61 protein-coding genes and 1 pseudogene (1 of these 62 cut by a window edge) are annotated in these 55,072 nt (G+C 65.6%); 31 read left to right on the top strand and 31 right to left on the bottom strand.

The annotated features are described in order from the left end of the window. On the top strand, positions 1-807 hold the 3' portion of the coding sequence (locus ATM97_RS26195) for an MFS transporter (RefSeq protein WP_218720852.1). The gene continues 528 nt to the left of window position 1, outside the view; the window shows 807 of its 1,335 coding nt (coding positions 529-1,335); the start codon falls outside the window, past its left edge; the stop codon is at positions 805-807. Between the two features lie 125 nt (positions 808-932). On the opposite strand, the gene ATM97_RS26190 is transcribed toward ATM97_RS26195, so the two are convergent. After that, a complete protein-coding gene (locus tag ATM97_RS26190) occupies positions 933-1,580 on the bottom strand; it encodes a TetR family transcriptional regulator (protein ID WP_218720851.1) in 648 nt (215 codons plus the stop codon). Positions 1,581-1,723: 143 nt separating this feature from the next. Here ATM97_RS26190 and ATM97_RS26185 point away from each other — a divergent pair, with 143 nt between their 5' ends. Genes ATM97_RS26185 through ATM97_RS34580 form a run of 3 tightly spaced genes read left to right on the top strand, consistent with a single transcriptional unit; the run spans position 1,724 to position 4,310 of the window. Continuing rightward, the gene (locus tag ATM97_RS26185) at positions 1,724-2,815 is read left to right on the top strand and encodes a ferredoxin reductase (protein WP_218720850.1); all 1,092 of its coding nucleotides are present in this window, start codon (positions 1,724-1,726) and stop codon (positions 2,813-2,815) included. 34 nt (positions 2,816-2,849) lie between these two features. Beyond that, complete coding sequence (locus ATM97_RS26180; RefSeq protein ID WP_218720849.1) at positions 2,850-3,998, top strand: acyl-CoA desaturase; 1,149 nt, start codon at positions 2,850-2,852, stop codon at positions 3,996-3,998. 42 nt (positions 3,999-4,040) lie between these two features. After that, positions 4,041-4,310 (top strand): hypothetical protein, encoded by a 270-nt coding sequence (locus ATM97_RS34580; RefSeq protein ID WP_374104903.1) that lies wholly within the window; start codon positions 4,041-4,043, stop codon positions 4,308-4,310. Positions 4,311-4,313: 3 nt separating this feature from the next. Here the strand turns inward: ATM97_RS34580 and ATM97_RS26170 are convergent, their stop codons facing one another. Continuing rightward, a complete protein-coding gene (locus ATM97_RS26170; protein WP_308248620.1) occupies positions 4,314-4,820 on the bottom strand; it encodes a DUF4254 domain-containing protein in 507 nt (168 codons plus the stop codon). A 390-nt stretch (positions 4,821-5,210) separates the two neighbouring features. Between ATM97_RS26170 and ATM97_RS26165 the strand changes: the two genes are divergently transcribed. Next, entirely contained in the window at positions 5,211-5,519 is a 309-nt protein-coding gene (locus ATM97_RS26165; RefSeq protein WP_308248619.1) for a hypothetical protein, read from the top strand. A gap of 1 nt (position 5,520) precedes the next feature. Here the strand turns inward: ATM97_RS26165 and ATM97_RS26160 are convergent, their stop codons facing one another. The 4 genes from ATM97_RS26160 to ATM97_RS26145 form a co-directional block, all read right to left on the bottom strand. Beyond that, positions 5,521-6,513, bottom strand: a complete 993-nt coding sequence (locus ATM97_RS26160) for an ATP-binding cassette domain-containing protein (RefSeq protein ID WP_218720846.1) — start codon at positions 6,511-6,513, stop codon at positions 5,521-5,523. A 2-nt stretch (positions 6,514-6,515) separates the two neighbouring features. Continuing rightward, positions 6,516-7,349 (bottom strand): ABC transporter permease, encoded by an 834-nt coding sequence (locus tag ATM97_RS26155; RefSeq protein ID WP_218720845.1) that lies wholly within the window; start codon positions 7,347-7,349, stop codon positions 6,516-6,518. Then, on the bottom strand, positions 7,342-8,130 hold the full coding sequence (locus ATM97_RS26150; protein WP_218720844.1) for an ABC-2 family transporter protein: 789 nt from the start codon (positions 8,128-8,130) through the stop codon (positions 7,342-7,344). Before ATM97_RS26150 ends, ATM97_RS26155 begins: the two co-directional genes overlap by 8 nt. A gap of 149 nt (positions 8,131-8,279) precedes the next feature. Continuing rightward, positions 8,280-9,650 (bottom strand): ATP-binding protein, encoded by a 1,371-nt coding sequence (locus tag ATM97_RS26145; protein WP_218720843.1) that lies wholly within the window; start codon positions 9,648-9,650, stop codon positions 8,280-8,282. A gap of 438 nt (positions 9,651-10,088) precedes the next feature. On the opposite strand from ATM97_RS26145, the gene ATM97_RS26140 reads away from it, so the two are divergent. Together ATM97_RS26140 and ATM97_RS26135 are read left to right on the top strand one after the other, a co-directional pair. Then, on the top strand, positions 10,089-10,433 hold the full coding sequence (locus tag ATM97_RS26140; RefSeq protein WP_218720842.1) for a hypothetical protein: 345 nt from the start codon (positions 10,089-10,091) through the stop codon (positions 10,431-10,433). 90 nt (positions 10,434-10,523) lie between these two features. Beyond that, on the top strand, positions 10,524-10,703 hold the full coding sequence (locus ATM97_RS26135; protein WP_218720841.1) for a hypothetical protein: 180 nt from the start codon (positions 10,524-10,526) through the stop codon (positions 10,701-10,703). Positions 10,704-10,763: 60 nt separating this feature from the next. Here the strand turns inward: ATM97_RS26135 and ATM97_RS26130 are convergent, their stop codons facing one another. The 4 genes from ATM97_RS26130 to ATM97_RS26110 form a co-directional block, all read right to left on the bottom strand. Continuing rightward, the gene (locus ATM97_RS26130; protein WP_218720840.1) at positions 10,764-10,976 is read right to left on the bottom strand and encodes a hypothetical protein; all 213 of its coding nucleotides are present in this window, start codon (positions 10,974-10,976) and stop codon (positions 10,764-10,766) included. A gap of 54 nt (positions 10,977-11,030) precedes the next feature. Next, positions 11,031-11,522, bottom strand: coding sequence for a DinB family protein (locus ATM97_RS26125; RefSeq protein ID WP_218720839.1), 492 nt, complete (start codon positions 11,520-11,522; stop codon positions 11,031-11,033). Positions 11,523-12,132: 610 nt separating this feature from the next. Beyond that, positions 12,133-12,906 carry a sulfite exporter TauE/SafE family protein gene (locus ATM97_RS26120; protein ID WP_218720838.1) on the bottom strand — a complete coding sequence of 258 codons (774 nt, stop codon included), beginning with the start codon at positions 12,904-12,906 and terminating at the stop codon, positions 12,133-12,135. Between the two features lie 716 nt (positions 12,907-13,622). Beyond that, the gene (locus tag ATM97_RS26110; RefSeq protein WP_218720836.1) at positions 13,623-14,327 is read right to left on the bottom strand and encodes a TetR/AcrR family transcriptional regulator; all 705 of its coding nucleotides are present in this window, start codon (positions 14,325-14,327) and stop codon (positions 13,623-13,625) included. Positions 14,328-14,492: 165 nt separating this feature from the next. Between ATM97_RS26110 and ATM97_RS26105 the strand changes: the two genes are divergently transcribed. Then, the gene (locus ATM97_RS26105) at positions 14,493-15,185 is read left to right on the top strand and encodes a class I SAM-dependent methyltransferase (protein ID WP_218720835.1); all 693 of its coding nucleotides are present in this window, start codon (positions 14,493-14,495) and stop codon (positions 15,183-15,185) included. Positions 15,186-15,614: 429 nt separating this feature from the next. On the opposite strand, the gene ATM97_RS26100 is transcribed toward ATM97_RS26105, so the two are convergent. Beyond that, the gene (locus ATM97_RS26100) at positions 15,615-17,783 is read right to left on the bottom strand and encodes an MMPL family transporter (RefSeq protein WP_218720892.1); all 2,169 of its coding nucleotides are present in this window, start codon (positions 17,781-17,783) and stop codon (positions 15,615-15,617) included. A 208-nt stretch (positions 17,784-17,991) separates the two neighbouring features. On the opposite strand from ATM97_RS26100, the gene ATM97_RS26095 reads away from it, so the two are divergent. From ATM97_RS26095 to ATM97_RS26085, 3 genes are read left to right on the top strand one after another with little or no spacing between them, the layout of a single operon-like run. Beyond that, positions 17,992-18,378, top strand: coding sequence for a helix-turn-helix transcriptional regulator (locus ATM97_RS26095; RefSeq protein ID WP_218720891.1), 387 nt, complete (start codon positions 17,992-17,994; stop codon positions 18,376-18,378). After that, a complete protein-coding gene (locus ATM97_RS26090) occupies positions 18,375-20,339 on the top strand; it encodes a cation-translocating P-type ATPase (protein WP_218720834.1) in 1,965 nt (654 codons plus the stop codon). The genes ATM97_RS26095 and ATM97_RS26090 overlap by 4 nt, the downstream gene beginning before the upstream one ends. Continuing rightward, a complete protein-coding gene (locus ATM97_RS26085) occupies positions 20,336-20,878 on the top strand; it encodes a signal peptidase II (protein WP_218720833.1) in 543 nt (180 codons plus the stop codon). Before ATM97_RS26090 ends, ATM97_RS26085 begins: the two co-directional genes overlap by 4 nt. A 46-nt stretch (positions 20,879-20,924) precedes the next feature. Here the strand turns inward: ATM97_RS26085 and ATM97_RS26080 are convergent, their stop codons facing one another. The 3 genes from ATM97_RS26080 to ATM97_RS26070 all read right to left on the bottom strand — a co-directional run bounded on the left by ATM97_RS26080 (position 20,925) and on the right by ATM97_RS26070 (position 22,371). Beyond that, positions 20,925-21,260 carry a YnfA family protein gene (locus tag ATM97_RS26080; protein ID WP_218720832.1) on the bottom strand — a complete coding sequence of 112 codons (336 nt, stop codon included), beginning with the start codon at positions 21,258-21,260 and terminating at the stop codon, positions 20,925-20,927. Between the two features lie 311 nt (positions 21,261-21,571). Next, the gene (locus ATM97_RS26075; protein WP_255588440.1) at positions 21,572-22,015 is read right to left on the bottom strand and encodes a MerR family transcriptional regulator; all 444 of its coding nucleotides are present in this window, start codon (positions 22,013-22,015) and stop codon (positions 21,572-21,574) included. Positions 22,016-22,023: 8 nt separating this feature from the next. After that, positions 22,024-22,371 carry a hypothetical protein gene (locus tag ATM97_RS26070; protein WP_255588439.1) on the bottom strand — a complete coding sequence of 116 codons (348 nt, stop codon included), beginning with the start codon at positions 22,369-22,371 and terminating at the stop codon, positions 22,024-22,026. Positions 22,372-22,594: 223 nt separating this feature from the next. On the opposite strand from ATM97_RS26070, the gene ATM97_RS26065 reads away from it, so the two are divergent. The 10 genes from ATM97_RS26065 (at position 22,595) to ATM97_RS26020 (ending at position 30,131) form a co-directional block, all read left to right on the top strand. Continuing rightward, positions 22,595-23,101: an HXXEE domain-containing protein gene (locus ATM97_RS26065; RefSeq protein ID WP_218720830.1), complete on the top strand. Its 507-nt coding sequence runs from the start codon at positions 22,595-22,597 to the stop codon at positions 23,099-23,101. Between the two features lie 42 nt (positions 23,102-23,143). Further along, a complete protein-coding gene (locus ATM97_RS26060) occupies positions 23,144-23,494 on the top strand; it encodes a DUF3703 domain-containing protein (protein WP_218720829.1) in 351 nt (116 codons plus the stop codon). 83 nt (positions 23,495-23,577) lie between these two features. After that, the gene (locus ATM97_RS26055; protein WP_218720828.1) at positions 23,578-24,234 is read left to right on the top strand and encodes a class I SAM-dependent methyltransferase; all 657 of its coding nucleotides are present in this window, start codon (positions 23,578-23,580) and stop codon (positions 24,232-24,234) included. A 761-nt stretch (positions 24,235-24,995) separates the two neighbouring features. Beyond that, positions 24,996-25,634, top strand: coding sequence for a thioredoxin domain-containing protein (locus tag ATM97_RS26050; protein WP_218720889.1), 639 nt, complete (start codon positions 24,996-24,998; stop codon positions 25,632-25,634). After that, positions 25,564-26,262 carry a vitamin K epoxide reductase family protein gene (locus ATM97_RS26045; protein ID WP_358116968.1) on the top strand — a complete coding sequence of 233 codons (699 nt, stop codon included), beginning with the start codon at positions 25,564-25,566 and terminating at the stop codon, positions 26,260-26,262. Before ATM97_RS26050 ends, ATM97_RS26045 begins: the two co-directional genes overlap by 71 nt. A gap of 127 nt (positions 26,263-26,389) precedes the next feature. Beyond that, complete coding sequence (locus ATM97_RS26040; RefSeq protein ID WP_374104902.1) at positions 26,390-26,980, top strand: TlpA family protein disulfide reductase; 591 nt, start codon at positions 26,390-26,392, stop codon at positions 26,978-26,980. A gap of 95 nt (positions 26,981-27,075) precedes the next feature. Continuing rightward, the gene (locus ATM97_RS26035) at positions 27,076-27,630 is read left to right on the top strand and encodes a TlpA disulfide reductase family protein (RefSeq protein ID WP_374104901.1); all 555 of its coding nucleotides are present in this window, start codon (positions 27,076-27,078) and stop codon (positions 27,628-27,630) included. Continuing rightward, positions 27,627-28,430: a cytochrome c biogenesis CcdA family protein gene (locus ATM97_RS26030; protein ID WP_218720824.1), complete on the top strand. Its 804-nt coding sequence runs from the start codon at positions 27,627-27,629 to the stop codon at positions 28,428-28,430. The genes ATM97_RS26035 and ATM97_RS26030 overlap by 4 nt, the downstream gene beginning before the upstream one ends. Next, positions 28,427-29,158: an AraC family transcriptional regulator gene (locus ATM97_RS26025; RefSeq protein ID WP_218720823.1), complete on the top strand. Its 732-nt coding sequence runs from the start codon at positions 28,427-28,429 to the stop codon at positions 29,156-29,158. Before ATM97_RS26030 ends, ATM97_RS26025 begins: the two co-directional genes overlap by 4 nt. Positions 29,159-29,210: 52 nt before the next feature. Continuing rightward, the gene (locus tag ATM97_RS26020; RefSeq protein WP_218720822.1) at positions 29,211-30,131 is read left to right on the top strand and encodes a sterol desaturase family protein; all 921 of its coding nucleotides are present in this window, start codon (positions 29,211-29,213) and stop codon (positions 30,129-30,131) included. 22 nt (positions 30,132-30,153) lie between these two features. Here ATM97_RS26020 and ATM97_RS26015 read toward each other — a convergent pair whose 3' ends face one another. From ATM97_RS26015 to ATM97_RS26000, 4 genes are all read right to left on the bottom strand, one after another. After that, positions 30,154-30,948, bottom strand: coding sequence for a M23 family metallopeptidase (locus ATM97_RS26015; RefSeq protein WP_308248617.1), 795 nt, complete (start codon positions 30,946-30,948; stop codon positions 30,154-30,156). 160 nt (positions 30,949-31,108) lie between these two features. Beyond that, positions 31,109-31,510: a Rieske (2Fe-2S) protein gene (locus ATM97_RS26010; protein WP_218720821.1), complete on the bottom strand. Its 402-nt coding sequence runs from the start codon at positions 31,508-31,510 to the stop codon at positions 31,109-31,111. Then, positions 31,507-32,691, bottom strand: coding sequence for a ZIP family metal transporter (locus ATM97_RS26005; protein ID WP_218720820.1), 1,185 nt, complete (start codon positions 32,689-32,691; stop codon positions 31,507-31,509). The genes ATM97_RS26010 and ATM97_RS26005 overlap by 4 nt, the downstream gene beginning before the upstream one ends. Then, entirely contained in the window at positions 32,691-33,731 is a 1,041-nt protein-coding gene (locus ATM97_RS26000) for a multicopper oxidase domain-containing protein (protein WP_218720819.1), read from the bottom strand. Before ATM97_RS26000 ends, ATM97_RS26005 begins: the two co-directional genes overlap by 1 nt. A 140-nt stretch (positions 33,732-33,871) precedes the next feature. On the opposite strand from ATM97_RS26000, the gene ATM97_RS25995 reads away from it, so the two are divergent. Continuing rightward, a complete protein-coding gene (locus ATM97_RS25995; protein ID WP_218720887.1) occupies positions 33,872-34,795 on the top strand; it encodes a cation diffusion facilitator family transporter in 924 nt (307 codons plus the stop codon). Positions 34,796-34,814: 19 nt separating this feature from the next. Here the strand turns inward: ATM97_RS25995 and ATM97_RS25990 are convergent, their stop codons facing one another. The 6 genes from ATM97_RS25990 to ATM97_RS25965 form a co-directional block, all read right to left on the bottom strand. Next, on the bottom strand, positions 34,815-35,447 hold the full coding sequence (locus ATM97_RS25990) for a DUF305 domain-containing protein (RefSeq protein ID WP_255588435.1): 633 nt from the start codon (positions 35,445-35,447) through the stop codon (positions 34,815-34,817). 59 nt (positions 35,448-35,506) lie between these two features. Next, entirely contained in the window at positions 35,507-36,268 is a 762-nt protein-coding gene (locus tag ATM97_RS25985) for a DUF3105 domain-containing protein (protein WP_218720817.1), read from the bottom strand. Further along, positions 36,265-37,266 carry a cytochrome c oxidase assembly protein gene (locus ATM97_RS25980; protein WP_218720816.1) on the bottom strand — a complete coding sequence of 334 codons (1,002 nt, stop codon included), beginning with the start codon at positions 37,264-37,266 and terminating at the stop codon, positions 36,265-36,267. The genes ATM97_RS25985 and ATM97_RS25980 overlap by 4 nt, the downstream gene beginning before the upstream one ends. A 25-nt stretch (positions 37,267-37,291) precedes the next feature. Further along, positions 37,292-37,816 carry a copper resistance CopC family protein gene (locus tag ATM97_RS25975; RefSeq protein WP_218720815.1) on the bottom strand — a complete coding sequence of 175 codons (525 nt, stop codon included), beginning with the start codon at positions 37,814-37,816 and terminating at the stop codon, positions 37,292-37,294. A gap of 142 nt (positions 37,817-37,958) precedes the next feature. After that, the gene (locus tag ATM97_RS25970) at positions 37,959-38,900 is read right to left on the bottom strand and encodes a M56 family metallopeptidase (RefSeq protein WP_218720814.1); all 942 of its coding nucleotides are present in this window, start codon (positions 38,898-38,900) and stop codon (positions 37,959-37,961) included. After that, positions 38,897-39,259: a BlaI/MecI/CopY family transcriptional regulator gene (locus tag ATM97_RS25965; protein ID WP_218720813.1), complete on the bottom strand. Its 363-nt coding sequence runs from the start codon at positions 39,257-39,259 to the stop codon at positions 38,897-38,899. The genes ATM97_RS25970 and ATM97_RS25965 overlap by 4 nt, the downstream gene beginning before the upstream one ends. A gap of 404 nt (positions 39,260-39,663) precedes the next feature. Here ATM97_RS25965 and ATM97_RS25960 point away from each other — a divergent pair, with 404 nt between their 5' ends. The 3 genes from ATM97_RS25960 (at position 39,664) to ATM97_RS25950 (ending at position 44,970) form a co-directional block, all read left to right on the top strand. Then, positions 39,664-41,931: a bifunctional SulP family inorganic anion transporter/carbonic anhydrase gene (locus ATM97_RS25960; RefSeq protein WP_218720812.1), complete on the top strand. Its 2,268-nt coding sequence runs from the start codon at positions 39,664-39,666 to the stop codon at positions 41,929-41,931. Between the two features lie 634 nt (positions 41,932-42,565). After that, positions 42,566-43,708: a PLP-dependent cysteine synthase family protein gene (locus ATM97_RS25955; RefSeq protein WP_218720811.1), complete on the top strand. Its 1,143-nt coding sequence runs from the start codon at positions 42,566-42,568 to the stop codon at positions 43,706-43,708. Further along, positions 43,705-44,970: an MFS transporter gene (locus ATM97_RS25950; RefSeq protein ID WP_218720810.1), complete on the top strand. Its 1,266-nt coding sequence runs from the start codon at positions 43,705-43,707 to the stop codon at positions 44,968-44,970. Before ATM97_RS25955 ends, ATM97_RS25950 begins: the two co-directional genes overlap by 4 nt. On the opposite strand, the gene ATM97_RS25945 is transcribed toward ATM97_RS25950, so the two are convergent. From ATM97_RS25945 to ATM97_RS25930, 4 genes are all read right to left on the bottom strand, one after another. Then, positions 44,960-45,511 (bottom strand): hypothetical protein, encoded by a 552-nt coding sequence (locus tag ATM97_RS25945; RefSeq protein ID WP_084503834.1) that lies wholly within the window; start codon positions 45,509-45,511, stop codon positions 44,960-44,962. The genes ATM97_RS25950 and ATM97_RS25945 overlap by 11 nt on opposite strands. Before the next feature lie 276 nt (positions 45,512-45,787). Next, entirely contained in the window at positions 45,788-46,378 is a 591-nt protein-coding gene (locus ATM97_RS25940; protein ID WP_255588452.1) for an NUDIX hydrolase N-terminal domain-containing protein, read from the bottom strand. 720 nt (positions 46,379-47,098) lie between these two features. Next, positions 47,099-47,593 carry a DUF2269 domain-containing protein gene (locus tag ATM97_RS25935; protein ID WP_218720809.1) on the bottom strand — a complete coding sequence of 165 codons (495 nt, stop codon included), beginning with the start codon at positions 47,591-47,593 and terminating at the stop codon, positions 47,099-47,101. Between the two features lie 5 nt (positions 47,594-47,598). Then, a complete protein-coding gene (locus ATM97_RS25930) occupies positions 47,599-47,730 on the bottom strand; it encodes a hypothetical protein (protein WP_255588428.1) in 132 nt (43 codons plus the stop codon). A gap of 150 nt (positions 47,731-47,880) precedes the next feature. Between ATM97_RS25930 and ATM97_RS25925 the strand changes: the two genes are divergently transcribed. Both ATM97_RS25925 and ATM97_RS25920 read left to right on the top strand, forming a co-directional pair. Then, the gene (locus ATM97_RS25925) at positions 47,881-48,459 is read left to right on the top strand and encodes a TetR/AcrR family transcriptional regulator (protein WP_218720807.1); all 579 of its coding nucleotides are present in this window, start codon (positions 47,881-47,883) and stop codon (positions 48,457-48,459) included. Positions 48,460-48,919: 460 nt separating this feature from the next. After that, complete coding sequence (locus ATM97_RS25920) at positions 48,920-49,519, top strand: DUF305 domain-containing protein (RefSeq protein WP_308248616.1); 600 nt, start codon at positions 48,920-48,922, stop codon at positions 49,517-49,519. Between the two features lie 3 nt (positions 49,520-49,522). On the opposite strand, the gene ATM97_RS25915 is transcribed toward ATM97_RS25920, so the two are convergent. Then, positions 49,523-50,938 (bottom strand): MFS transporter, encoded by a 1,416-nt coding sequence (locus ATM97_RS25915; RefSeq protein ID WP_218720806.1) that lies wholly within the window; start codon positions 50,936-50,938, stop codon positions 49,523-49,525. A 160-nt stretch (positions 50,939-51,098) separates the two neighbouring features. Between ATM97_RS25915 and ATM97_RS25910 the strand changes: the two genes are divergently transcribed. Both ATM97_RS25910 and ATM97_RS35090 read left to right on the top strand, forming a co-directional pair. Continuing rightward, complete coding sequence (locus ATM97_RS25910) at positions 51,099-51,638, top strand: TetR/AcrR family transcriptional regulator (protein ID WP_308248615.1); 540 nt, start codon at positions 51,099-51,101, stop codon at positions 51,636-51,638. Continuing rightward, a pseudogene (locus tag ATM97_RS35090) lies at positions 51,635-51,835 on the top strand (DUF6632 domain-containing protein); the annotation flags it as partial. The gene ATM97_RS25910 and the pseudogene ATM97_RS35090, both read left to right, overlap by 4 nt. A gap of 56 nt (positions 51,836-51,891) precedes the next feature. On the opposite strand, the gene ATM97_RS25905 reads toward ATM97_RS35090, so the two are convergent. Then, a complete protein-coding gene (locus ATM97_RS25905; protein WP_218720804.1) occupies positions 51,892-52,107 on the bottom strand; it encodes a TetR-like C-terminal domain-containing protein in 216 nt (71 codons plus the stop codon). Positions 52,108-52,204: 97 nt separating this feature from the next. Further along, positions 52,205-52,558 carry a hypothetical protein gene (locus ATM97_RS25900; protein WP_218720803.1) on the bottom strand — a complete coding sequence of 118 codons (354 nt, stop codon included), beginning with the start codon at positions 52,556-52,558 and terminating at the stop codon, positions 52,205-52,207. Between the two features lie 376 nt (positions 52,559-52,934). Between ATM97_RS25900 and istA the strand changes: the two genes are divergently transcribed. After that, entirely contained in the window at positions 52,935-54,179 is a 1,245-nt protein-coding gene (istA, locus tag ATM97_RS25895; RefSeq protein WP_218720802.1) for an IS21 family transposase, read from the top strand. Then, a complete protein-coding gene (gene istB, locus ATM97_RS25890) occupies positions 54,179-54,997 on the top strand; it encodes an IS21-like element helper ATPase IstB (RefSeq protein ID WP_218720801.1) in 819 nt (272 codons plus the stop codon). Before istA ends, istB begins: the two co-directional genes overlap by 1 nt. Positions 54,998-55,072: the final 75 nt, after the last annotated feature.

Below are 55,072 nucleotides of genomic sequence, written 5' to 3'. Positions count from 1 at the left end.
GTGGGCTTCCTGGCCGGCGACGGCGACACCCGCGGCGTGCTCGGGATGCCCACCGATCAGGGCCTCAACGTGCGCCTGGCCATCGTGCTGGCGGCGGTCTGGTTCACCGTCTTCGCGCTGCCGGTGCTGTTCGCGGTGCCCGAACTGCCGCGCACCACCGCCGACCCCGGCGCGGCGCGGGCCGGGGTCCTCGGTTCCTACCGGGTGCTGTGGCGTGATGTGCGCGAACTGTGGGCCCAGGACCGGCACACGGTGTGGTTCCTGCTCGCCAGCGCCGTCTTCCGGGACGGGCTCGCCGGAGTGTTCACCTTCGGCGCGGTGCTCGCGGTGCAGGTGTACGGCTTCGCCGACGCCGACGTGCTGCTGTTCGGCATCGCCGCCAATGTCGTTGCGGGTGCCGCGGCGATCGCGGCGGGCCGGTTCGACGACTCGCTCGGGCCCAAGCGGGTCATCGTGGCCTCGCTGATCGGCATGCTCGCGTGCGGACTGGTGCTGCTGGTGGTCTCGGGTCCGCTGATGTTCTGGATCTTCGGGCTCGCGCTCACCGTGTTCGTCGGGCCCGCGCAGGCTTCGGCGCGTTCGTTCCTGGCGCGCCTGGCGCCGCCGGGGCGTGAGGGTCAGATGTTCGGGCTGTACACCACGACCGGGCGGGCGGTCTCGTTCCTCGCGCCGGCGCTGTTCGGGGTGTTCGTCTCGGTGTTCCACAGCGACCGGGCCGGGATCGCCGGCCTGCTCGTCGTCCTGGCGGCCGGCCTGCTCGTGTTGCTGCCGGTGCGCGCGCCCGCGTCCGCGGTGGCCGCAACCTAGTGGTTGTTCACCAGATCGGGGCGGCCCCCGTTGTGTGTACGCCCGTACTCTGAAATTCCGGCTGTGCGGCATGTGGGGTGTGTTACACCATGGACCGCATGCGGCCACAGCACCGGAAACATCCCTCAGTCAGCGGGTTTGGGAACCCAGCCGCCGATGCCCAGCGCGATCAGGCGCATCTGCATGACGGTGCGCTCGACCACCGCCGACTCCTCGCGCGGTGTCGCCGCGACATAGGCGGCGATGCCGTCGGTGACCGTGGTGACCAATAGGTCCGCCGCGATCTCGAGCTCGGTGGTGCTCCAGTTGTCCAGCGCGCGCAGCCGGGACAGATCGGCCACGATCTCGCGCACGATCAGCTGCATCTCCATCGCGATGGCCTGGCGCAGCGGGGCAGGCCCGCCGTGGCGTTCGCGGATGAGGAAGCCGAACAGGGCGCGCTTGGCCCCCACCTGCTCGAACACGAACCGCACGGTGTCGGCCAGGTGTGCGTCCGGCTTGCGTCTGACCTCGCGCAATGCCAGGCGCAGCGCCGTCACGCCCTCGTCGACCAGCGTGGCGCCGAGATCGTCGAGCGAGGCGAAATGGCGATAGAACGCGGTCGGCACGATGCCGGCCGAGCGGGCGATCTCCCGCAGGCTCAATGCCGCGAATCCGCGGTCGGCGGCCAGCGTCAGGGTGCCTTCGAGGAGGGCCGCACGGGTGTGCGCCTTGCGCTCGTTGCGGGTTCCTGCCTGCTCAGTCACATCGGTGAGCATACATCCGTTCACCATAGTCGCTTCCCTGGATATGTTGCCCGCCTCACATCTTTGCCGGTTGACAGCGGGCTGGGTCCATCCGGCACACTAGTGAGTGTACAGGCGTGCACTGAAATGTGAATCGCATGCCGAAGGACTTCCGCAGAGGGGTAAGACGCATGGTGGGACTGATCGACCTGGTGCAGACGTTGACGACGCCGCATCCGCTGGACCGGTACCTGGAGCTCGTCTCTCCCGCGCTCACCGCACGGGAACTGCGCGCCGAGATCACCCACGTCTCGCGTGCGGTGCCGGGCTCGGTGACGCTCACCCTGCGCGCCTCCCGGCAGTGGCGTGGCCACAGCGCCGGTCAGTACGTGCAGATCGGCGTCTCGATCAACGGCGTGCGGCACACCCGCTGCTACTCGCCGATCGATCCGGAGAGCCGCGGCGACCGCTTCCTCCAGCTGACGGTGAAGGCGCACCCGGGCGGGCTGGTCTCGAACTACCTGCACGACCACGCCGAGCCCGGCATGGTCGTCGACCTGGCGCCCGCCGCCGGCGTCTTCGCCCTGCCCGAGCGGCGCCCGGACCGGGTGCTGCTGGTCAGCGGCGGCAGCGGCATCACCCCGGTGCTGTCGATGTTGCGTACGCTCGATGCGGAGGGCTTCACCGGTGAAGTCACCTTCCTGCACTACGCGCGTCAGCCCGAGATGGTGCCGCACCGGGCCGAGCTGACCGCGATCGCCAACCGCCGTCCCAACTTCCGGGTCGAGTACCGCTACCCGGTCGAGCCCGGCACCGTCATCGATGGGGAAACCTCCACCGGCAGTGGGTTCTTCGACTACGACGAGCTCGAGCGCGTCGCGCCCTGGTTCGCCGACGCGCAGACCTTCGTCTGTGGTCCGCCGCCGCTGATGCGGGCCGTGCAGACGATCTTCGAGGCCGAGGGTCTCGCCGATCGGGTGCACAGCGAGGAGTTCACCCTCACCACCGTCCCGGCCGACCCGGCCGAGGCCACCGGCACCATCACCTTCTCCGGCAGCGACGTCGCTGCCGACAACACCGGAGCATCGCTGCTCGAGCAGGCCGAATCGGCCGGACTGACCCCGGAATACGGCTGCCGCATGGGGATCTGCTTCTCCTGCACCGCCACCAAGGTCTCCGGTTGCACCCGCAACCTGCGCACCGGCGAGCTCGACGCCGATCCCGACAAGCAGATCCAGATCTGCGTGAACACGGCCGTCGGCGACGTCGACATCGCCCTCTAGATCACCGAGAAATCAACCAAGGGGAGATACAGCCATGACGATCCTCACCGAAGGCAAAGACGGCCCGGTCATCCTGACCCCGGAGCAGGTCGAGGAGCTCGGCCAGGCGCTCGACGACCTGCGCGCCCGCGTCGAAGCCGATCTCGGCGAACGCGACCGCGACTACATCTACAAGATCATCAAGACCCAGCGCGGCTTCGAGATCGCCGGCCGCGGGCTGATGTACCTGGGCTTCCTGCCGCCGTTCTGGCTGGCGGGCGTGGCGGCGCTCGGTGTGTCGAAGATCCTCGACAACATGGAGATCGGCCACAACGTCATGCACGGTCAGTACGACTGGATGCGTGAGCGCGGCATCAACTCCCGCGAATTCGACTGGGACACGGTCTGCCCGGCCGACCAGTGGAAGCACTCGCACAACTACATGCACCACACCTACACCAACGTCCACGACATGGACCGCGACATCGGGTACGGCATCCTGCGCATCGACGAGGGTCAGAAGTGGAACCCCTACTACCTGGGCAACCCGATCTACGCCTTCCTGCTGATGGTGCTGTTCGAGTGGGGCGTGATGGTGCACGACCTCGAGGCCGACAACATCATCAAGGGCAAGCGCAAGTGGTCCGACCTCAAGCCGCTGCTCAAGGGGCAGGGCAAGAAGGCGAGCAAGCAGGTCCTCAAGGACTATGTGGTCTTCCCCGCGCTGACCGGCCCGCTGTTCCTGCACACCCTGGCCGGCAACGCCGCGGCCAACCTGGTGCGCAACCTGTGGACCTTCTCGATCATCTTCTGCGGTCACTTCCCGGCGGGCGTGCAGACCTTCACCAAGGAGGAGACCGAGGTCGAGACCCGCGGTGAATGGTACGTCCGGCAGATGCTCGGCTCGGCCAATATCAAGGGCTCCAAGCTGTTCCACATCATGTCGGGCAACCTGTCGCACCAGATCGAGCACCACCTGTTCCCGGACATCCCGGCCAACCGGTACCCGGAAATGGCGCCCGAGGTGAAGGCGCTGGCCGAGAAGTACGGCCTGCCCTACAACACCGGCCGCTTCTCCAAGCAGATCGGCTCGGTCTGGGCCAAGATCTTCCTGCTGGCGTTGCCGGATCGCTTGGTCAAGAGGACGCCGACGCCCGGTGTTATCGTTGTGCGTAATCGGAAGGCAACCGAAGTGGGCGTGTAAATGGTCGGCAAATTCGAAAGCAACAAAGATCTTGTCCAGGAATTGACGTCCTCCGGTGCCCGGCATGTCGGCAATATCGCCACGCTGATCACCGGGGCGGTCGCCGAGGTCGCGCGCGAGATCGGTGAGTTCATCACCGACGCGATCGAGATGAACGAGGCCGCCGCGGCGGCCCGCCGCGACGCCGAGCAGCGACTCGACGCCGAGCGGGCCTACCCGGAGTTCGTCGAGGCCGACGTGACCACCGACGGCGGCGTCACCGAACCCGTCGAGGTCGAGGTCACCGAGCCGGTTCCCGGCGACAAAGCCTGATCGTCACCACACCGGCAACCGCCTGCGGTGTTCGGTGACATCGGTGATCAGATCCCGGTAGCCGTCGGTCAATTCGGCCAGCCGGCACCAGTGCAGATGGGTGCGCGCCTCCCACTGCCGCTGGGTCGTCTTCTCAATCGGATCGCCGCCCAGCGCCCGCTGGGCGGCGATCCATTTCGCTGCCATCCGGTCGATCACCGCGCCGAGGGTCTCGGTGTGCAGCGAGGCGCCCGCCCGGTGCGCCACATTGGCCGCGACCCAGTCGTCGATGCGGGCGATGAGGGTGGCGCGGTCGCCGTCGATCTGATCGATCAATTTGCCGCAGGCCGCGATCCGGCCGCTGGTGGCCTCCGGCGCGCGAGCCGCCTCGATCGCCTGGTGTCTGCGGTCGTGGCAGCGAGCCAGCCGAGTGGCCGCGTCGAGGACGCGGTGCCGCATCGGGTCGGAGCCGGGGGGTTCCAGGAAGGCCCGCAACAGCGCCGAGGGTGGCGGGAATTGCGTGGCATCCACACGATGACCGGGATCGAACGGCATGGTGCACGCCCCTGAATACGCTGAATTCATGCTTGGATACGCCAGAGCCGGGGAGGATTCGGGGGAGGTGCACTCCCCGGCACCGGCGTAGCCCCGCCCGGGCGTCGACGAATATCCGCGACGCTGCGGCGAGGAAGACGACCCGGGGAAAATCGGGACAACACCAGGAAAGCGCGATTCGGCGCGACCGCGCAATAGTATGGTGTACAAATCGCCTGGTCTGCGGAAATTGTTATGCACCGTTACGGCGGGGTCACCACGCGACTTCTCCTGTGTTACTCATCCGCACATTTCCGGCAATCGGATCGGCGGTACCCGCCGCGGACGGCGCCGCATGCACTAACCTCGATAAATGTGCCGGCCTATGTGTCCTCACCCGAACTGACCTTCGGGTTCCTGTTCGCGCTGGAAGACCCGCAGCGAATCGCCGACGTCGTGCGCGACCTCATGGAGCGCCGCGCCGTCTCGGTGTTCCGGCTCGCGCGCCTGTCCGACGACGACGGCCCACCCGAGCGCTACGTGGTGAACTGGGCTGCGATACCGCAGATCTCGATCACCACCAGCGCGCCCGAGCCCGACGATCTCCTGGCGCAGCGGATCATGCTGGTCAACGCCTTCCTCGGGGAGAACGGCGAGGTCAGCCTGTACTCCGGCACGCCGAACGCGCCGAGCTGACTCAGCGCGCCGACTCGTAGATCCGGCGGACCACGTCCTCGATGCCCGGCTCCTCGATCGATAAGTCGCGCACCTGCGCCCGGTCCGACACCGCGGCCAGTAAAGCCGCCGCCGTGGTGTGCTCGGCGTCGAAGGCCAGCCGCTGGCGCATGCCGCCCGCCTCGCTGGACAGCAGCTGGGCGCCGCACGGCAGATCGTCGAGATCCGGCGTGGGCGCGGCCAAGTCGACCACCAGCACCCGGCGCGCGCCGACGGTGGCGCCGAGCCCGGCCAGTGAACCGTCGTACACCAGCCTGCCGTGATCGACCACCAGGACGCGGTCGCAGAGCCGCTCGATATCGCCCATGTCGTGCGTGGTGAGCAGCAGCGTGGTGCCGCGTTCGATCCGCTCGGCTCGCAGGAACTCGCGTAGTCGCTGCTTGGACAGCACGTCCAGGCCGATCGTCGGCTCGTCCAGGATCACCAGTTCCGGCGAATGCAGCAGCGCGGCGGCCACTTCCGCGCGCATGCGCTGGCCGAGCGAGAGCTGGCGCACCGGCGTGTCGAGGGTGTCGGCCATCTCGAGCTGCTCGACCAGTTCGTGGGTGCGCTTGTCGGCGATGTCGGGATCGAGGCGATGGATGGCCGCCAGGATCGAGAACGACTCGTGCAGCGGCAGATCCCACCACAGCTGCGAGCGCTGCCCGAACACGACGCCGATCCGCGCGGCCAGTTCCCTGCGCTGGCGCACCGGTTCCAGGCCGCAGGTGCGCACGCTGCCGGTGGTCGGTACGAGGATGCCGGTGAGCATCTTGATCGTCGTCGACTTGCCCGCGCCGTTGGCGCCGATGTAGCCGACCGCGGAACCGCGTTCGATCCGGAAGCTCATCCGGTCGACCGCGGTGATGGTGTCCCGGTGTCTGCGCCAGCGGCTGCCGTTCTTGCGGTAGACCGTGAACTGCCGGGTGAGGTCGTCGATGTCGATGATCGGCTCCGCAGAGCTGTGCTCGTCCATCGTTATCCCCCTCCTCCCTGATAGTGCCTCGTTCCGATCCGCCACGCTGCGAAGGCCAGTAACCACACCCATGCCGCCGCCACCGGTGTCAACCAGGCCGACCACGCGGGCAACAGCGGCGGTCCGGGGAGACCCAGCAGCGCTATCGTCGGCACGTAGGCGGTGAACGCGACGGGAATCGCGAACCCGAACAACAGCTTCAGCGGCGCGGGGAACACCGAAGCGGGCTGCATCGCGGCGAAGGATCCGCCGTAGGTGAAGCTGTTGGTGAGCTCGGCACCGTCGATCAGGAAGAACTGTAGTCCCGCTGCGCATACGAAAAGGCCACAGAACAGGGCAATTCCACTGATCAGGGTGATCACGATCAAGGTAACCGGGGCGATGCCCCAGTCGATTTCGTTGCGCCACAACCCCACCCCGAGCACGATCACCGCAACTGCGGCGCGTGCGAGCCTGCGCAGTGAGATGTCGCTGGTGATCAATTGCAGCAGCAGCGGTTGCGGGCGCAGGTGATAGGCGTCCAGAGTGCCCATCCTGATCATCGCGGGCAGCGAGTCCAGATGCCCGACCAGCACCTGGGCCAGCGCGAACGAGGTGTTGGACAGCCCGAACAGCAGCAGCGCCGCGTTGGTGTCCAGGCCGCCGAGCGTGCCGACGTTGTGGAAGATGACCCACACCTCGGCGAACTCGACCAGGCCGATCAGGAAGGCGCTGAACACCTCGGTGGCGAACGAGAGCCGGTACACCTGCTGTGCTTTCACACGCGAACGCAATACTGCGAGATAGGGGGTGAACCAGGTCCCGGCCACGATGCGCGCGGAATCCGGTTCAGCCACCCTGTACCTCCAACCTGCGTTGTCCCGCACGCAGCAACACCCTGCCGAGCAGTCCGATCACCAGCACCCAGAAGCCTTGCGCCGCAACGGTGAGCAAGGCGTCCATCCCGGCGACCCGCCCGGACAGCGTATCGATCGGTGACTGGAGGATGGAGGGAAACGGGGTAGCCAGCGCGATTGTCCGCAACCAGTCGGGAAACATGTGGACCGGGACGAAGAGCCCGGCCAGGAAAGTGCCGACGATCTGATACAGCACCCGGATGCCGCGGATCTCCACCACCCAGAAACCGATCAGCGCGACCGCGAACAGACACAGGAACGACAGCGCCACCGCCAGTAGCACGCTGATCAGGCCGAGCAGGTAGGCCACCGGCGTCGTCGGCATCGACAGCCCGAAGGTCGCGGCGCCGATGGCGATGCTCGGCACCCCGCGCGGCAGGAACGTGCAGGCGGCCCGGCCCATGTCGGTGGCCAGATAGCTCAGCTGGACGTCGACCGGGCGCAGGAAATCGATCGCGACGTCACCGGACTTGATCCGGTCCACCAGGTCGATCGGTGGTCCCATGAACTGCGTCGCGCCGAGCAGGGCCTGTGACAGCCACACGTAGGCGCCGATGGTGCCCTCGTCGTAGCCGCCGAAATCGCCCGCCGCGCGGACGGCGGCCACCATCACCGCCGCCCGGACGAAACCGAACACGCAGTTGGTGAACAGCCCGGCGAACATCGCCAGCTTGTATTGGGCCTGACGCTTGAACCCGGCCCGCGCCAGCTTCCAATACACCCCGAACGTGCTCGGCGTGCGGCGACGGAACACGCAACGGCGCATCGCGAGGGCAACTCGGCCGTCCCCCTCCGCATCGCCCCGCACAATCAGTCAACTCTAGGCGGCCCCACCGTGATCCGGACGAAAACGCCCGCGATCGTCACTGCTCAGCGCAGTGGCACCCCGACGTCGCTGCCGCCCTCGGGGGTGAGCCGCGTGTTCACCTTCACCAGCGCGGGCGCCGGGACGAAACCGCCCGCGAACAGGGCCTCGCCCTGGCGGAACCACGGGGAGCGGTCGAGCAGGGCCGACGGCGCGTAGCCGAAGTAGGTGCCGAGCTCGGCGAGGTCGACCGGGGAAGTCATCTTCATCAGCGCGAGATTGTCGCACTGGGAGATGATGCCGGGGTGGACCTTCGACGGACGCTGCGTCGACAACAGCAGCCACAGCCCGAATTTACGTCCCTCGGCGGCGATCTGGATCAGTCGCTCGCGCACCGCGATCGCGATCGGTGAATCCTGGCGGGGCGAGGCCAGATTGTGCGCCTCGTCGATGACGAGCAGGATCGGGCGCCGCTCTTCGCGGCGCGCCCACAGGTCGTCGAGCAGGGCCAGCGCGACCACGAGTTGCTGTGCGGCGGTGGAGAATCCGCCCAGGTCGAGGACGGTCGCGTCGGGCCGTTCGTCGACGACCTCGGTGACCGCGCGGTCGGCGCGGGCCCACACCTCCCACTCGTGCAGCCCCAGGTTCTCGATGCGCATCGCCAGCCGCCGCTGAGCCGTCGATGCCGACTTGCGCAGGGTGGGCAGGGTGACATCGAGTTCGGCGGCGGCGAGCTCGTCGGCGAGGTGGATCAGCTCGTTGAATTCCTCGCGGTCGGCGATCGGATCGATCCGCAGGATCGCGGCCTTGGAACTCAGCGGCAGCGCGGTGAACCGAGCCCGCAGCGGCTGCGCGGAATGCGGGCGCAGCACCCGGATGTCGCGTTCGCGCAACGCGTCCGCGGTGGGGCCGGTGGCGCCGGGGGAGACCTCGCCGAGCCGGACGAAATCGGAATTGGGGTCGAAGATCACCACCGGCAACGCGGTGTGCGCGATGACCTGCTCGAGCACGACCCCGAGCGCGTAGGTCTTGCCGGATCCGCTCTGCCCGCACCAGAAGGTGTGCCGGTTGAATCGCTTGGGCAGCAGCCGGGCCGGACCGCCCGGCGGGGTGAGGTTCACCCCGACATCGAGCAGCGCGCCGGTCGTGTCGTGCAGTGTCTGGACGGTCTCGGCGTCGACCAGTTCGACCGTGCCGTCGGTGAACGCGTAGCCCGCGCGCACGTCGATGCCGTCGTCGTTGAGCTCGCCGATCAGCCGGCCACGCAGCCGAACCGGGGTCGTCTCCGACCGCTCCTCGACGAGGACGAGCTGTCGGCGCTCGGCCGCGACGATCACGGCCAGCGAACCGGCGACCAGCGCGCTGTCGGTGGCGTCGGCGACTACGAACGAGCGGCCGTCGTCGGACCGCGCACTGGGCTGGCTACTGTTCGGCACCCAGCCATCTTCTCACCACATTCCACGAACGAGGCCGGATAGCTAAGGGACGGCTATCCCGTCGAGTCAGTGCTCCGGGAAGCCGGTGGCGAACAGGATCGCAATGATCACGGAGCTGACCACGGAAATGGCGAGAATGATCCACATGAGGGGGAAGGGTACCCGTACCCGGGCGTGTCGCTGTCATCGCACCGGCGTGGGCGAGGTACCGAGGCCGTCTCGATGCCGGTCCGCCGGTGCGCCCGCTGAATCGCTGCATGGTTGCTGATGTCCGACTCGGCAACTGTTCGGTGTCGATTTCGTTGTGCGTCCGAGCAGCGGTATACCGTGCAGTGTCCGGTTCATATGCAGGTGTGGGCAGAGGAGCGGAAGGGGCTGGCTGTGGCGTTGGTCGGGAGATCATGGGGTTCGCTGGGAGGAAGCCGCCGCGCCGTACGGGTGCGGACGCGGCGGCCGCTGCGGGTGGTCGAGCTGGTCACCGGCGCGTTGCTGCTCAGCGCCGCCGCGGGGGGAATGGCCGGGCCGGTGGCGGCGGCGGTGCTGATCTATCGCAGCGGTGCGGGGCGCGAGGGCACGGCCGTGACGGTGTCGCTCGGGCTGGCGATCGGCGCGGTGGTGGTGACCCTCGCCGCCGCGATGGCGCTGTTCGCGCGGGCATGGCGGCGCGTCCATCTGCGCAGGCCCGCGTCGGCCTCGGCCGCTGCCGACCGGTGGTTCCCCGTTCCCACGGTCGAGCGGATGCGGTTGCCCGCGCCCGGCGTCGCCGTCGGCGGCGCGCGCTGATCGTGCCCGTCGGCCCCGGTGACCGGGCGGTCGGCTGTTCGCCCTGTTGAGGGCATTGGCACCGCCGCGTCGTCGGCGGACACTGGAGGAATGGTTGACAGGGAGCAGCGCACGCCGTTCTACGGGGTGGTGATGATTCTCGCGGCGCTCGGTGCGTCGATGGCGGTCAGTTACTACGGTCCGACGTGGATACGCGTCACGGTCTACGTCCTCACGGCGATCATCGTCGTGGTTGGCGGCGTCATGACGTTCCGGGACTACTCGCACTGAGACCGCGTGCGGACTGGTCGCCCCGGTGGCTCAGGGGCGGCCCACCGGCACGTGGACAGCTCAGTGCTCGCAGTCGTTGTGGGCGGGCGGGCTGTAGGTGACGGCGCCGCACGCCAGGCAGGTGTGGACCCGGTGATGGCCGCCGATCCGTCGGCACGGCATCGCGACGACCAGCGCGCGCCCGGCCCCGAGCCGGTGCCCGTTCGGGCAGAAGCGCGGCGACGGTTCGGTCCATACGCCGGCACGCAGATAGGGCCGGATGGATTCGCACATACGTTCGATTATCCACATCGAGAGCGTCGGCGCGACCGTGGCGGGTGCCCGCGTTCACGCGTTCGGCGACGCGTCGATCTGCTCACGCAGAATATCGCCGTGACCCGCGTGCCGGGCGAACTCCTGGATCATCGCCAATAGCGTCCACCGCATGCTCACCTCGCCCTCGCGAGGATTCACCTTCGTGTCGTCGAGGTCGAAGCGGGATGCGATCTCCCGTGACCGCCCGCTCGCCCGCTCGAACTCGGCGATGACCTCGGCCAGCGACTCGTCCTCACCCACCGTGAAGGTGCCCTCGTCACGGCGCGAGTATCCGTCGCAGTCGGCTTCGTCCAGTCCCGCCCAGAACCGCTGGAACCAGATCCGCTCGGCCGCGGCCGCGTGCTTGATCAACGAGATAGGCGTCGTCAGCGAGGTCACGAGTCGCCGGCGGGCATCGGCCTCGGACAGACCGCGCGCGGTCGCGATGAGCGCGGCGCGATTGCGGTCGAGCAGGTCCTCGATGATCGCGCGCTCGGTACCGGCGGTAATTCCGTTGGTGCTCATGAGATTTCGCTCCCTTCGGGGTGGGTATTCGGGATCCGCGTCGGTCGTGAAGAGCGCGCGGTGGCACGACGAACGTTGTGGGGGATCGGCTGAACAGCCGGAATGGGGAAGAAAGAAAGGATGGTGATCCGCTGGACGCGGGAATCCCTGCCCGGCGCGGATGGCGCCCTGGGCCATGTGCGGCCCTGACCTGGAATACATGCAGGTCAGGGCCGATCTGCGCCCCCGGCAGGACACACAAAACATGGGCAACCGGAAAACGCCTGGTCATCATGGATTCCTATTCGATCTGACGATCGCGGTCTGCCGGAGCGGATAGGTCTGTGGCCCTATCTTCGACGTGCTTACAGCGAGCGCGGCGAAGATGGGAACACGGGCGCCCCGGGGTTCTGCTCGGGCCAACTGGTGGTCCAAACGCTGGCCGCCGACGAACTGACCGGCCCACGCGGCGCAGGATATCGGCGCACGCTCGAACTGTCGCCGGTCGGGCGTGGTGGGACCCCGGACTAGGTCGGGGCGCTCGGTGCCTTCCTGATGGTCCCCGAGCTGGCGCTGTACGGAGCCCGGCGGCCTATGCGGTGGAGCTACTTGCCAAGTGCAGCGAAATGCCTCAAAGTGCTTGGACGGCATACATCCCCGAGGTCGCTATGGCTACCCCGCCCAAGGCGAAGCGCAGTCCGCGTTCTGGTAGCCGTGGTTGCAGGTGCGCACCGAGATATCCGCCGACCAGCCCACCGGCTCCGCAGCTCAGTCCGATCGCCCAGGCCGGGGCGATATCGGTACCACCGGTCGCGATGGCGATACCAAGGTAGGTTGCCGCACCCACGATCGAGGTCACCAGCGTTGAGGTCAACGCGGCCGGGGCGACTTCGGCCAGTGGAACACCTCGACCGGCCAGGATCGGACTCAGCAACGATCCGCCGCCGATGCCGTAGATCCCGCCCACGACACCGACCAGCAGCGCGGCCTTGGTGATGAATCGGTTTGACGGCCGGGGCCTGCCGATCACGGTTCGGTTGGCGGTCCGCAGACACAACCACACCCCGAGCGGCAACAGCAGTGCCGCCGCGATCAACTTGAATATCCCCGCACTGGGAACCAGGAACACACGCACGAGCGCACCGACGACGACACCCGGCAGGGTGCCTACCAACAGGATTCGAGTCAGCGGGCTGTGTAGCGGACCTCGTCGGCTGTAGCGCCACAGCGCACCCGGGATCGAGATCACGTTGAACAGCAAGTTGGTCGGAGTCACCGCCGGGCTGGGCACCCCCAGCAGGCTGATCTGTACCGGTAGCAGGAACACCGCGCCCGATACCCCGACCGGAGCGGTCAGCATCGCGACGACCAGCCCTGCCACGAACCCCGTCACCAGCACATTCACCCACGAAACTATCCCAGTTCCGGGGTGGGGCCGAACCCATTACCCTCTGGGTGCGCCGAACACGGTTACGTCAGCAGACTGCACGGTATTCGGCAGAGGCGGACGTTCGTGACCGCGTGACGGGCGGCAGCAGCGTCCGTTTCCGGACCTCCTGTGCGGTCTTGCAGCCGCGCAGAATCGGCAAACTCGGGGGAATGACGACTTGGTCGAGCGCGATCCTTTCGGCCTGACCAAAAATGGTCGAGGAAGGCAGTTCGAGCTTGCACGAGTGTTGTTTCATACGCGGCTGCGACACCGGATCTCCTGTGGGTGATGTTGGCCTGAAGGCCAGTCCAAGCAGGAGCCCACGCCGGGCACCGACAGCGGCTGTGAAAGCACCCCGGCCCGAAGAGGCCGGGGCGCTTTCAAATGGTGTGCGACAACTATGCCCCCAAGACACCAGTGGTCCGGCAATCGCTCGCCGGGCATCCCCGTTTTCAACCGTGCACTTCACCCCGACCTGGTCGTCGTGGCTCAACCAGGTCGAGCGTTGGTTCGGCCTCCTGGCCCAGCAACTGTTGCACCGCAGCGTCCACAAAAGCGTTGCGGCAGAAGAAAGACGTCCGCTGGGTGGACTAATGGGACATCAAACCCCCGCCCGTTCGTCTGGCGTAAGACTGCCGACGAGATCCTCGACTCCTCACAAGATATCTGCAACGGATTTCAGACGCGGAACACTAGCGCTCGCGTAGCCGGATGATGGTGTGGGCAATGTCGTCCACCATGCGGTCGAACATTTCATCGGGGCCGGTGCGTGAAACGTCCATGGCTTCGCGCAGATGCGGCACGTCGAGGTCGGGGAACTGATCGAGCCAGGACCGCGGTATCGGAGAGTCGTCGACAACATTCTGGCCGATGTCATGGCGGTAATCGATGAGTAGGGCGAAGGCGTACAGCCGCAAGGTCAGGTCGCGGTGCACGAACAGCGCGTCGGGCATGTTCAGGCCGAGGTCGGTCAGGAACCCGAGGAAGGCGTCGGGCGCGGTGAGGCGCCTCGGATGCGGGCGCACGTCGCCGACTTGCTCGTCGAGAGAGAACAGCAGCGCACGCGGGTGCGCACGGTTCGTTTCGCGTCGCAGGCGGCAGTACTCGGCAAAGCTTGCACGCCAATCGTTCGGATCGAGATCGGGTTCAGGCCATTTCGCCATCCAGAGCTCGACCGCCCGGTCGACGACATCCTGCCGATCGCGGACATGGCGATATAGCGCACGCACGGTCACCTCGAGATGTTCGGCGAGGACTTGCATCGTCACCGCGCGGAACCCGTTGCGCCCGGCCAGCTCGAGCATGGCCGCGGCGATCAGGTCGGCGTTGAGCGTCGGCCGCCCGCTTCGGGTGACCGGACTTCGGCGCTGACGCCCTGGTGAAAGCTGGTCCGGCATTCCTGCACGATAACCCAGCCGCTTGACGTTCGCATAGCATTGACATTAATGCGGGGCGGTCGCAGACTGGTGACGGCCGCCTCCAGGGACAGCGGAATTGCCACGCGCCGAAACGCATCCGGCTGCCATGCCGCACAACGAATTCCAGCAAGAAAGGTTGTCACCGTGACGCAAAGCGAACTGCGAAACCCGCACCTCGATCAGCTGATCGCCGAGCTGCAGCGGCGAAGCACCGACCAGATCGTCGATATCCGTGACCATTTCACCGCACGCGCCGAACGCGGCGAAGCGCTCGATCCAGGCACGATCGACGACGACGCCACTCGGTTCCTCGCCGACAAATTCGTCGCTCTCGACCATGACAAGGCACTGTTCTGCCACCGTCTCTGCCTCGCACTCCGCGCGAAATGTGCTGTAGAAGTGGGCTCTTCGTACGGCGTCTCTACTCTCTATCTCGCCCAGGCGATCCACCTGGTCGCCACCGAAGACGGAGAACCCGGTGTGGTCATCGGCACCGAACACGAACCCGCCAAGGCCGCCACGGCGCGCAAACACCTCGCCGCCGCCGGCCTCGACGGATACGTCGATCTCCGCGAGGGCGATCTCCGCGAAACCCTCCTGCACATCGATCAACCCATCGATTTCGCCCTGATCGATATCTGGCCGGTCATGGCCCGCCCCGCAATCGAATTGATCGCACCCCACCTTCGCCGCGGCGCCATCGTCATCGTCGACAACACCGAGAACCGGCCACCGAGCTACCGCGACCTGTTCGACTTCATCGATGACCCCGTCAATGGGTTCACAACCCAAACGCTGCCATTCGAGGGCGGTTTGGATATGGCCGTCAAACTGTAACGGCGTCGGTTGTGCCCCTGAGTTCTGCCACCCCTCGACAACGACTCCACCGGGCGGCCACCATGGAGCACGAGGGGCTCTCCATGGGACGGCGAGGGCTAGTAACCGTTCGTCGCCGACCCTTGCGGGCTGCCACGCCGACTTCGACCCGGTTCGATCTGAACCTCGTCGATGACGCCGAGCAGACTGCTGGGCGTGAACTCGCGGCGGCCGAGTCGGGCTGTTGCTCGTTGTTCACCTTCACGTTCGATGCCATCGGGTCGTGATCGACAATGCGCATCGACGTGTCCACGTCCCAGGTCGCGGTATTGGACGCACTCGCAGTCAGAGGGGATCTCGCGACTACTCGGCAGACCCCGTGACTGTGCTACGCACTGGCGAGGTGGCTGCTGCTTCAGGGCTGGCATGCGACTCGTCGTGATCGCGGTGCTATTCATCGGCGGTTCGCCTTTTTGGCAGGCGGATGCTGGGGAGGGTCGGTAGCCACCAGTTCCAGCCGCCGAGCAGTCGCATGAGGGCTGGGACGAGGATGAGGCGGATCAGGGCGGCGTCGATGGCGACCGCGACCGCGAGGGCGAGTCCGAGTTGTTTGAGCTCCAGGATGTCTGCGGTGAGGAAGCTGGCGAAGATGGCGATCATGATCGCGGCGGCCGCGGTGATCGGGCGGGCGGTGTGGGTGAGTCCGGCCGCGACGGCGTGCTGGTTGTCGCCGGTGGCGTCCCAGTATTCGCGCATGCGGCGGATGAGGAAGACCTCGTAGTCCATCGAGAGCCCGAACAGCAGCGCGAACACGACGGTGGGCAGGTAGACCTGCACGAAGCCGGGACTGGTGAAGTCGAGGAGATTTTCGCCGAGGCCCCATTGGAATACCGCGACGGTGATGCCGAGTGCGGCGCCGGTGGCGAGCAGGTTCATCGCGATGGCCTTGACCGGCAGGGCGATGCTGCGGAACGCGGCGATGAGGAAGATCAGCGAGGCGGTCAGCACCAGGGCCACGACGAGCGGGAGTTTGGAGGTCATTTCGTCGGAGAGGTCGACGAATTCGGCGGTGCTGCCGCCGATGCGGATATCAGTTCCGGGCGCGGTGGCGGCGGCACTGGTGCGGAGATCGCGGATGAGGTCGGTGGCGTCCATCGAGTCGAATGCCACCGATGGGATCGCCATCGCGAGTACTCGTCCGTCGCTGAGCTGTGCGGGGAGCACAGTGGCGATGCGGTCGTCGCTGTCGATATCGGTGAGGAACAGGTTGACTTGTGCGGCGGCGGCGGTGGTGAGTGGGGTGTTGTCGGTGCCGGTGGCCACGATTTCGACCGGTGAGAGCGCCCCCGCGGGGAAGTTGGTGGTCAGGGCGGTGGTTGCGTTTCCGGTGGGGGTGTCGTCGAGGGCTGTGGTGCCCATATCGAGGCCGTAGCGGATTCCGAAGACCGGCAGGGCGGCCAGGACCAGTACCGCGATCGCGGCCGTGCCGAACAGCGCAGGCTTGCGCATGACGAGATATGCCCAGCGCGCCCACCGGCCGGGTCGAGCACCGTGAGCGGCAGTGGCGGTGTCGGCGGGGCGCCAGCGCGCCGGGAGCGCACCGCGGTTGACGGCAGGACCAAGGGCTGCGAGTAGGCCGGGCAGCAGAGTGATGGCGACAATGAGCATGCTGGTCACAGCGGTGGCAACGCCGATGGCGATGCTGCGGAAGATCGGTGCCTGGATGATGATCAACGCGCACAGTGAGATCATCACCACCAGCCCCGAGACCAGAATCGTCTTGCCCGCCGTGGCCAGTGAGCGGCCGACGGCGGCGGCGATGGCGGTGTGGTCGGTGCGGTGGGCGACATTGTGGTTGGCGAGTTCTTCGCGGAACCGGCTGACGATGAACATCGCGTAATCGATGCCGACGCCGAGGCCGACCATGGTGGCCATGGCCACGGTCAGCGAATCGAACGCGGTGACCGTGGTGAGGGTGAACAACACCCCGACTGCGGTCAGCAGCCCCGCGATGGCGACTCCGATCGGGATCGCCGCCGCGGCCAGGGCGCCGAGTGCGAGGACGAGCAGGAGCAAGGCGACAGGGATACCGATCGCCTCGGCTCGGGCAAGATCGGCGTTCTGCAGTTCGGTAGCCGCGTTCTGGACTGCTGAGTATCCGGTCAATCCCACTTCTACGGAGTCGTCGCCGGTGGCGCGGATGGCCTCTTGCAGGTCGCGGGCGACTCCCGCGCGTTCGGCCATGTCGCCGTTCATGCCGACCAGGGCGATCGCGACGTGACGGTCCGCCGAGATCTGAGCGGTGGGCAGCCCGTCATCAGGGCCGACGACATCCACCACGCCCGCCACCTCTTTGGCGGCGGCGACCGTGCGCGTGAGCGCCGCTCGGAACTCGGTGTCGTCAACAGTGAGGGCAGGTGATTGCAGCACGATGACTGCCTGCTCGGCGCCGAACTGCGGGAAGTGCTGGGCGACAAGGCTGTCGACCTCGGCGGACTGGGATCCTTCGACGCCGAAGTCCATGGCGCCGAGTCGATCCTCGAGCAGCGGATAGGCCACCGCGCACACGACCAGCAACAGCCCCCACATCACCAGGACTGCGCGTCTGCGCCGTGCCATGAGCACACCCCACCGATACAGCAAACCCGAGGTGCGGGCCGCTTTCGCTTGCTGGTTCGACGCTGCCTCTGCGACAGCCTGCGGCTGGTTCACGTGATCTCCCTGTGTTACCGACCGGGATTGATCGCCGAAAAGCGATGAGATCGGTGAAATGAGATTAATCACTGAGTTCGGCGATATCAATACCCAAAGGCGCTATCATCGCTTTATGGCGATTGATCATGGTGAGGGCTGCCTCGTCGGGACAGCGGGGTTGGATCCGGCGGTGGCGTTGTTCCACAGCCTCTCGGACGCGACACGGTTGGCGATTGTGCACCGGCTGGCAGGTGGTGAGTCGCGGGTATCGGACCTGATGGCAGGACTAGGACTGGCGCAGTCGACGGTGTCGGCACACGTAGCGTGCCTGCGTGAGTGTGGGCTGGTCGCCGGTCGTCCGCAGGGGCGGCAGGTCTTCTACAGCTTGGCCCGTCCGGAGTTGATGGACCTGCTCGCTTCAGCGGAGACGCTGTTGGCCGCGACCGGCAATGCGGTGGCGTTGTGCCCCAACTACGGCACCGACGCCGCGACAGTCCCCGATGCGCAGGTGCAGGCATGAGCGACGCGTGCGGCTGCGGCCACGACGAACCCGTCGGCGACGGTGAGGCCGATGAGCGCGAACCTGAAAAGCTGTGGGAAGTCAGCGAGCTGCGTGCCGCCGCAGTGGCCGGCGTGCTGCTGGTCGCGGCGCTGATCGTCGGCTGGACCGGCGGCCCACGCCCGATCGAGTTGGGCCTGCAGATCGCCGCTCTGCTCGCCGGTGCCTACACCTTCGTCCCGTCGACGCTCCGGCGCTTGGCCAGGGGCAAGATCGGGGTCGGGACGCTGATGACGATCGCTGCGGTCGGTGCGGTGACCCTCGGCGAGATCGGCGAAGCTGCGATGCTGGCGTTCCTGTTCTCCATCAGCGAAGGGCTCGAGGAGTACGCGGTCGCACGGACCCGCCGCGGTCTGCGGGCGCTGTTGAAGCTGGTGCCCGAGCAGGCCACTGTGCTGCGCGACGGTGCTGAAACTGTAGTCAGCCCGGCGGAGTTGCGAGTCGGGGATCGGATGCTGGTGCGCCCCGGTGAGCGGGTCGCCACCGACGGTGTGATCGCCGAAGGTCGCAGTTCCGTGGATGTTTCGGCGATCACCGGCGAATCGGTGCCGATGGAAGCCGGGCCGGGTACGGAGGTGTTCGCCGGGTCGATCAACGGCAATGGAGCCCTGACCGTCGAGGTCACTACGACCGCCGAGGACAACTCCTTGGCGCGGATCGTGCGGATCGTGGAGGCCGAGCAGGCACGCAAGGGTGACGCGCAGCGCCTGGCCGACAAGATCGCCAAACCCTTGGTGCCGGGGATCATGATCGCCGCCACGGCGATCGCGATAATCGGCGCGATCTTCGGGGATCCGGTGACCTGGATCGAACGCGCCCTCGTGGTGCTCGTCGCGGCGTCGCCGTGTGCGCTGGCGATTGCGGTGCCTGTCACCGTGGTCGCCGCGATCGGTGCGGCGAGCAAGTTGGGTGTACTGGTCAAGGGTGGTGCCGCGCTAGAGGCAATGGGTCGGGTTCGCGAGGTCGCCCTCGACAAGACCGGCACACTGACCGCGAACAAGCCTGCCGTGGTGGAGATCTCGACCGCCGTCGGCGTCGAGCAAGCCGAGGTGCTCGCGGTGGCAGCGGCGCTGGAATCACGCAGTGAACATCCCCTCGCCCGAGCGATTCTCGCCGCTGTCGACACCGTCGTCCCTGCCTCCGGCGTCGAGGCTGTGACCAGTGCCGGGCTGACCGGTTCGGTCGATGGTCGGCTGGCACGGCTGGGCCGACCGGGTTGGATCGAGGCGGGTGCTCTGGCCGCGGACGTGGAGCGGATGCAGCAAGACGGAGCTACCGCGGTACTGATCGAACTCGACGGCCAGGTGATCGGCGCGATCGCCGTCCGAGATGAACTACGACCCGAGGCGAACGAGGTCATCGACCGCTTGCACGCGTTGGGCATCCGAGTATCGATGCTCACCGGTGACAACGCCCGTACCGCCGCCGCTCTGGCCGCCGAGGCCGGGATCGAGGACGTGCACGCGGATCTACGCCCGGAGGACAAAGCCCGAATCGTCGCCGAGCTGCGCAAGGATCGGTTCACCGCGATGGTCGGCGACGGCGTCAACGACGCCCCCGCCCTGGCCACCGCGGATCTGGGCGTGGCGATGGGCGCGATGGGCACCGACGTCGCTATCGAAACCGCCGACGTGGCGTTGATGGGCGAGGACCTGCGGCACCTGCCCCGCGCACTCGAGCATGCACGCCGCGCCCGCGGAATCATGCTGCAGAACGTCGGTTTGTCGCTGGGACTGATCACGATTCTGATCCCGCTGGCACTGTTCGGGGTGCTCGGATTGGCAGCGGTGGTGCTGGTGCACGAACTCGCCGAGATCGTTGTCATCGCCAACGGGGTCCGAGCCGGACGCGCCAAACCCTTTGCAGTGGTGCCCGGTTCGGCAGTCAAGCCCACCCCCGCGCTGGCAGGAGCGACCTCGTGACCGCAACTGCCTCGTCTGCTCCCGGCGTTTCGCGATGGGGGCGGCGGCTGAGATGGGCCGCGGGTGCGGCCGGTCTCGCCGGTATCGACCTGGCTGTCAAAGCGTGGGCACAGTCCGCGCTTGTCGGGGCTCCGATCGAAGCGGGTCCGGTGGATCTGCGGTTGGCGTTCAACCCTGGCGCCGCGTTCTCGATCGCCGCCGACGCACCGAGTTGGGTGATGCTCACCATCACCACGCTGATCACCGCAGTCGTCGCGTTGGGTGGGTGGTTCGTCGCACCCCGCGCGAACCTGCTCACCCGGCTATCGCTCGCTGCGATCCTGGGCGGTGCCGCGGCCAATGTCATCGACCGGGTCCCGGACGGCTTGGTCACCGACTATCTGCACACCGGTTGGTGGCCCACCTTCAACCTCGCCGACAGCTTCATCGTGCTCGGAGCGTTGGCCCTCGTCGTGACAACCTTGATCGGCACCGATGAGTCAGAGCGTTCTTCATCAGACAAGCCGGCATCGGCCAACCCTGCTGCCGAGTTGAACTGAACAGGTGTTGCTGGCGGAGGTGGGCCACCCGGCGGCCTCTGCTGTATCAGGCGGGGCGAGGCGCGTACATGATGATCGCGACTCCGACCAAGCAGATCACCGCGCCGATGACGTCCCAGCGATCGGGGCGGAAGCCGTCCAGCGCCATGCCCCACAGCAGTGAACCGGCGACGAACACTCCGCCGTACGCGGCGAGGATGCGCCCGAAATTCGCGTCGGGCTGCAAGGTCGCGACGAATCCGTAGATGCCGAGCGCGATGACACCGGCACCGATCCATGCCCAGCCGCGGTGTTCACGCACCCCTTGCCAGACCAGCCAGGCGCCACCGATTTCGGCGACGGCGGCCAGCACGAACAACAGGATCGAGCGCACGACAGTCACGGACAGATCTTAGAAACCCCGGTCAGGGCATTGTGGCTGGGGCGCACCCGCAAGCCGAACCCGCGCAGGACGCCCCGGAGTTGTCGCTGGTGCCGCAACTGGATCGGCGGGAGCGGGTTCGGGACCAGACCAGCCCGGCCACACCGACTCCGATCAGCGCGAACCCGAGGGGCTCGAGCCAAGACAGGCTCACCAGGATCGTGCCGCCGCCGAGAATGCCGGCCGCGATCAGGATCGGTGCAAGACAACAGCCCACGCATAACAGCGTGCCCGCACCGATCGACGCCCACCAACGCCGTGAAACGTTCTTCTCAGCAGCCACAGCCGCGATCTCCTGTGTTGTCGGTTCGGGTCTCAGAATCGAAAGGGACCGGACAGGAAGAGCTTTCGCTACACGCGAGCAGATCTTCACAACCGGCAGCCAGCGCGGCGCGCAGCGTGTCGCGCATCTCGGTCAGCTCGACCAGCTTCGCGTCGACCTCGGCCAGTTTCTCCGTCACACGAGCCTGCAACCCGGCACCCGCGCGGCGCCGAGTGCTCAATGGTGTAGCCGCGAGCAGTTCGGCGACTTCGTCGAGGGTGAACCCAAGCCTTTGGGCTGCCCTGATCACCCGCAACACCGTCAGCGCCTGCTCCGAATACAGCCGGTGCCCGCCGAGGGAGCGATCCGGTTCAGCCAGCAGGCCACGGCGCTCGTAGTAGCGCAGGGTCTGCGCGTTCACCCCTGCCGCCGCGGCGAGTTCGCTGGTGCGCAACCTCGGCGTCATCGCCGCTCGCCACCGATCGCGGCCTCGACCCGTGCAGCGAACGCGTCGAGCACCGCGACATAGGTAGCAGGTACGCCGACCTCCATCACGGGCCCGGCATCTGTCGTGTCGAAGCCGAAGGTGAAGAACGAGCAGCAACTCGATTCCCGCGATGCGAGGTCGCGGCCCGCGGTCTCAGAGCCAGGGGATAGGTGCAGGTCGAGCCGAGTTGCTGCGGGGCGGTGTGTAGTCCGCACCGACCCAGCGAAGAACTGGTCGAATTCGGCAACCCGGACCGGTTGGTCGACGGTCGGCAGGGTGCATGCATCCGGCACCCAACCTCCAGGAGCTGGCGAGATCATCATGAATCCACGGTAATCCTGTACCTAGGTACAGGATGCAACCCCAATTCCCGTCGTGATCCGCATCTGCGTTCGCGCACTCCGGCATCGCAGCCAACTTTGCCGGGTGGCTGACGTCGACATCTCTGCCCGGTGCGCCCGGTTCGACATGTGCCAAAGGGTCGCTATCGGCCAGTAGGAGATATATAGTGACATTCGCATGTAACAATCTGTTGAAGGAGTTCTCATGACCGGCACGCTCGATACCCGACCGGATACCGGTGTGGCACTGGATCTGTCGACGATTCGACCCTTGATGTTGTGGGCGCCGTTCGTGGTTTTCGTTGTGCACACACTCGAGGAGATCCCAGGGTTTGCGACCTGGGCGAGCACACATTTCGCTCCACTGAGCACCGAGAAGTTCACTGTCAGCCATATCCCGCTGATCCTGATGGTCTTGCTGTGCTCCTGGCAGGCGACGCGACCTCGGGCGGCAACCGGGTGGGTCGTGATGGCAGTGGCGTTGCAGTGGCAGTTCGCAGTCAACGCCGTGTTCCACCTCGGCGCTGCGGCGTGGTTCGGTGACTATTCGCCAGGAATGGTCACCGCCGCGACGGTCGCACTGCCAGCCACGCTGATGCTGCTCACATGGGTGCGCCGCGAAAGTGTGCTCACCACAACCCAACTCGCCGCCGCGATCGCGATCGGCTCGGCCGTCGCCGCCGCCGCGATCGGCGTGTTGTTCCTCGGCTGACCCGCGAGGCCATCACAACCTCACTTCTGAAAGGACCACTCCATGTCCCGCTTGAACCCGCTGGCCCGCGCCCGCTACTTCGACGAGATGCGCGCCGCTGCCACCGTCGCCGACCCCGACCGGCGCTGGACCCACCTCGAACGTGCCCACATCTTGTCTCAGCCCGACCCGTGGCTACACACCCGAAATCACGTCGCGATGTTGGCTCTGGCGGTGCGGCAACGCGATCGTCGCGAGGCAGTCGGCCAAGTCGTGCGGATCATCGTCGCTGCGCCTGGATCCTGGTCGGGACACTACCCCGAGGGCAACACCGGCCGCGCGAGAGTCGGCCTACGCCAACCCATGCCGACCCCACCGGACCTGAACGCTCTACTGCACCCCGCCGCCACCTAGAGAATCAGGGGTTTCCCCGATAGTGGCTGTGCAAGTTACGGCGCAGACTTGGACCACCGGGTCGGCCATCGAACAGAGGCATCATGCAGCAGCCGAGTATCGACCGCATCGCCGCGGTCTTCGACAGAAATGCCACACGCTACGACCGCCAGATCGGGGCGTTCGAGCGGCTGGTGCTCGGTGACGCGCGTGGCTGGGCTGTGGGTCATGCCAAGGGCCGGGTCCTCGAACTCGCCATGGGCACAGGGTTGAATCTGCCCCGCTACGGCGGCGAGGTCGAGCACGTCATCGGCGTCGACATCTCCCAAGGAGTGCTCGATATCGCCGAGCAGCGCCCCCACCGCCCGGACCTGACGGTACAGCTTCGTCTGGGCGACGTGCAGGACCTGGACGTGCCTGACGCGAGCGTCGACACCGTGGTGTCGACCTACAGTTTCTGCACGATCCCCGACCCGGGACGTGCCTGTGCGCAGGCTTACCGAGCCCTGATCCCGGGCGGAGTGTTCGTGCTCGCTGAGCACGGGCCGTCGACCTCCGCACCGGCGCGGCTGTTGATGCGATTGGCCGAGCCGATCAGCGTCCGGTTCGGCGCCGACCACCTGCTGCGTGACCCGATTCCCTACCTGGAAGCCGCCGGATTCGTGATCACCGATTCGCGGCGCAGCGGGCGCGGGGGAATTACGTTCCGGGTCCTGGCGCACAAGCCTGTCGAAGAACGCGTAAACGCCCACCACGAGTAGTCGGCTGATCGCCTCCATGGCGCGGTCCGCAGTCGGCCTGGGGCGATCTCGAGTTATCTACTACCCTGGCGGCGTGCAGAGTCGGCATCGTGGTGTAGCCGTGCGAGTGGGACTCGCGCGGTTGATCGCGGTGTTAGCGGCTCTGGTGGGGCTGGCCATGATGCAGACCTCACCGTGCGCGGATGAGGTTCGCGCCTTCGGCCACGATATTCGATGCTCGACCGCGGGTCTGGTCGCGAACGCTGTCACGGATGTAGGGGCTGCGGCGACGTCGGCGTCGGAGGTGGTAGGGGACCTCCAAGCTGGCGCTGATCTTCTCGGCAGCGCCATGCTGGAACCGGTGGCTCCTGTCGGGGCGCTCGGCCTGTGTCTGGTTCTACTTCTGAGCGTGTTACTCGCCGTGACGTGGCCAGCGCGTGCCCGCCCGATCCTGCTCGCACCAGCACGCGCGGGACCGCATCCGGTGATCATCCAGCGGCGCTGCAATGCGCCCAGTTTGGCCATGCTCTGCGTGTTGCGCACATAGAAGCGCGGCAGTCTCAACGCGTCCGCAGATTGCCGGTGAACACCTCCCGGCAGCGCCGACGCGTTCTTTCCGGAGGCGGGTGCCTGCTCGCGACCGAGTCGCGTTCGCAGCACGGCACCAAGCCCATCCCCATTGTCCAACAGCGACGGGGGACTCCTGTCGCTGGCATTAAGGATCAGAGATGTCGCAGAAGCAGAGCAAGACCGGCGAAGCCACTCGCCGAAAGAAGAATTTGATGATCTCGGCGGCGATCGTTGCCGTCTTCCTCGTGGTAGCCGCGGTGATCGTCGCGATCAACTCCGGTTCCGACAAGGACCAGCCGGTCGCGGGTGCCGGTACGGAGAACCTGCTCGTCCGCGACAACAGTCACCGGGCCGGGCCGGCCGGTGACGGCAAGGTCACTCTGGTGGAATTTCTCGACTTCGAATGCGAGGCATGTGGAGCGGCGTTCCCCTTCGTGGAGCAACTGCGCGAAACCTACAGCGGTCGAGTGACATTCGTCGTGCGCTACTTCCCGATTCCCTCGCACTTCAACGCCGAACGTGCGGCGCGGGCGGTGGAAGCCGCCGCGGGGCAGGGTGCGTTCGAAGCGATGTACAAGAAGATGTATGAAACGCAGACCGAGTGGGCCGAGCAACGTGTTCCGAAGGATGACGTCTTTCGTGGCTACGCCAGCGATCTCGGGTTGAACATGACCCAATGGGACAGCGCCTACAACGATCCTGCCACCCTGCAACGGATCAAGGACGACGTCGCAGACGGTCGAACCCTCGGGGTTCAGGGGACACCCACCTTCTTCCTCAATGACGCCAAGCTCCAGCCGCGGTCCGCCGAAGACTTCATTCAGGCCATCGATGCCGCACTCGCCAAGTGAGCTCGCCACGCCCGCAGAGACGGCGGCGGCAGGTTGTCGGGAGCCTTTTCCACGGTTGTTGCCCTGGCTGCTACTGATCGGTGGGCTGCTCGGAACGGTGGCCGCGAGCATGCTCACCGTCGAGAAAATGGCGCGACTGCAAAACCCTGACTATGTACCGAGCTGCAGTCTGAACCCGATCGTGTCCTGCGGGTCTGTCATGGACAGCCCGCAAGGAGCGGTTTTCGGATTCCCCAACCCCGTGCTGGGAATCGCCGGGTTCGCGGTGGTCACCACCGTCGGTGCCGGTCTATTGGCCGGAGCACGGTTCCAGCGCTGGTTCTGGCTGGGATTGCAAGCCGGGGCCAGCTTCGGCGTGGTGTTCGTGCACTGGTTGATCTACCAGACGCTCTACAACATCGGTGCCCTGTGCCCCTACTGCATGGTGGTCTGGGTGGTGACCATCCCGATCTTCGGTTACGTGACCGTGCGCAACGTGGTTGTCGGTAACCTTCCCGTCCCTACTGCCGCGCGTCGACTCGCTGACGTCGCGGTCGGCTACCACGGGGTGGTGCTCACCGTCTGGGCCCTCGCCATCGTTGCGTTGATCGGCATCCGGTTCTGGAGTTACTGGAGCACGCTGCTGTGAATGCCGCGGATCCGCACCTCAGCACCCTATTTACTACGGTAAGTAGTAGATAGGGTGCTGAGTTATGAAGAAGGGATCACTCGTGCAGCCGAGAGCTCGATGGCTTGTCCTTGTTCTAGTCGTGATCGTGGCGCTGATCGTGGCGATCTGGCCACGATCGATCTCGGCCGAGACCGGTTTCGCGGAACCTGGCGTGACGCGAGATGCGGTCTCTGGCACCGCTGCTGTTGCTCCAGAGGGCATCCGGGCAGGTGCGGCCCGGCCCCCGCGGTGCCCGGCCCCCGCGGTCTCGCAACTCGCCGACGTGCGCCTGAGCGGTGTCTCGGCACGGTGCCTCGGATCTACCGTCATGGTCGACCTCGGTGCTGCGCTGAGCGGTGAACCGACCCTGATCAATCTCTGGGCATCCTGGTGTGGGCCGTGTCGAGAAGAGATCCCTGTGCTCGACGCTTATGCCAATGAGCCCGGTTCAGTCCGCGTGGTGGGGATCAATGTGCAAGACAACCCCGTCGCTGCCCTGGAGTTGTTGACAGGGTTGGGAGTCGGCTATGCGTCGTTCGTCGATTCCGGCGACGTGCGCAAGGTGTTGTCAGCGCCCCCAGTGTTGCCGCTGAGTTTCCTTGTCCAGCCGGATGGTTCGGTCGAGCGGATCACCACACCAGCCGTGTTCGACAACCCCGACCAGATTCGGGCCGCGATCAGTGAGGTGACCCGATGATCGAGCAACAAGGTACGCGAGTATTCCCACGATCCACCCCTACACGAGCTCGGCATCCGCGGTGGATCAGGGTGCTCGTCCTGTGTACATGCTTGGTGATCGCTGTGACAGGTTGCGCTTCCGGCTCGGATTCGGTCGCCACCGGCGGTGGCACGTTCGATTTCGTCTCACCGGGTGGGCAGACCGACATTTTCTACGACCCGCCGGACAGTCGCGGGCAGATCGGGGCCCTGGCGGGGCCCGATCTCATGGCCGAGGACAAGGCTGTTTCGGTGGCCGACTACGACGGGCAGGTGGTGGTGATCAACTTGTGGGGTCAATGGTGTGGGCCGTGCCGAGCTGAAGCTGACGACCTCGAACGCGCATATGCGGCCACCAAGGACATGGGGGTGCAGTTTCTGGGAATCAATGTCCGCGACCCCCAGCGTGACAAAGCGCAGGATTTCGTCATTGACTACAAGGTCGGCTATCCGTCGATTTATGACCCCTCGATGCGCACGCTGATCGCGCTTGGCGGCAGCTATCCCACCAGCGTCATCCCTTCGACCCTGATCCTGGATCGACAGCACCGGGTAGCGGCGGTGTTCCTGCGTGCTCTGCTGACTGAGGATCTGTTGCCGGTGATCGAACGTGTGGCGGCAGGACGATGACGGCGCTCGCCCAGGGGATCGGCACCAGTTTTCAGACCGCCGCCGCGACCGGGCCGCTGCTACTCGCGCTCGCCGCCTGCATGCTCGCCGGGCTGGTTTCGTTCGCCTCGCCGTGTGTTGTGCCTCTGGTTCCCGGATATCTGTCCTACCTCGCTGGCGTTTCCGGCGCCAGTACCGCACCCGCGGGCGGAGATGAGCCAGGCTCTGCCGGAGACCGTTGGCGGGTGGCCGGCGCGGCGGCGTTGTTCGTCGCCGGATTCACCGTCGTCTTCGTCCTTGCCACCGCGTCGGTGTTCGGGGTGATCGGAGCGTTGCGGATCAACGAGGATCTGCTCCAACGCATCGGCGGAGTGATCACGATCGTGATGGGGTTGGCGTTCGTCGGGCTCATCCCGGCCCTGCAGAAAGACACCCGTTTATCCCCGTTGCGGATCTCCTCGCTTGCCGGAGCACCCCTGCTCGGGGGAGTGTTCGGGTTGGGGTGGACGCCATGTCTGGGACCGACTCTCGCGGGGGTTCTTTCGGTCGCGGCGGGAACCGACGGCACGACCGCCGCTCGTGGCGTGTCGTTGATCGTCGCCTACTGCGTCGGGCTCGGATCACCGTTCATCGTTCTCGGCTTCGGCTCCGCGAAAGCCCTGCGGGGTGTCGGGTGGTTGCGCCGATATTCCCGGGGCATCCAGGTCGCCGGTGGTGTCATGCTGATCTTGGTGGGCGCGGCGCTGGTCAGCGGTGTGTGGGCGGTGTTCATCGGGTGGTTGCGCAACGAATTCGTCACCTCGGTGGTGCTGCCGATATGACGTCGCGCTGGCTCGGCGGCGTTGTCATGACACCAGGTCTGATGGCGTTCACCGGCGACATCGGTGACACCGCAGCCCATTCGCACGCCGCCGTGCAGGTCCTGCTCGTCACCTCCGGCGAAGTGGTCTTGATCGATGCGTCCGGGCGCGCGGCGCGCGCGGAGTGGGCGATCATTCCACCCGGTGCCCGGCACGAGGTTCGAGCCGGTCCCGCAACCACGGGATTCATCGCTTACCTCGATTCCGCCGACATCGTCGGCCGCGCGGCCCTCGCTCGCTTGCGCGGACTACCCCACGATCAGGTGACGAGCTGGATCGCTGCTGCCACGCCTCGCAGCACTATGGTTGCGGCACTGGGGAATTCGGAGGATCGCTCACCGATTCGGTCCTCGCATCAGGTGGTGACGCGAGCGATGCGTTTCGCCGCTGACGCGGCGGGCGGGCCGCCGTCGCTGGGTGAGCTCGCCGCGGCCGTCGCGATGTCGCCGAGTCGGTTGTCGCACTTGTTCGGCGAGCACGTGGGGCTGCCGTATGCGACGTGGCGACGCTGGACTCGGCTGCAGCTGGCGGTCGGCACCGTGCGCGCGGGAGGAACATTGACCGAAGCTGCGCACGCCGCGGGTTTCACCGACAGCGCCCACCTGACCAACACCTGCCGCGACCTGTTCGGTATCACCCCCACCGAAGCGCTCATCGCCTCAGGCTGGCGAGGACCGCCCGCGACGTAGGTCAGTCGATTTCTACAAGCTCACAGGAGGATGTTGAGGCGACGCTGAATTCATGTTGACGATCACTCGACCTCTCATCCGTTACGGCTACGCACCGGCGATGCTGCTCGGCATCAACGGCGCCGGAATCGCCCTCGCCGCGGGCGGTGCGAACAAAGCCTGGCTGCTGGCGCTGCTGGTTACTGCGATCGCCTTGTCGTTCGCCGCGGAACGCTTATTGCCCTATCGGGCCGACTGGAACAGCCCACACGGCGACACCGGCCGCGACACCACCCACGCCTTCGTCAACGAAACGCTGATCCTCGCCAGCGTCGCCGCGATCCCCGCCTCGGCCGCGCTTGCGCCCGGCGACGGAATATGGCCGGGCAGTTGGCCGTTCGTCGTCCAGGTGCTGGTCGCGCTACTGGTCGCGGATCTGGGCATCACCGTCGCTCATTTCGCCAGCCACAAGATCGCGGTGCTGTGGCGGTTCCACGCCGTGCACCACAGCGTCACCCGCTTCTACGGACTCAACGGCCTGATGAAACATCCGCTGCACCAAACCATCGAGATGACCGCTGGCGTCACCCCACTGTTGTTGGTCGGCATCCCGGTTCCGGTGGCCGCTGTGCTGTCGCTGGCCGTCGCGGTGCAGTTGCTTCTGCAACACTCCAACGCCGACTACAGCGTCGGCCCGATCAGGCACATTCTGGCCCTCAACGAAGGCCACCGCTTCCATCACCTCAAATGGGCAGGGATCGGCGACGTCAACTTCGGACTGTTCACTCTGATCTGGGATCACCTCGCGCGTACCTACAGCTACGATCCCGCGCGCCGATTCAGCAGCACAGATCTCGGCATGGCCGCCAAACCCGACTACCCCACCACCTACTTGGCCCAACTCGGTGAGCCGTTCACTCGCCATGGCGCATGCCAGTTCACCGGCGAGACCACCGGAACGCCCGATGCGGTCGAACAGGTGAGAACAGCCTGATCGCTACGCGGCTGACCGACGATCAGTCGGTGCCCCAACGCTGTTCGGTGATAACGCCGTTGTCCGCCAGCCAAGCGACGGGGTCGATCTTGTTGCTGTTCTGGTCCCAGATCTCGAGGTGAAGGTGGGGGCCGGTCGACTGGCCTCGGTTGCCGACGGCGGCGATCACGTCACCGGCGTTGACCCGGTCTCCGGCTTGCACGTAGTACTCGTTGATGTGGCCGTAGACGGCGATCGTGCCGTCGTCCTGCTGCACGCGCACCCATTGGCCGAAGCCGGACGCCGGGCCTGCTTCGATCACGGTGCCGCCCATCGCGGACTGGATCGGGGTGCCCAGCGCGTCGGCGATGTCGACACCGTAGTGGAACGCGCCCCAACGGCTGCCGTACGCGGAGCTGATCTCACCACCGACAGGAAGCACCGCAGGTGCGGGTGCCGCGGCGGGCGGTGCGACCGCGGACGGGACCGCTTGGAGGTCCTTGATGATCTGCTCGGCCTGCGCGAGTGGTCCGGCGAGTTCGGCGGGCAGGCCCGCCAGTCCGAACGGGGCGGCGACCGGTGTTGCGACAGGAGCTGGGGCGGGATGGTCGACCGAGTCGGAAATTCCTTCGGCGCCAAGATCCGTGGTCGCCATCGCGGGCGCGGCCTGGGCCATCGTGCCGAGTAGCGCCCCGGCGGCGACCGCTACGCCTGCCATCCCCTTGAACTTGTCCGTGGAGTCCGTGGCCAGACGGTGCTTGGCCCGAGGCTCGTCGGTGACGCCACCGAGCAACTCCTTAACGGTGATGGAACCGGAGGTCATTCGATGGTGCGGCACAGCGGGGGGTCCTAACGTCGATCCGAGTGGTCGTGATGCAGCCGAGTCCGGAAACGTCAACTGCCTGCTACGACGTGATACAAACTGTACCTGTCCGTGACCAATTTGCGACCGTATTGGAGGCCGGTCTTGAACGTCGCAATATTCGAAGGCGCGGGGGTCACTGCACCGTCAGTGTGTCGCCTTGGACGGTCACGGTGAGCTCGGCCAGCGGTTCCCGTGCCGGGCCCTTGGCCACGGATCCGTCGGCGAGTTTGAAGGTGCTTCCGTGGCACGGGCACTTCATGACGTCACCGGCGATGTCGGTGACGCTGCATCCCTGGTGGGTGCAGATCGCTGAATAGGCCCTGTACACCCCGGCGCTGGGCTGGGTGACCACGATCCGATGTTCGGGAAATGCTGTGGCGCCGCCGACTTCGACGCGGCTGGCCGGAATTCTGGCCGGTTGTCGTTTCTGGTCGGCTCGTCCGGTGGCGCACCCGGTGGCGACGATCGCGCAGACGGTGCAGCATCCTGCGATGGCGGTTCGGCGGGTGATCGCTGTGGTGGGTTCGGTGCTCATCCGGCCACCAGCAGTCCGGTCGCGTACATCGTCAGCATGCCCACTCCGATTCCGGCGAGGGTTCGGGCGGTGACCGAGGTGGTACCCGGTTCGCGCAGGCTCGGCGCGATCTGCACGATGACCTGGACGATGGCGCCGACACCGATACCGAGCAGCAATGCTGACAGCTCGGGGTTGTTGGCACCGGCACCGATGACCGCGCCCACGATGGCGGGAGCTCCGGCGATCAACCCCAGTCCGAGCAGTGTGAGCAGCGGTGGCCGCCGCTCGGTCAGCGGTGCGACGACAGCCAAGCCTTCGGTTGTGTTCTGGATGGTGAAGCCGATGACCAGAAAGGCGCCGAGCGCGAGTTCGCCCACTGCGTAAGCGGATCCGATGGCGAGCCCTTCGCCGAGGTTGTGCAAGCCGATACCGATCGAGATCATCAGTGCCAACCGCAAGCCGCTGGCGCGTCCACTCGCGGCGGCTTGCTGCCTGCGGGTTCGCAGCCAATGGTCGATCGCGGTCAGCGTCAAAAAGGCCAGTGCCGCACCGAGCACGACGAGTTCGGCACCGCCGAACGGGCTTCCGGAGGCGCCTGCCAGCTCGAAGCCTTCGCTGGTGCCCTCCCAAGCGAGAAATGCCAACAGTCCAACGGTGAAAGCGAGCAGTACCCGCACTGTTGCTCCACCGACCGTGCGCAGGAACGGCAGGAACAACATCCCGAGCACCACGGGAATGATGCCGACATAGGTGCCGAGCAAGGCCATCAACCCGAAGAACGACGCTCCCGCCTGCGGGGTCTGCACCGCGGCGGCGATGTCGTGTTCGATCACCAGCCCGGTGGAGGTCAGCATCGAGATCTTGTAGGGCTGACCGTCCTGCCAGGGATAGTCCAAGCGGAACTGCGCGGACCGCAGTCGTCCGATTTCCTCGACCGGCCCGGTGAAATCGACGTAGGCGTCGTTGACGAAGATCTGCCCGATACTGATCGGATCGGCGCCGGTGTTGCGGATGCCGAGCTCGATCGAACCAGGTTGCAGTACAACGCGTTCGACGCCGATCTCCTCGATCGGGGGGCCGGTTCGTTCGGGCAGGCTCCGTCCACCGACGAAGGCGAGGCCGGCCAGGGCGAGGATCAGCAGCACGCCGGTGCCGAGCCCGAGGGCCCAGGCCGGTTTGCGGGTGTCGGGAGTACTCATCAGTCACTCACCTCGAAGAACCCCATCCAGCCCAGTTCGGCGAACTCGGTTTTGTGGGCGTGGAACATGTACTTGCCCGGATGCGGAAAACGCATCTCGCAGATCCCGCGTTGGCCTTGCCCCTGCACGATCGTGTCGGTGAATTCCGAGGACTGTAGCCGGGTGCCGGTGGGGTAGTAGTCGAAGAAGTTGCCGTGCACGTGGAAGCTGTTGATCGGGTCGTACTCGAGGACATTGACCAGGTAGATGCGGACCAGTTCGTTGCGTTTCACCCGGACCGGTTCGTGCATGTAGTGGAACGGGATCCCGTTGACGGCGTAGAGCTGGTTGCCTTCGCCGTCGAAGGTGGTGTTGTACCCGTGCATGACCATGACCATCTCGTCCGCGGGCGGGCGCGGGGAGGGTGGGTCGACGATGAACGTGCCGTACATTCCGCGGGCGATGTGCTCGGCCAACGGGCCGACGTGACAGTGGAACAGGTGCAAGCCGAACGGGGTCGCGTCGAACTCGTAGGTCGTGGACTGTCCCGGTTCGATGATCCCGGCGCCCAGTCCGGCGATGCCGTCCATCTCGGCCGGGTGGATCCCGTGGAAGTGCAGGGTGTGCGGATGTTTCGAGCCGTTGCGGAAATGCACCCGAAGCAGTTCACCTTCCCGGCAGCGCAGGGTCGGGCCGGGAATACGAGCGTTGAGTGTCCACGCCGGGAAGATGACACCAGGAGCGACCTCGATGTCTTCGTCGCTGGCGTAGACCTCCCACTCACGCAGGGTCCGCCCGTCGGGCAGCCGCGTGGTTTTGCCGTAATCGAAGTCGCGCAGCACCTGGGTCGGGTTGAACCCGTTGGCGTCATGATCGACGACCTGGCCGATCCGGAAGGTCGGTCCACTGGCGCCCCCGCCATGGGAGCCGCTGTGTCCGGACGTGGGCTGCGACTGTGCTTTAGCCGGTGACGCGTCGAGCACAGCCCGCCCGGCGAGCGCCAGACCGGCGCTCCCTGCCAGAGCGCTACCCAACAGGAATCGGCGGTTCGGTTCACTCATAACCTGAATAGTTTGGCACACCGAACAAATTGATTCAATAGGCCGAAGTTCAGAGGTGCTGACGGCCCGGCCGTTGCATTAGTTGCTGCATGCGCATGTTAATATGTATTGAACGGGCCGGTTCGTCGGAAGGGTTCATGATGGGGCACAGCCACGACCACGGGGTCTCGGCGACGGAGGCGACCAGCGCTTCCAGCAAGTACGTATGGCGGTTGGCGATAGCGATCGGGCTGGGCCTGATCACCTTCATCACCCAACTCCTGGTGGGTCTGTCGACCTCGTCGCTGGCCCTTTTGTCGGATTCCGCCCACGTTTTCACCGATGTATTCGGTGTCGCCATGGCCTTGGTCGCGATCTTGGTCGCGCGCCGCACTGTGCGCCGCAACGATCGATCGTTCGGGATGTATCGCGCCGAGGTCCTTGCCGCGTTGTTCAACGCTGTCCTGCTGTTCGGTGTGGCGATGTGGGTGCTCTTTGAAGCTGCCGGGCGTCTGTCGGACCCGCCGGAGGTGCCGGGTCTGCCGGTCGTGATCGTGGCGATCGTCGGTCTCGCCATGAACGTGGTGGCCATGCTGGTGCTGCGCAGCGGCGCGAAGGAAAGTCTCAACGTGCGCGGCGCGTACCTGGAAGTCATGGCCGACATGCTCGGGTCGATCGGCGTGCTCGTCAGTGGATTGGTCACCTTGATGTTCGGGTGGCGCTACGCCGACCCGATCATCGGTGTGCTTATCGGGCTTTTCGTCTTGCCGCGGGCCTACAACCTGGGCAAACAGGCCCTGCGAATTCTGTTCCAGCACGCCCCGACCGGCTTGGACGTCACCGAGGTCAGCACGGCGCTGCACGGCGTCGACGGCGTGCAGGAAGTGCACGACCTGCATGTCTGGACCCTTACGCCGGGTATGGAAGTCGCATCGGCACATCTGGCGATCGACGATGCCGCTGACCCCGACGCGGTGTTGAGCGCGGCCCAGCACCTGCTGGCCGACTCGTTCGATCTTCATCACGCCACCCTTCAGGTCGAGCCGGTCGGCATGGCCCAGGACTGCAGAGAGCAGTCCTGGTAGGTCAGGGGCGCCCATGAACTCAGTTCACCGGCAGTGTGGGCGCGCCGCGTTGGGCGAGCATGTCGCGCAATGCCTGCGATTCCGCGGTCTGTGCGTCATCGATCTGCCTGGCCAATGTTGCGACCGCTGGGACCGTGGCGGTGTCGCGGGCCGCGCGCGCCATCGTCAGGCCGCCTTCGTGGTGGCGCAACAACAACTGCAGATACAGGGTGTCGAACGCAGTACCTCGCGCTCTGCGTAGTGCCGCGAGTTCTTCGGTCGTGGCCATCCCCGGCATCCGCATCGATTCCTGCTCGGGCATCGGATGGTCCGATCCCGCGGCGTGCGAGTCCGCGCGGCTCATCCAACGCATCGGTTGCTCAGCCGACATCGGCTGATCCCACAGCATCAGCCAGCCGCGCATCATCCCCAATTGGCTCTGCTGGCTGGTCATGACGTCGAAGGCCAAGGTCCGCACCGCGGGGTCGACCGCGTGCTCCAACGCTGTCGCAGACATCTCGACCGCTTGATTGTGGTGAGTCGCCATATCCTGGGCGAATCCCACATCGACGACACCGAGCGGCATGTCCGGGGTATCGGAAGTGACGACGCCGCGCATCCAGAACCCGGCGAGCAGGCCCACGATCAGCGTGGCGGCCAGTATCGCGGCCATGATCGATCCGGATCGGGACCGTTCGGGTGTGGTGGACGCAGGTCTGGGCGGCTCAGATGTCATCGGGGGCCTCCGGAAGGATCGGTGGATCCGCCGCCGGGGGAAGTAAGGGGAACGGCGTCGGGGCCCGGCGGGGTGGGATCGAACGGTGGTGGCGCGTCGGGATCGAAACCCGCTCCGGAAGTGGCGCAACTGGCACCCGGCTCGGGGTGAGTGTTGGGGTTTTGCCGCAACGCGGTGACGAATCGTGCGATCCGGGGGTCGTCGGCGCTGTCGAGCTGGAGCTGGTGGCCCCAAGACTGCAGCGTCACAGGCGAATCCAGATTCGGATAGGGCGACATGAACATGTAGGGCTTGCCGTCGACCTCGGCACGCAGGGTCGCGATGTCGTCGGCGTCGAGGCGATCGGCGTTGTAGGTGATCCAGATGGCGCCGTGTTCGAGCGAATGGACAGCGTTCTCGCTGCGAATCGGGTTGGTGTAGACCTCGCCGGTACAGGTTGCCCAACTCTGGTCGTGGGGCCCGCCGAACGGCGGGGTCTGGTCATAGGCGACTCGCTGGGTCGCCCGCACATGATTGCCCGCCGGGTATTGCTGCTTGGTCACTCCGTCGATGAGGTCGGAGGGGTCGGGTTGACTGCTGCCGGGAACGTAGCGCTGGGCTTCGGTGAACTCGCGATACTTCGGCACGAAGTGCCAGCCGAGCCCGGCAACCAGCACGATGATGGCGGCCGCGGCCCCGATTACTGCCCACGGCGGCTGCCTGCGGCCGACGTTGCCGACAACGGGCCTCTTTCGTGGACGGCTGGATTTCTTGCTCATGCGGTGTTCCTTCGTGCTGTCGAACCGGCGGGGGAGGGATGGCCGGTCGCGTGGAGGTCTTTGAGGAAGGCGTTGTAGGCCGCGAGATCGCTATCACCGACTTGATCGGCGCGGTGATCGGCGACGGCGTTCTCGCGCTGTTCGTCACGGCGCCAGCGAATCGCGAAGACGATCACCACGACGAGTGCGACCGGCTCACCGTAGGACCACGCCAGCGCACCGGCGAGATATTGATCCCGCATCGCGTCGATGCCCCAGTCCGGTGGCGGAGTAGCGAACAGTTCGACCAACGGGGTGGTGGCCATCATCAGAATGACGCCGAAGAACACGTGCAGCGGCATCTCCACGAACAGGTCGAAGAACCGCCCGAGGTTGGTCTGACGGATAGGAAGTGGGCCGACCGACAGGATCGGCACGATGAACAACAGGCCACTGAGCAGGAAAAACAACTCGAGCGCTTGGTGGCCCACGACCGTGGACCCAACCGTGTCGAAGACCGGTGTCAGATAGATCCCGTAATAGCTGAACAAGAACAAGGGGATGGTGAACCCGGGGTGCAGCAACAGGCGCGCTGTGCGGCTGCGTAACCCGCTGACCGCCACCGCCAGGACGAGGCGGCCGAGGCCGTGGTGTGGTGTCGCCCGAAGCAGCATCAGCCCAGGACAGCCCCAGACCAACAGCGGCGGGATCGTCATCGACAGCGTCAAGTGCTGGAACATCCAGACGCTGAACAGCTGGTATCCGTAGCCTTCGATACCCAAACCGGTCGTTGCGGCCAGCAGCAGGCAACCGCCGAGGAAGCACGCGGTACGCCACCACGGCCAGGGACGTCCCAACCGGCGCAGCCGCGCGAGACCGACCAGATATATCACCGCCGCCACGCACGCCAGCGCGGGAAGCAGAGGAATCGGCTGGGGGTACCACGCGAGCATCGATCCGATCGATGGTGGTACGTCCGGCACCTGGATCGAGGTATCGAGCAGCTCCGAGATGGTCATGGGCGACGAGTCCTAGGCGCGCGCCTCAGCGCTTGGATCGCTTGCCTGTGCGCAGCGTCACGACGGCACCACCGATGACGAGCGCGGCCAGCACGCCGATCAGAGGCCACGGCGGCCCATCCGACGATGAAGAGGTAGCCGAAGAGTCACCAGCTGCGGCGGTCCCTGGGGCCGATGGCGCATTCTTCTGCGCCTCGGTCGGAGTCGTGGACACCGCGGTGTAGGTGAATTCGTAGGAGCCGGTGATGGGATGCCCGTCATCGGAGACGACCCGGTAGGCCACGGTGTACTGCTGTGGCGGCATCGTTGGACTGATAGCGACGCGCACTGTCTTGCCCTCGACCTTGGACACCTGTGCGGCCCAACTGGTGCCACTGGAATCGGTCAGGCCGACGTTGGCGAATTCCGACCCGATCTGCTGATTGAACGTCAATTCGATCAGGGTCAGGGGAGTGTCGACGGTGGACCCCGCGGCTGGAATCGAACTGTCGAGCTTGCTGTGTGCTTGGGCCGGGCCTGCTATCAGCGCTAACCCCAGCGCTGTCAGCATCGCGACAACGACACTACGTCGAATCATTCCCCGGCCTCCGGATTGTGCGCGTTCCGCGGAGGCATTCGTCGCCGCGCGACGCCGTCGATGACCCGGCGCCGTCAACTATGCTACATAGTTGACACTGGGCGTCCAGTCCTGGTCAGAACATGACCAGGCACGCGATTGCGGCGCAGGCGAGCATCCCGGCCGGTGCGGCGGTCGCGGCGACGATCGGAGACACTCCCATCGCCATCCATCGCGACGAGCGCCGCGGTAGTTTCGAGCGCTCCAGTCGGCGCAAACGTTGCTGCAGGACCTGTCCACCCAGCGAGAGGGTGGCGGAAGGCTCACTACTGGTCGAGGCGGCGACTACGCACAGTGCCGACCGGATCGTCGCGGGGCTGGTGGCGGCCGCGGCGGAGTCGTCGGCGGCGAACTCGGCCAAGGCGGCGACCGCTTTCGGCGCACTCGCGAACAGCGGAATCCAGGGCAGTGCCGCAGCCAGGACTTCACAGCTTCTGATCAGGCGATGGTGGCCACCGCGCAGATGGGCATACTCATGCGCCAGGACCGCGCGCCGCTCGCCATCGTTGAGCTTGCTGGCCAATCCTTCGGTGGCGACGATCATCCCGGGACGGCCGTCGACGCTGTATGCCATGGGCTTGGGATGGTCCAGCCACATCACCGGCACATCCTCACCGCCGCGACGAGCCACCACACTGACCACATCGCGGTGGTAGGCGCGCACGCGAGCTCCGGCCCGAGCATGCCGCCGTGCACTGGCCGCGACCCGAATGCCGAGACCGGCGACGACTATCAAGACCACGACCGTCAGCGGATCGGCCAACCAGCCGGGCACCGAGTGAACGACCCGGGTCAGACACTGCGCCGCGGCCTCGGCGACGACCACGCCCGGTGCGTGTCCAGGCCAGAGCGCTGCCACTACCGCCGCGCCAGCGAGCCCGACGGCCGAACACAGGCAGATCAGCCAGGACGCGACCGCGGCACGAGGCGTCATCGTTGGTGTGATGCGTTGCAGCACGCACGGCGCTGCCAAACACAACAGTGCCGCGGCCCACGCCGCACCCAAGGTGACGATCATTTCTTCGATCGCTTCGTGGGGCGGGTGCGCCCTCGGTGGAACGCTTCGGATTCGGCCTCGGTCACGATGGATGCCAGGTGCAGCAGCACCGACTCCGGGTCGTTGCTGGAGTCGATGATCCCCCGCACAACCTCGGCGGTTGCTTCGGCCCGCGAGCGTGTGGGCCGGTAGAGGTATGCCCGGCGGTGCATCACCCGCACTACCCACTCCTTCTCGTGGAGGTGAGTCAAGACCGTCAGAATGGTGGTGTAGGCGTAGGGATCGGGAAGGCGCTCCAAGATGCCGCGCACGGTGAGAGCCTCGGAAGTACTCCATAGTACGTCCATCACGCGGGCTTCCAAGGTGCCCAATCCGTTCATCGCCTGCCCTTCCTACGCGCGCCGTTCATTAGTGCGGTGCGGACGCCACCGATCAACTATCGCTGATCGTCGACGGGCTATCCACACTGACCGACCCCTCAGATCTACGTCCAACTAAGTACTATGCAACATAGTTGATCCTGAGAAGTGACTTAGAGTTAGCTGGATTGTGACGTGGGCAACGGTTCTCAACGCCGCGGCGGCCCTATGGTTCCGGTCGTGCCGTTCGTCCCCTCATCAGGTTCAGGCACATGCCCGACGGGCACGATGACTTCCCCCGGCAGGGAACCATCGCCCGTCGGGCCTCCGAGGAAGTGTTCGGCGCTGTACCGATCCCGCTCTGAACTTCGACCGTTGACGGCAGACCGTCGACGGCCCAGACCACACCGGTGGAGGAAACAACCATGTCCCAGGCCGAGGCGCCCGAGCGCACAGGCGACCTACGACCATCACCACCCCAGATGAGTGATCGGCTCCGCGGCATACTGCGCCACGATCTGCCCGCATCAGTGGTGGTATTCCTCGTGGCGTTGCCGTTGTCGCTGGGCATCGCCATCGCCTCGGACGCGCCGATCATGGCCGGCTTGATCGCCGCGGTCATCGGCGGCATCGTCGCTGGTGCCGTGGGCGGCTCGCCGATGCTCGCCAGCGGCCCCGCAGCGGGCCTGACCGTTGTCGTCGCCGAGCTGGTTGCGAAGTTCGGCTGGCAGGTCACCTGTGCGATCACTGTCGCTGCGGGTGTGTTGCAGATTCTGTTCGGGCTCAGTCGAATTGCGCGTGCGGCGTTGGCGATTTCCCCGGTGGTCGTGCACGCCATGCTCGCCGGAATCGGCATCACTATCGCGCTACAGCAGGTGCATGTACTACTCGGTGGAACCTCGCGAAGTTCGGTGTGGCAGAACCTCAGTCAGCTGCCCACGCAGCTGACTCGCCTGCACTGGGGTGACCTGGCGATCGGGCTCATCGTCATCGTGACGCTGCTGTCGTGGAAGAAGATGCCCGGCGCACTGGGTCGTGTCCCCGGTGCCCTGGTCGCCGTCGTAGCCGCGACCGTCGTGTCACTAGTGGCGCCGCTGGGCGTCGAACGGATCGTGATGAACGGGTCGTTGTTCGACGCGATCGCCCTGCCCGCGTTGCCCGACGGCAAGTGGTTGGCGGTAGCGACCGGCGTGTTGACCGTGGCGTTGATCGCGAGCGTGGAGAGCCTGCTCTCAGCGGTGGCAGTGGACAAGATGCACTCCGGTGCGCGGACTGATCTGAATCGTGAACTCGTAGGCCAGGGCACCGCGAACATCGCCTCCGGCATGCTCGGTGGGCTTCCCATCACCGGTGTCATCGTGCGCAGTGCAACCAACGTTGCCGCAGGCGCGAAAACCAAGGCATCGACCATCCTGCACGGTGTCTGGATTCTGTTGTTCTCGGTCCTGCTGGCCGGTGTCGTGCAGCAGATTCCCAAGGCCGCACTCGCCGGACTGCTGATCGTGATCGGTATCCAGCTGGTCAAGCTTGCCCACATCCGCCTCGCCCACCGCACTGGCGACCTGTGGGTTTACCTGATCACCGTGGCTGGAGTGATGTTCCTCAACCTCCTCGAAGGCGTCTTGATCGGCCTTGTCGTCGCGATCGCACTCGTCGTCTGGCGTGCCGGGCGCGCGGACATTCACGCCGAGCCTGTCGGTGACGCGGATTCTCGGCACTGGCGAGTTGTGATCGAGGGAACCTGCAGTTTTCTATCGCTGCCCAAGCTCTCGAGCGCACTGGACTCCGTGCCCGAAGGCGCCGATGTGACGGTCGAACTGACCGTCGACTTCATCGACCACGCTGCAACCGAGGTGCTGCACGAATGGGAACGCCGCCACCGGGAAGGCGGCGGCACCGTCCTCATCGATGAACTCGGTTCCGACACGCTCTCGGCCACCACGCAGGGCCCGCCCCAGCGCGCATCGTCTGCGCAGGCTCGAGGCCTGGAGCCGTGGAAAGCGTGGCAGAACACCGACACCGACCCGAAAGCGTTGCTGTCCGTCGGCCCTCTGCGACCGATGCTCGACGGAATCTCGCGCTATCACCGCCGCCACGCGCCCGTGGTCCGCGCCCACCTCAACGAACTGCGCGACAGCCAAGCCCCTACGTCACTGTTCCTGACGTGCGCGGATTCGCGGGTGGTACCCAATGTCATCACCCACAGTGGACCTGGCGACCTGTTCACCGTCCGCAACGTCGGCAACCTGATACCCGCCGATCTCGCCGACACCTCCGTCGAAGCGGCACTGGCCTTCGGGGTGGAGGAGCTCGCCGTCTCCTCGATCATCATCTGCGGTCACTCCGGTTGCGGTGCGATGGGTGCTCTGCTCGGCGACGCCGCGGTGTCACCGAGCATCCGCGAGTGGCTCGACCACGCCGAGCCCAGTCTGCACGCCTACCTCACCGGACACCCGGTCGCCGCCGCGGCCGCTGCGGCCGGATTCGAGGCACGTGACCAGCTGAGCATCGTCAACGTCGCGATCCAAGTCGACACCGCGCGTCGGCATCCGGTCGTGGCCGCGGCTGCGGCCACCGGGCAGGTGCACATCGCCGGATTGTTCTTCGACATCGCTACGGCCACCGTGTGGCACGTCGGAACCGGCACAGTCGAACACCACGACGAGCTCACACCGGACACTGTGCACGTCTGATCGAGCATCGCAACGGCCGGGCTCAGGCGTCCACCGGGACGCTTGAGCCCGGCTCCGAGGGAATGGGCACGGCATGCCGCCGCGACAACGCGTCTGGCCTCTTCAAGATCACCACGGCGTACGATCGGTTGCCGTGTGGCACAGGGTGCGCGTCCCGAGCGTGTGGTGCAGCGCGGTGCTGTTCCTCGCGGGTCTCGTCCTGGCCCTCGGAATCGCGGACTGCAGACTGCTCGAAGCTCGCGACACCGCTTTCACCCCGCATCACCACGCTGCGGCGTTCGCAGACCCCAGCAGTGCGATCGCCGAATCAGGTTGCAGCCACACCGATCTCGACGGTGCGACCCGTTGCCCGCATGGCGGCGTCCGCATAGACGCGGTCCTGACCCGCACCGACGAAACCGGGCATCCGCCACCCGCGGCCACAGACCTGCTGTTCGGCACAGACCCTGCGCCGATGTCCCGGCTACGTGGACCACCGCATTCGAGCGCCGTTCGGGCTGACAGCGGAGCCGATCTCCTCCTCCGGAACTGTATTTGCCGTCGCTGACAGGCAAGCGCCAGGCCGACACCCTCGCGGTGTCGGCCGGTGGTCGTGGCCTGGTCGACACGCTTGGCGAACAGAACGGAAACCTTCATGGACGACGCTTTGCTCGACGATCTGCGCATCACCCCCGCCAACCTGCTCACCACCGGTGCACGGTGCCTGCGGCCGGACGCCTTGGTCGGCAACACCCCGGTGTTGTGGGTCGGGGCTCCGCTGGCCCCGCGCGGCCGCGGGTTCTGGGCAAAACTCGAAGGGGCGAACCCCGGCGGTATGAAAGATCGACCCGGTCTACACATGGTCGAGCGCGCCCGCGCCCGCGGCGAACTCCAGCCGGGCGCGAGAATCATCGAATCCACCAGCGGCACCCTCGGATTGGGCTTGGCTCTGGCAGGTACGTTCTTCAGGCATCCGGTCACCCTGGTCACTGATCCAGGTATGGAACCTCTGATGCGCAGCTTGCTCGCCGCCTACGGCACCCACATCGAACTCGTCACCGAGCCACACCCCGACGGCGGCTGGCAGCGGGCGCGCTGTGACCGGGTCGCCGAACTGCTCGCCGCCGACCCGACAGCATGGTGCCCCGACCAGTACAACAACCCCGACAACGTAGACGCCTATGACTCCTTGGCGCTCGAATTGGTCGCGCAACTGGGCCGCGTCGATGTCCTCGTCTGCTCGGTGGGCACCGGCGGGCATTCCGCCGGCATCGCCCGAGTACTGCGCCGATTCCACCCGCACTTGCAGTTGATCGGCGTCGATACCATTTCTTCGACCATATTCGGACAACCGGCGGCGACCCGCCTCATGCGCGGGCTCGGCTCGAGTATCTATCCCAGCAACATCGACTACGACGCCTTCGACGAAGTGCACTGGGTCGCGCCTGCCGAAGCCGTCTGGGCGGCTCGTGCCCTGGCAAGCACCCACCATGCCACCGGCGGCTGGAGCGTGGGTGCGGTCGCCCTGGTCGCGGGTTGGGCAGCGGAGCAATACTCGGCTGAAACCCGAATCGCAGCCGTGTTCCCCGATGGCCCGCACCGCTACTACGACACCGTGTTCAACGACGATTACTGCCACCAGCACGGGCTGCTCCACCACAACCCGCCGATCGAGCCCGCCACCATCGCACATCCCACCGATCACGTGGTTCAGGCATGGACACGCTGCACCGACGTCATCGACCCACGGCGACTGGAACCGATTGCACCGCAGCATTTCTCGTGGAGCGCGCGATGATCGAAATCGTCCGCAGCTTCGGCAGCTACAACAAGGTCACCCGCATGCTGATGATCAATCAGTTCGCGATCAACCTCGGCTTCTACATGTTGATGCCCTACCTGGCCGGCTATCTCTCCGGATCGCTCGGCCTCGCCGCCTGGACAGTCGGGCTGGTGCTCGGCGTACGAAACTTCTCCCAACAGGGAATGTTCCTGATCGGCGGAACCCTCGCCGACCGCCTCGGCTACAAACCACTCATCGTCGCGGGCTGCCTGCTGCGAACAGCGGGCTTCGGGCTACTGGCCGTCGTCGAAACACTGCCAGCACTGCTGATCGCCTCCGCCGCAACCGGATTCGCGGGCGCTCTGTTCAATCCGGCGGTACGTGCCTATCTAGCTGCCGAGGCCGGTGAACGCCGGGTTCCGGCCTTCGCGATGTTCAACGTGTTCTACCAAGCCGGAATTCTGGCGGGCCCACTGGTCGGAATCGCCTTGCTGGCATTGGATTTCCGCGTGACCGCCGCAGCGGCCGCCGGTGTCTTCGCTGTGCTGACCATCGGACAACTGGCAGCTCTACCTTCTGGTCGTGGAAAACCCGTCATCGACCGAGTATCGGTCTGGAAGGATTGGGCGAGCATCACATCGAACCGCGCCTTTATGTGGTTCGCGGTAGCGATGACCGGCTCCTACGTCCTGTCTTTTCAGGTGTATCTGGCATTGCCATTGCACGCCGAGTACATCAGCGATGGTGCCGCTGCACCGTTGGTGGCCGCGTTGTTCGTTATCAACGCGACAGTCGCTGTCGCGGGCCAACTTCGGATCACGCGGTGGTTCGAGGCCCGTTTCGGCAGCAGACTCGGGCTGGTGGTCGGCGTGGGCACACTCGCCGCCGCCTTCTTGCCGTTGCTGCTGGTGCCGGACCCGGGCCGGTTCGGTCCCGCTGCGGCGATCATCGCGTTGCTGGTATCAGCGGCAATCCTGGCGGTAGCCAGCGTCGCAGTCTTCCCGTTCGAAATGGACACGATCGTCTCACTGTCAGGCGGACGTCTAGTGGCAACACACTACGGGTTTTACAACACCATCGTGGGAATCGGAATCCTGCTGGGCAACCTCGGGACCGGTGCGTTGCTGGGCGCTGCCCATCGTGCCGGGCTCGACGCGCTGGCATGGGCAGGACTCATCGTGATTGGCGCGATCACCACGACAGCGCTCGGCCTACTCAACAGATCCGGAGCACTCGGCAGAGCCGAATCGCACACCAAACCCCTGATCAGCACATAAGATTCGCCGCCCCGGACGAGGCGAACGAAACATGCACATGGTCGTAGTGATTCTGGGTCGGGCTACCACGATCCTCCATGTACGACCACCCGCCGCCATCGTTGTAACGCTGCTGCCAGATCACGTAGTTGACGCCGAACCGCGCCTTGTTGGCCAGAACAAAAGCAGCGATCGCATCGCCCTGGGCCGGATTCGGCGTCATGATGTCGAGCGCGAGACCAGCGCCGTGATCACCGTCGTAGCGCCCCTGCGCGCCACCGATGTCGGAAATCCCGAACATCTGCTGCACCATGTTGCTGACCTGCGCGACATGCGGCCGAGTGCCCTTCCACACCGTTCCGCACGGGGATTTCGCCTTGAGGGCAGACAGTTTCGCCTCTTCGTCGTCGGCGGCGACCGGGGGCAACCCCGGCCCCGGCTCCGGCGCGTCATGCGCCAAAATAGGCAGCGTATCGAGCTCGATCGCCGTCGGCGCTTGCGGCGCAATCGCGCTGACCTGCTGCACCTCAGACCCACTCGGCCGCAACGCCATCCAGATCATCGCGGGTACGGTCGCGGCGAGGCTGCAGACAACCAGGGAGGCGCGGCCTGTGGGCGCCGCAGGAGTGCGATGTTGACCGGACGTTTCAATCACCAGCTAGCGTCGAAATGGAACTCGCGCAATATTACGAAATGGTCGCGAGATTGTCACGCGAGGCGGCGAGCGTGGAGGCGCACTTCGTTGAGCAGGCATCGTGGATATCGGGTTCTTGCGGGGTCACCTTGGCACTGGCGAGTCGCTGGACCACACCCGTGATCCAGCGATGACCACGTGTGGTCAGTCGAACACGGTGGGTAGGTCTGGTTTGTTCCAGTGCTCGTGGAGAAGCCGGATTTGAGTGTCGAGTACACGGGTGGTCGACAACTCGGGCAGGTTGTCGATATCGAACCAGCCGATTTCCATAGTCTCGACGGGGCTGGGTCGGCCGTGGGAGATGGTCTCGCACAGGAAGAACAGCTTGTACACGTGGTAAGGGAAGGCGGGCTGGTGGCCTTGGACGTCACGATCGTGCAGGGCCACGAGCTTGCTGGCGCGCACCGTGATTCCGGATTCTTCCTCGACTTCGCGTTCGACTGTGAGCGAGGGAGGTTCGAGTACATCGCACCAGCCGCCGGGCAAAGTCCACCTTTCGTCGCTGCAGTCGCGGATGAGCAGGATGCGGCCCTGGTCATCGAAGACGCCGCCTCGGACGTCGACTTTTGGTGTCATGTATCCCTTTTCGAGGAACACGTTCTTCTGCAGGTCCTCGACGGTGCTGTTGCTGATGAGGGCGAGCAGGTCCGCAACGATCTGTTCGGCCTGTTCGTAGCGTTGCCGGTCGAAGACGTTGGTGGCGAAGACGAGCCCGTTGTGCGCGAGGGCGGCCAGTGGTGCAGGCGACGGACGCGGTATGCGGCGAGATCACGGTGCCCCACCACGTTCGGCACGTCGGCGGTGCGGAATGTGAACGTATCGCTGCTGCGCAGGCCGAGGCGGTGGCCGCGCTGTTGAATTGGCTGCGGGATCGTGGCGATATCGATCCATGCTGAAGCCCGTGTCGACCTGGTTCCCGGTCGTTGTCGGCTGACGGTTCGTGTCAGGAAGCGGTTCATCCTGCGCGTTTGCGGCGACGATGGGGTTTGAAGGACCTTACGGTTCCCCAAGGGATCGAACCTGTGACGCTAAAACTAGCCCTCCGACTGCGGAAACGCAGGTGGAGGGTTGCGCCCCGGCAGGACACACAAAACATGGGCAGCTGGAAAACGCCTGGTCATCGTGGGTTCCTATTCGATCTGACGATCGCGGTCTGCCGGTACGGATAGGTTCCTGGTCCCATGTTCGATGTTGCCCCGCCGTGGGCACATCGAACATGGGACCGCGGATGACCTGTAATGGTCTCTGCCTGACTCCAGATGAGCCCCCGGACACTCCAACGACGCCTTGACACGAAGTCGCCACCAGTTGGCGCACCGAGTTCGAGGTGGTGCGGGGCAGAGGAGGCGCGGCTACTGGCAACAAGGCTTGTCGCGCCGTTGCCACCCGGCTCGGCTATCGCGACGAGCGGAGCTTGCGCAGGGCCCAGCAAAGATGGTCGACCTCGGAATCCGATCACGGCCTGCGCGAGCGCACGCCGAACGGTGTGAGTCCGCGGGGCTTGTAGATCGCCAAGACCATCGCGCAAACGAGGAACAGCGCGGCGGCGGCCGCATGGATGACGAATGTCGGAGCGCGCAACTCGTCGAGGGTGGTTTCCGGGCGTGCGGCGATACCGGCGTAGTGGTCGACAGTGCGGGTGTACAGCAGCAGGATCACGGTGGCGACAACGTTGAGCACAAGCTTGAACAGCACCCAGTAGTGCCTGACCAATCCCCATGGCGTGCCCAGAGATTGAACGATCCCGGTCAGCAGCGAAGCCACCGATAGCGGTATCAGGACCCACACGGCCATAGGTCGGGCCACGAGGTCGATCGCGCGCACCAGGTTCACGTCGGAGCTGGTGAGCCCGATGATCGCCAGGACCAGGAAGGCGACGACCGCGCCCAACCACCCGACCGAGGCGCTGACATGCACGGTCAAGGCCAGCTTGCGCACAGCCGGGCGCATCGATGTCACCGCGCGTACTCGGTGGAGACGCTGAGCTCTGCTGAATTCATGTGCCTACCTGGTCCGTGCTCACCGCCGCCGATGATCAGGCCGACTACGAGCAGCGCGACGAGGATCGCGATGACAATGCCGGTCACTTTCACCCAGCGGGGAGTGTGTGAAGCGGGACGTGATCGTGGAGTTGGGTCGGTCATGGGTCTATTCTCCCGGTTGTCTACTTTTTCAATACAGTATGTATTCACTATCGACGGAATGTCTAGGTTGATGTCAGAACGTATACTCGGGAGGTGCCGAAGTTGTGGAGTGAGACGATCGACGAGCACCGGCGCACGGTGCGTGGGTCGATCCTCGACACGACTGCGCGGTTGGCGATCGAGCACGGGGTGTCGTCGGTGACCATGTCCCAGATCGCTGAACAGGCAGGCATCGGGCGGGCAACGCTGTACAAGTACTTTCCTGACGTGGGCACGATCCTCGGCGCTTGGCACGAGCTGCAGGTCGGCAAACACCTGCAGCAACTGGTGGCAGCGGGCGAAGCGGAAGATGATCCGTCACTGCGCCTGGATGTCTTGCTGAGCACCTACGCGAGGATCCTTCGAGAGGCCCGCCGTCATCACGACACCGATCTCGGCGCGCTCGTCCACCACGGCGCAGCCCACGTTGCCCATGCGGAAGAACAGCTGCTGCAGTTGATGGCAGACGCGGTAGCCGCGGCTGCCGCTGTCGGTGTGGTCCGGGCAGATGCGCCCGCTGCTGAACTGGCCAGCTATTGCCTGCACGCTCTAGACGCTGCGGTTTCCCTGTCATCGGACGAGGCGGTGCAACGCCTGCTCGGGATTATTCGGGCAGGGTTAGCTCCCGCGTGAGCAGCCTTCGGGTCTGCGTGAGCAGGGAAGCTCGCCGCGACCACCCGCCCGCTGAGTACATCGGGCGGGGTAAACAGTCGGCGTGTCGTGGGCTCGTGCAAACCCTCGGGAGGAAGGGCAAGCATATTCTCAGCAATTGAGGGTATATCGCGAGCGTGGGGGCTCACGCGAGGAGGTGAGCGCGATGCCCGAGATGTGTATGCAGATGATGAATATGCTCAGGGACATGTGGAACATGATGTTCCCGAATATGCCCATGTGAATCAGTGCCCGACGCATCAGGCGCCATTGCAGTCCAGGTGGGGACCTGGTCACCGAACACGCTCGGGGACCGGGTCACCTAATTATGCTGTGCGTCGCAGGCCCTCGATGTGCTTTCAGCGTGAAATCCTGTTTCTCCAACTCTGAGGAGCTCGCAATGTCTCGATGTTCGGTGATGAGTCGGCGGCTTATTCCCGTTGTGGCTCTGCTCGGGCTGGTCGCCGCGGGCTGCGGCGATAACGATGATTCCGGCGGCACCGCCGAGCCTACGTCGATGCCCGGTATGTCGATGCCCGGTATGACGGCAAGTTCGGCCAGCGCGACCCCTGCCCCGGCCGGCACCTTCAACGATGCCGATGTGACGTTTTTGCAGATGATGTACCCCCACCATGAACAGGCTGTCCAGATGGCGGACTTGGTGCCGTCGCGGTCCCAAGATCAGCAGGTGATCGACCTCGCCGCCGAGATCAAGGCAGCTCAGGCGCCCGAGATGACCCAGATGCAACAGATGCTCGAGAGTTTCGGAAAGTCGGTACCGTCAGGCGGCGACCCGATGGGACACGACATGCCCGGAATGATGTCTCCCGAGCAGATGTCGTCGCTGGAAGGTATGTCCGGACCCGAATTCGATCGAATGTGGCTCGAGATGATGATCGACCACCACAACGGAGCGATCCAGATGGCGCAGACCGAAATCGCCTCGGGAGCTAACCCCCAAGCCAAACAGATGGCCGAAACCATCGTGAGCACACAGCAGCGTGAAATCGACCAGATGACGGCGATGCTCGCGCAACGGTGACCGCTAACCCGCGACGCTCTGGGCGGCCTTTGTTTTCGTCGGGGCGGTGAGTAGAGCTGCGATGACGGCGGCGACAACAGCGGCAATGGCGGCGCCGGTGAATCCGTCGGTGAAACCGGCGAGGGTATCGCCGATGAGACTGGCGGCTGCCGCACTGGAAACAGCTGCGGCACCGAGTGAAGCGCCGAACTCGTGGAATGTGCTGACGATGCCTGCGGCGATACCTGCCTCGTGCGGGTCGACCTGACCGAGCGCGGTTGCGGAGGCCACGACGAACAGGGCGCCGGTTCCGGCCGCAGCGATCGTCACACCCAACGTCACGGTGACCGGGGACATCGACAGGGCGGGTACCGCCATCCCGATCGCCGCGATGACCAGACCGGCGACGGCGAGTAGGCGAACGCCGAGGCGGGCGAGTATCCGGCCGGTGAGGTTGGCGCCGAGCATGGTTGCCAGCGCTACCGGCAGAAACAGCAGTCCGGTCTGCAGTGCGTTGTATCCGCGTGCGTTCTGGAAGTAGAAGGTGCCGAGGAAGAACACCGCGATCATCAGCGCTGTCGCGATCGTGATCAAGAAGGTACCGGTCGCGACGGGGCGACGGCCGAGCAGTGCGAGATTCATCAGCGGTGAGCGGGCGGTCTTCTGCCGTGCCGCGAATGCGAGGTAGCCGATCGCCGCGAGCAGGGTGAGCCAGCCGGTGGTGGCGGAAAGCCAGCCGTGTTCGCCTGCGGTGATCAGGGCGTAGATCAGGGCCGTCGATGAGGCTGTGACCAGCAGTGCGCCCAATATGTCGAGGTTGGCCGACCCCGCGGCGGGGCGCTGATCGGGCAGCATCCGTGCGAGCCCGACGAGGATCACCAGCCCGATCGGCACATTGATGAAGAACACCCACGCCCAGCCGGGGCCAGCGGTGAGCACACCGCCCAGCAGCACGCCCAGCGCTGCGCCGCCGCCACCGAGCGCGGACCACACGCCCAGGGCCTTGTTGCGTTCCTCGCCTGCGAACAGGGTGACGACCAGCGACAGTGCCGCGGGCGACAGCAGTGCCGCGCCGACACCTTGAGCCACGCGCCCGCCCAGAAGCAGGGGCGCCGATTCGGCGAATCCTGTCACCAGTGATGCCGCGGTGAAGATCAGCAGGCCGGACAGGACCACCCGCTTGGGTCCGATCAGGTCGGCGATTCGTCCGCCCAGCAGCATCAATCCGCCGAAGGCGAGCGTGTAGGCGCTCACCGTCCAGGTCAGTGCTTCGCGGCTCAGATCGAGATCGATCTCGATGTGGGGCAACGCGATCGCTACGACGGTGATGTCGAGGATCAGCATCAACTGTGCTGTTCCGAGCAGCGCGAGGATGCGCCATCGCAACGGGTGTCCAGCGCTGTTCGGTTCGGATATCTGGAGGGTGTTGTCGTGCGTCATCGTCAACCTTTCTTACTAACTCGTATGGGTCGGTACGAGTTATGTGAGCCCAATGTAACTCATACACACCTATACGAGCTAGGGTGTTGGGGTGTCGAAATCCAGCACGGCCGGGCGTCCGCGACGGCGCGCCGATGCCGAACGAAGCATCGCCAGCATCGTGGCCGCGGCGCGCGAACGGCTCAGCGTCGATCCCGATGCGAGCGTCGACGACATCGCCACAGCGGCCGGGGTGGGCCGGATGACGGTGTACGGGCATTTCCGTAACCGCCCGGAACTCGTCGAGGCCGCGATGGCCGAGGCACTACGAGTCGGCGAAGCGACCCTTGCTCAGGTCGATCTCGACGGTGACGCACAGGGCGCCCTCACCCGGCTGCTCGCGTCGAGTTGGTCACTGATCGCCGAGTCGGCGGCGCTACTGGTGGCAGCCCAAGGCGTACTGCCTGCGGGCCGCCTGCGGGAGCTGCACGCCACACCGTCACAGCGAGTCGAGGAGCTCATCCGTCGCGGCCAGGATCAAGGTGTGTTCCGCACCGATCTTCCGACCAGTTGGCTGGTCAGCGCCGTGCACTACGTCCTTCACGGTGCCGCGGAGGAGGAGCGGGCCGGGCGGATCCGTACCGAAGAGGTCGCGCGGGTCGTCGCCGCAACCGTGCGATCGATCTTGATAGCCCCTCGGCCGGACGAGGTTTCGCTGTGACGAACCGCGAGCGGTGGTTGCGGATCGCTCTCATCATCGTGGGGATCGGGTTCCTCATCGGGCTCTACCCCATGTTCACCCTCTGGGAATCAGGGTTTCGTTGGCAGCCGCAGCATCCTCGGTACGAGCACATGATCACCGCGATCTACGCGGTTCTCGGTGTATTCNAGGCTGGGTTGGCGGTCACCCGACGAGTACGAAGCCAGCTACCATGGCCGGGTTCCAGCCGGAACCAGGTAATTCGCTCTCCGGCTCAGCGGGGGAACCTCAATGTTGCGGCCGTGGTTTCGCGCCGCGCATCGAAAATGCGGCGGCGAAATTCGGCGGATAGTTCGGGGTCGGCGGCGAGATCGCCGACCACGGCAGGCAGGGCACGCCCCAATGCAGTGCCCGACAGCGAACGCACCAAGGTTGTCAGCCCCGCGACCAGATCCGCGCGGAGATCTCCGGTTGAGGTTCCTCTCGCCATTCCGGTCAGCGACCACCAGCAAACCACGAGCCTCCGACACGATGAGCGCTGTCAACTGTCCGTACAGTCCCCCTCGCACCCTGGATTCGAGGAATTGCTACAGATTGATTTCGAGGGCTTGAACGTGGCCACCCGCAGCGACGGGGCCGGTGACGGTGGCCCCGAGTCGGGTTGTCGCGTCGGCGAAGTAGCGCATCGCCCCACTGGCGGTGACACGCTCTCGCCAACCGGTGGTACGGCAGTACCCGGCAGCCGACATCGCCTGGTCGAGTCCGTCGAGGTCGGCCGACACATCTTGCGCCGGTTGCAGGGTCCTCGACCAACTTGCGCTGGTTCGACCGCCGAAGGAGCCGTTGGCAGAGTGAACGAAGACCTCGCAGAAGTAGACATCGACAGCAACATCTCCGACGTCCAGCCGGGCGATGACGTAGAGATCGACTTGTGCCGTCATCGCTCACGCCCGAAACTCACATCGATGAACCACGATGTCTCGGCGCTACCCGAGGCATCTCGGGTGGCCGAGGTTGCCCCGCAGCAGGTAGCGTCACCAGCACCTCGAGAGGCCCGCCGGGCGACGCCGCAGCGATATCGGGCTCTGGCGATGTGCCGCAGTCGCCGCACCGTCGGCAACAGGGAATCGATGGCGACCTCGCTTTCACAACGAGGTGGACCAAATGATATGGAAGAAGTCATCTGAGGGCCCCTTTTCAGAATATGCATGCAGCGTTTTGTCGACAGCACGTGAATACTGACCCCCGCGTGGCATCTGAAATCTGACCCCCTTGGTCAGTCACCCTGGCTCAAACCGAGCCAGGGAGGACGAAGGGATGCTAGCCGTGGAAGATTGGGCTGAGATTCGTCGTTTGCACCGGTCAGAGGGCGTTCCGATCAAAGCGATCGCCCGGCTGATGGGCGTTTCCCGTAACACCGTGCGCGCCGCCGTGGCCTCGGACAGGCCACCGAAATACCAGCGACCCGCCAAAGGCTCGATCGTGGACGCGGTCGAGCCGCAGATCCGCGAGTTGCTCAAGGTCTATCCCGCGATGCCCGCGACGGTGATCGCCGAGAGGATCGGCTGGACCCGCTCGATCCGCGTGCTGTCGAACCGGGTCGCCGATCTGCGCCCGGCCTATCTGCCGCCGGACCCGGCGTCGCGGACCGCCTATGTCGCCGGTGAGATCGCCCAGTGTGATTTCTGGTTCCCGCCGATCGAGGTTCCCGTCGGGTTCGGGCAGGTCCGCGGCCCGAAACAATTACCGGTGTTGACGATGGTGGCCGGCTACTCACGCTGGCTGATGGCGATGCTGATCCCGACCCGGCATGCCGAAGACCTCTTCGCCGGGTGGTGGACCCATATCTACCGATTAGGTGCGGTGCCAAGAGTTTTGGTGTGGGACGGAGAGGGAGCGATCGGCCGGTGGCGCGGCGGTCGCAGCGAACTGACCGCCGATTGCCAAGCATTCCGCGGAACGTTGGGCGCGAAAGTTATCGTTTGCAAGCCCGCCGACCCGGAAGCGAAAGGCATGATCGAACGAGCTCACGACTATCTCGAGCGGTCGTTCCTGCCTGGCCGAACTTTCACCGGCCCAACCGATTTCAACAACCAACTCGGAGACTGGCTCGAGTTGGTGAACGCTCGACCGCGACGAGCGCTGGGATGCGCGCCGAAAGACCGGATCACCGGCGACCGCCAAGCGATGCTGACGTTGCCGCCAATAGCACCAGAAACTGGGTGGCGGCGATCAGTCCGGCTGCCGCGCGATCACTACATTCGGTTCGATTCCAACGACTATTCGGTGCATCCCTCGGTCATCGGTCGCCGCATCGAGATCGTCGCCGACCTGGCCCAAGTGCGGGTGTTCTGCGAAGGCAGGGTCGTCGCCGACCACGAACGGATCTGGGCATGGCATCAAACCCTGTCCGATCCCGACCACGTCGAGGCAGCGAAGATGTTGCGGCGCAGCAGGATCGGTGTCCTCCGACCGGGCGTCGAACCGCAGGTCGAACAGCGGTGTTTGACCGATTACGACACCGCGCTGGGCATCATCGATATCGAAGGCGGGGTGGCGTAATGCCTGCCAGAGCTCGGTCATCGACCGCGAAAGCCTCTACCACAACAAGTGATTTCGCTGCTGAGTTGAATTTCTTGACTCGCGCGTTGAAGGCGCCGTCGTTGCGCGAGGCCGCGCAACGGTTACCCGAACGCGCCCGCGCGGAGAACTGGACCCATGAAGAGTTCCTGGTCGCCTGCCTGCAGAGAGAGGTCTCGGCCCGCGAGTCCCATGGCGGCGAAGGCCGCATCCGGTCTGCTCGGTTTCCTTACCGGAAGTCGTTGGAAGAGTTCGACTTCGATCATGCGCGCGGGTTGAAACGCGATGTGATCGCCCATCTGGGGACCCTGGACTTCGTCACCGCGAAGGAGAACGTGGTGTTCCTGGGGCCGCCCGGGACCGGGAAAACTCACTTGGCGATCGGGTTGGCGATCCGCGCGTGTCAGGCCGGACACCGGGTCGCGTTCGCGACCGCGGCCGAATGGGTCGCCCGTCTGGCCGAGGCCCACCACGCGGGCCGGTTGCAGGCTGAGTTGATCAAGCTCGGCCGTTACCCGTTGTTGGTGGTCGACGAGGTGGGCTATATCCCGTTCGAGAACGAGGCCGCGAACCTGTTCTTCCAGTTGGTGTCCTCGCGTTACGAACGCGCCTCGCTGATCGTGACGAGCAACAAGGTCTTCGGCAGGTGGGGCGAGGTCTTCGGTGATGACGTCGTCGCCGCGGCGATGATCGACCGCCTCGTTCATCATGCCGAGGTCATCGCTCTCAAAGGCGATAGCTACCGGCTCAAGGACCGCGACCTCGGTCGAGTGCCTTCTGCCAGCACAACTGAAGACTGAAACCATCAATCCGACCGGCCGGAGGGGTCAGAATTCAGGTGCCGAAAAGTGTTCAGCTTTCGCATGCCGTTGACA

The organism is Nocardia sp. MH4 (genome assembly GCF_019266065.1).
Classification (GTDB): Bacteria; Actinomycetota; Actinomycetes; order Mycobacteriales; family Mycobacteriaceae; genus Nocardia; species Nocardia canadensis.
Note: the sequence above shows the minus strand (reverse complement) of the source record. Positions and strands in the feature narration are given on the sequence as shown.

What these genes read in the sequence shown, in the direction of transcription:
- ATM97_RS26190 (WP_218720851.1), bottom strand. Translation starts at nt 1,580, where the DNA reads ATGGTGAACGGATGTATGCTCACCGATGTGACTGAGCAGGCAGGAACC.
- ATM97_RS26185 (WP_218720850.1), top strand. Translation starts at nt 1,724, where the DNA reads ATGGTGGGACTGATCGACCTGGTGCAGACGTTGACGACGCCGCATCCG.
- ATM97_RS26180 (WP_218720849.1), top strand. Translation starts at nt 2,850, where the DNA reads ATGACGATCCTCACCGAAGGCAAAGACGGCCCGGTCATCCTGACCCCG.
- ATM97_RS26160 (WP_218720846.1), bottom strand. Translation starts at nt 6,513, where the DNA reads ATGGACGAGCACAGCTCTGCGGAGCCGATCATCGACATCGACGACCTC.
- ATM97_RS26135 (WP_218720841.1), top strand. Translation starts at nt 10,524, where the DNA reads ATGGTTGACAGGGAGCAGCGCACGCCGTTCTACGGGGTGGTGATGATT.
- ATM97_RS26130 (WP_218720840.1), bottom strand. Translation starts at nt 10,976, where the DNA reads ATGTGCGAATCCATCCGGCCCTATCTGCGTGCCGGCGTATGGACCGAA.
- ATM97_RS26125 (WP_218720839.1), bottom strand. Translation starts at nt 11,522, where the DNA reads ATGAGCACCAACGGAATTACCGCCGGTACCGAGCGCGCGATCATCGAG.
- ATM97_RS26110 (WP_218720836.1), bottom strand. Translation starts at nt 14,327, where the DNA reads ATGCCGGACCAGCTTTCACCAGGGCGTCAGCGCCGAAGTCCGGTCACC.
- ATM97_RS26100 (WP_218720892.1), bottom strand. Translation starts at nt 17,783, where the DNA reads ATGGCACGGCGCAGACGCGCAGTCCTGGTGATGTGGGGGCTGTTGCTG.
- ATM97_RS26095 (WP_218720891.1), top strand. Translation starts at nt 17,992, where the DNA reads ATGGCGATTGATCATGGTGAGGGCTGCCTCGTCGGGACAGCGGGGTTG.
- ATM97_RS26090 (WP_218720834.1), top strand. Translation starts at nt 18,375, where the DNA reads ATGAGCGACGCGTGCGGCTGCGGCCACGACGAACCCGTCGGCGACGGT.
- ATM97_RS26070 (WP_255588439.1), bottom strand. Translation starts at nt 22,371, where the DNA reads ATGATGATCTCGCCAGCTCCTGGAGGTTGGGTGCCGGATGCATGCACC.
- ATM97_RS26065 (WP_218720830.1), top strand. Translation starts at nt 22,595, where the DNA reads ATGACCGGCACGCTCGATACCCGACCGGATACCGGTGTGGCACTGGAT.
- ATM97_RS26060 (WP_218720829.1), top strand. Translation starts at nt 23,144, where the DNA reads ATGTCCCGCTTGAACCCGCTGGCCCGCGCCCGCTACTTCGACGAGATG.
- ATM97_RS26055 (WP_218720828.1), top strand. Translation starts at nt 23,578, where the DNA reads ATGCAGCAGCCGAGTATCGACCGCATCGCCGCGGTCTTCGACAGAAAT.
- ATM97_RS26050 (WP_218720889.1), top strand. Translation starts at nt 24,996, where the DNA reads ATGATCTCGGCGGCGATCGTTGCCGTCTTCCTCGTGGTAGCCGCGGTG.
- ATM97_RS26045 (WP_358116968.1), top strand. Translation starts at nt 25,564, where the DNA reads ATGACGCCAAGCTCCAGCCGCGGTCCGCCGAAGACTTCATTCAGGCCA.
- ATM97_RS26030 (WP_218720824.1), top strand. Translation starts at nt 27,627, where the DNA reads ATGACGGCGCTCGCCCAGGGGATCGGCACCAGTTTTCAGACCGCCGCC.
- ATM97_RS26025 (WP_218720823.1), top strand. Translation starts at nt 28,427, where the DNA reads ATGACGTCGCGCTGGCTCGGCGGCGTTGTCATGACACCAGGTCTGATG.
- ATM97_RS26020 (WP_218720822.1), top strand. Translation starts at nt 29,211, where the DNA reads ATGTTGACGATCACTCGACCTCTCATCCGTTACGGCTACGCACCGGCG.
- ATM97_RS26010 (WP_218720821.1), bottom strand. Translation starts at nt 31,510, where the DNA reads ATGAGCACCGAACCCACCACAGCGATCACCCGCCGAACCGCCATCGCA.
- ATM97_RS26005 (WP_218720820.1), bottom strand. Translation starts at nt 32,691, where the DNA reads ATGAGTACTCCCGACACCCGCAAACCGGCCTGGGCCCTCGGGCTCGGC.
- ATM97_RS26000 (WP_218720819.1), bottom strand. Translation starts at nt 33,731, where the DNA reads ATGAGTGAACCGAACCGCCGATTCCTGTTGGGTAGCGCTCTGGCAGGG.
- ATM97_RS25995 (WP_218720887.1), top strand. Translation starts at nt 33,872, where the DNA reads ATGGGGCACAGCCACGACCACGGGGTCTCGGCGACGGAGGCGACCAGC.
- ATM97_RS25990 (WP_255588435.1), bottom strand. Translation starts at nt 35,447, where the DNA reads ATGGCCGCGATACTGGCCGCCACGCTGATCGTGGGCCTGCTCGCCGGG.
- ATM97_RS25985 (WP_218720817.1), bottom strand. Translation starts at nt 36,268, where the DNA reads ATGAGCAAGAAATCCAGCCGTCCACGAAAGAGGCCCGTTGTCGGCAAC.
- ATM97_RS25980 (WP_218720816.1), bottom strand. Translation starts at nt 37,266, where the DNA reads ATGACCATCTCGGAGCTGCTCGATACCTCGATCCAGGTGCCGGACGTA.
- ATM97_RS25975 (WP_218720815.1), bottom strand. Translation starts at nt 37,816, where the DNA reads ATGCTGACAGCGCTGGGGTTAGCGCTGATAGCAGGCCCGGCCCAAGCA.
- ATM97_RS25970 (WP_218720814.1), bottom strand. Translation starts at nt 38,900, where the DNA reads ATGATCGTCACCTTGGGTGCGGCGTGGGCCGCGGCACTGTTGTGTTTG.
- ATM97_RS25965 (WP_218720813.1), bottom strand. Translation starts at nt 39,259, where the DNA reads ATGAACGGATTGGGCACCTTGGAAGCCCGCGTGATGGACGTACTATGG.
- ATM97_RS25960 (WP_218720812.1), top strand. Translation starts at nt 39,664, where the DNA reads ATGTCCCAGGCCGAGGCGCCCGAGCGCACAGGCGACCTACGACCATCA.
- ATM97_RS25955 (WP_218720811.1), top strand. Translation starts at nt 42,566, where the DNA reads ATGGACGACGCTTTGCTCGACGATCTGCGCATCACCCCCGCCAACCTG.
- ATM97_RS25950 (WP_218720810.1), top strand. Translation starts at nt 43,705, where the DNA reads ATGATCGAAATCGTCCGCAGCTTCGGCAGCTACAACAAGGTCACCCGC.
- ATM97_RS25945 (WP_084503834.1), bottom strand. Translation starts at nt 45,511, where the DNA reads ATGATCTGGATGGCGTTGCGGCCGAGTGGGTCTGAGGTGCAGCAGGTC.
- ATM97_RS25935 (WP_218720809.1), bottom strand. Translation starts at nt 47,593, where the DNA reads ATGCGCCCGGCTGTGCGCAAGCTGGCCTTGACCGTGCATGTCAGCGCC.
- ATM97_RS25915 (WP_218720806.1), bottom strand. Translation starts at nt 50,938, where the DNA reads ATGACGCACGACAACACCCTCCAGATATCCGAACCGAACAGCGCTGGA.
- ATM97_RS25905 (WP_218720804.1), bottom strand. Translation starts at nt 52,107, where the DNA reads ATGGCGAGAGGAACCTCAACCGGAGATCTCCGCGCGGATCTGGTCGCG.
- ATM97_RS25900 (WP_218720803.1), bottom strand. Translation starts at nt 52,558, where the DNA reads ATGACGGCACAAGTCGATCTCTACGTCATCGCCCGGCTGGACGTCGGA.
- istA (WP_218720802.1), top strand. Translation starts at nt 52,935, where the DNA reads ATGCTAGCCGTGGAAGATTGGGCTGAGATTCGTCGTTTGCACCGGTCA.
- istB (WP_218720801.1), top strand. Translation starts at nt 54,179, where the DNA reads ATGCCTGCCAGAGCTCGGTCATCGACCGCGAAAGCCTCTACCACAACA.